The 57,671-nt window shown below is 45.7% G+C and carries 57 protein-coding genes (2 of these 57 cut by a window edge); 27 read left to right on the forward strand and 30 right to left on the reverse strand.

Annotated features, from left to right (window positions below):
- Positions 1–670, reverse strand: partial view of a dTDP-4-dehydrorhamnose reductase gene (rfbD, locus tag QUA36_RS07375; RefSeq protein ID WP_333456465.1) — the 5' portion only. It extends 203 nt beyond the left edge of the window; only the first 670 of its 873 coding nucleotides appear in the window; its start codon is at positions 668–670; its stop codon lies off the left edge, out of view.
- A gap of 2 nt (positions 671–672) precedes the next feature.
- Positions 673–1,218, reverse strand: coding sequence for a dTDP-4-dehydrorhamnose 3,5-epimerase (gene rfbC, locus QUA36_RS07380; RefSeq protein WP_333456467.1), 546 nt, complete (start codon positions 1,216–1,218; stop codon positions 673–675).
- A 50-nt stretch (positions 1,219–1,268) separates the two neighbouring features.
- On the opposite strand from rfbC, the gene QUA36_RS07385 reads away from it, so the two are divergent.
- Positions 1,269–1,943, forward strand: a complete 675-nt coding sequence (locus tag QUA36_RS07385) for a methyltransferase domain-containing protein (RefSeq protein WP_333456469.1) — start codon at positions 1,269–1,271, stop codon at positions 1,941–1,943.
- Positions 1,944–2,005: 62 nt separating this feature from the next.
- On the opposite strand, the gene QUA36_RS07390 is transcribed toward QUA36_RS07385, so the two are convergent.
- A complete protein-coding gene (locus QUA36_RS07390) occupies positions 2,006–2,551 on the reverse strand; it encodes a Uma2 family endonuclease (RefSeq protein ID WP_333456471.1) in 546 nt (181 codons plus the stop codon).
- Between the two features lie 194 nt (positions 2,552–2,745).
- On the opposite strand from QUA36_RS07390, the gene QUA36_RS07395 reads away from it, so the two are divergent.
- Both QUA36_RS07395 and QUA36_RS07400 read left to right on the forward strand, forming a co-directional pair.
- Entirely contained in the window at positions 2,746–3,348 is a 603-nt protein-coding gene (locus QUA36_RS07395) for a Uma2 family endonuclease (RefSeq protein WP_333335080.1), read from the forward strand.
- A gap of 97 nt (positions 3,349–3,445) precedes the next feature.
- Complete coding sequence (locus QUA36_RS07400) at positions 3,446–4,069, forward strand: hypothetical protein (protein WP_333313553.1); 624 nt, start codon at positions 3,446–3,448, stop codon at positions 4,067–4,069.
- Positions 4,070–4,156: 87 nt separating this feature from the next.
- Here QUA36_RS07400 and QUA36_RS07405 read toward each other — a convergent pair whose 3' ends face one another.
- The 7 genes from QUA36_RS07405 to QUA36_RS07435 all read right to left on the reverse strand — a co-directional run bounded on the left by QUA36_RS07405 (position 4,157) and on the right by QUA36_RS07435 (position 17,970).
- Positions 4,157–5,221 (reverse strand): NAD-dependent epimerase/dehydratase family protein, encoded by a 1,065-nt coding sequence (locus QUA36_RS07405; protein ID WP_333456473.1) that lies wholly within the window; start codon positions 5,219–5,221, stop codon positions 4,157–4,159.
- Positions 5,214–5,975, reverse strand: coding sequence for a glycosyltransferase family 2 protein (locus QUA36_RS07410; protein WP_333158027.1), 762 nt, complete (start codon positions 5,973–5,975; stop codon positions 5,214–5,216). The genes QUA36_RS07405 and QUA36_RS07410 overlap by 8 nt, the downstream gene beginning before the upstream one ends.
- A 3-nt stretch (positions 5,976–5,978) precedes the next feature.
- Positions 5,979–7,682, reverse strand: a complete 1,704-nt coding sequence (locus QUA36_RS07415) for a hypothetical protein (protein WP_333456475.1) — start codon at positions 7,680–7,682, stop codon at positions 5,979–5,981.
- 225 nt (positions 7,683–7,907) lie between these two features.
- On the reverse strand, positions 7,908–9,908 hold the full coding sequence (locus tag QUA36_RS07420; RefSeq protein ID WP_333456477.1) for a chromosome partitioning protein ParA: 2,001 nt from the start codon (positions 9,906–9,908) through the stop codon (positions 7,908–7,910).
- A gap of 58 nt (positions 9,909–9,966) precedes the next feature.
- Complete coding sequence (locus tag QUA36_RS07425) at positions 9,967–12,975, reverse strand: peptidase domain-containing ABC transporter (protein ID WP_333456479.1); 3,009 nt, start codon at positions 12,973–12,975, stop codon at positions 9,967–9,969.
- Between the two features lie 120 nt (positions 12,976–13,095).
- A complete protein-coding gene (locus QUA36_RS07430) occupies positions 13,096–13,845 on the reverse strand; it encodes a peptidylprolyl isomerase (RefSeq protein WP_333158023.1) in 750 nt (249 codons plus the stop codon).
- A gap of 273 nt (positions 13,846–14,118) precedes the next feature.
- Positions 14,119–17,970: a glycosyltransferase gene (locus QUA36_RS07435; protein ID WP_333456481.1), complete on the reverse strand. Its 3,852-nt coding sequence runs from the start codon at positions 17,968–17,970 to the stop codon at positions 14,119–14,121.
- 369 nt (positions 17,971–18,339) lie between these two features.
- On the opposite strand from QUA36_RS07435, the gene QUA36_RS07440 reads away from it, so the two are divergent.
- The 3 genes from QUA36_RS07440 (at position 18,340) to QUA36_RS07450 (ending at position 21,826) form a co-directional block, all read left to right on the forward strand.
- The gene (locus QUA36_RS07440; RefSeq protein WP_333158021.1) at positions 18,340–20,013 is read left to right on the forward strand and encodes a methyltransferase domain-containing protein; all 1,674 of its coding nucleotides are present in this window, start codon (positions 18,340–18,342) and stop codon (positions 20,011–20,013) included.
- 75 nt (positions 20,014–20,088) lie between these two features.
- Complete coding sequence (locus QUA36_RS07445; RefSeq protein WP_333367105.1) at positions 20,089–20,958, forward strand: calcium-binding protein; 870 nt, start codon at positions 20,089–20,091, stop codon at positions 20,956–20,958.
- 40 nt (positions 20,959–20,998) lie between these two features.
- Positions 20,999–21,826, forward strand: a complete 828-nt coding sequence (locus QUA36_RS07450) for a Uma2 family endonuclease (protein ID WP_333456483.1) — start codon at positions 20,999–21,001, stop codon at positions 21,824–21,826.
- A 12-nt stretch (positions 21,827–21,838) separates the two neighbouring features.
- On the opposite strand, the gene QUA36_RS07455 is transcribed toward QUA36_RS07450, so the two are convergent.
- The 3 genes from QUA36_RS07455 to QUA36_RS07465 all read right to left on the reverse strand — a co-directional run bounded on the left by QUA36_RS07455 (position 21,839) and on the right by QUA36_RS07465 (position 23,964).
- Positions 21,839–22,645, reverse strand: coding sequence for an MOSC domain-containing protein (locus QUA36_RS07455; RefSeq protein ID WP_333456485.1), 807 nt, complete (start codon positions 22,643–22,645; stop codon positions 21,839–21,841).
- A gap of 104 nt (positions 22,646–22,749) precedes the next feature.
- Positions 22,750–23,049 carry a putative quinol monooxygenase gene (locus tag QUA36_RS07460; protein ID WP_333456487.1) on the reverse strand — a complete coding sequence of 100 codons (300 nt, stop codon included), beginning with the start codon at positions 23,047–23,049 and terminating at the stop codon, positions 22,750–22,752.
- Between the two features lie 237 nt (positions 23,050–23,286).
- On the reverse strand, positions 23,287–23,964 hold the full coding sequence (locus tag QUA36_RS07465) for a hypothetical protein (protein ID WP_333456489.1): 678 nt from the start codon (positions 23,962–23,964) through the stop codon (positions 23,287–23,289).
- Between the two features lie 280 nt (positions 23,965–24,244).
- On the opposite strand from QUA36_RS07465, the gene QUA36_RS07470 reads away from it, so the two are divergent.
- Complete coding sequence (locus QUA36_RS07470) at positions 24,245–24,724, forward strand: hypothetical protein (RefSeq protein ID WP_333456491.1); 480 nt, start codon at positions 24,245–24,247, stop codon at positions 24,722–24,724.
- Between the two features lie 234 nt (positions 24,725–24,958).
- Here QUA36_RS07470 and QUA36_RS07475 read toward each other — a convergent pair whose 3' ends face one another.
- Positions 24,959–25,462, reverse strand: a complete 504-nt coding sequence (locus QUA36_RS07475; RefSeq protein ID WP_333200022.1) for a hypothetical protein — start codon at positions 25,460–25,462, stop codon at positions 24,959–24,961.
- 426 nt (positions 25,463–25,888) lie between these two features.
- Here QUA36_RS07475 and aroA point away from each other — a divergent pair, with 426 nt between their 5' ends.
- Entirely contained in the window at positions 25,889–27,244 is a 1,356-nt protein-coding gene (gene aroA, locus QUA36_RS07480; protein ID WP_333456493.1) for a 3-phosphoshikimate 1-carboxyvinyltransferase, read from the forward strand.
- A 190-nt stretch (positions 27,245–27,434) separates the two neighbouring features.
- Here the strand turns inward: aroA and QUA36_RS07485 are convergent, their stop codons facing one another.
- Both QUA36_RS07485 and QUA36_RS07490 read right to left on the reverse strand, forming a co-directional pair.
- Positions 27,435–27,872, reverse strand: coding sequence for a CAAD domain-containing protein (locus QUA36_RS07485; RefSeq protein ID WP_333456495.1), 438 nt, complete (start codon positions 27,870–27,872; stop codon positions 27,435–27,437).
- 196 nt (positions 27,873–28,068) lie between these two features.
- A complete protein-coding gene (locus tag QUA36_RS07490) occupies positions 28,069–29,076 on the reverse strand; it encodes a 2-hydroxyacid dehydrogenase (RefSeq protein ID WP_333456497.1) in 1,008 nt (335 codons plus the stop codon).
- Positions 29,077–29,319: 243 nt separating this feature from the next.
- Between QUA36_RS07490 and QUA36_RS07495 the strand changes: the two genes are divergently transcribed.
- The gene (locus QUA36_RS07495) at positions 29,320–30,324 is read left to right on the forward strand and encodes an ion transporter (protein ID WP_333456499.1); all 1,005 of its coding nucleotides are present in this window, start codon (positions 29,320–29,322) and stop codon (positions 30,322–30,324) included.
- 102 nt (positions 30,325–30,426) lie between these two features.
- Here the strand turns inward: QUA36_RS07495 and QUA36_RS07500 are convergent, their stop codons facing one another.
- The 3 genes from QUA36_RS07500 to QUA36_RS07510 all read right to left on the reverse strand — a co-directional run bounded on the left by QUA36_RS07500 (position 30,427) and on the right by QUA36_RS07510 (position 32,875).
- Positions 30,427–31,161 carry an ABC transporter ATP-binding protein gene (locus QUA36_RS07500; protein WP_333456501.1) on the reverse strand — a complete coding sequence of 245 codons (735 nt, stop codon included), beginning with the start codon at positions 31,159–31,161 and terminating at the stop codon, positions 30,427–30,429.
- Between the two features lie 135 nt (positions 31,162–31,296).
- The gene (locus QUA36_RS07505) at positions 31,297–31,953 is read right to left on the reverse strand and encodes an energy-coupling factor transporter transmembrane protein EcfT (RefSeq protein WP_333454676.1); all 657 of its coding nucleotides are present in this window, start codon (positions 31,951–31,953) and stop codon (positions 31,297–31,299) included.
- Entirely contained in the window at positions 31,946–32,875 is a 930-nt protein-coding gene (locus QUA36_RS07510) for an energy-coupling factor ABC transporter permease (RefSeq protein ID WP_333454675.1), read from the reverse strand. The genes QUA36_RS07505 and QUA36_RS07510 overlap by 8 nt, the downstream gene beginning before the upstream one ends.
- A gap of 626 nt (positions 32,876–33,501) precedes the next feature.
- On the opposite strand from QUA36_RS07510, the gene QUA36_RS07515 reads away from it, so the two are divergent.
- The 9 genes from QUA36_RS07515 (at position 33,502) to QUA36_RS07555 (ending at position 40,501) form a co-directional block, all read left to right on the forward strand.
- Entirely contained in the window at positions 33,502–34,137 is a 636-nt protein-coding gene (locus QUA36_RS07515) for a hypothetical protein (RefSeq protein WP_333070590.1), read from the forward strand.
- Positions 34,138–34,210: 73 nt separating this feature from the next.
- A complete protein-coding gene (locus tag QUA36_RS07520; RefSeq protein ID WP_333456503.1) occupies positions 34,211–34,684 on the forward strand; it encodes a hypothetical protein in 474 nt (157 codons plus the stop codon).
- An 18-nt stretch (positions 34,685–34,702) separates the two neighbouring features.
- Complete coding sequence (locus QUA36_RS07525) at positions 34,703–35,446, forward strand: hypothetical protein (RefSeq protein WP_333456505.1); 744 nt, start codon at positions 34,703–34,705, stop codon at positions 35,444–35,446.
- Between the two features lie 116 nt (positions 35,447–35,562).
- Positions 35,563–35,997: a ferritin-like domain-containing protein gene (locus QUA36_RS07530; RefSeq protein ID WP_333456507.1), complete on the forward strand. Its 435-nt coding sequence runs from the start codon at positions 35,563–35,565 to the stop codon at positions 35,995–35,997.
- 89 nt (positions 35,998–36,086) lie between these two features.
- Positions 36,087–37,049 carry an FTR1 family protein gene (locus tag QUA36_RS07535; protein WP_333456509.1) on the forward strand — a complete coding sequence of 321 codons (963 nt, stop codon included), beginning with the start codon at positions 36,087–36,089 and terminating at the stop codon, positions 37,047–37,049.
- Between the two features lie 684 nt (positions 37,050–37,733).
- The gene (locus QUA36_RS07540) at positions 37,734–38,471 is read left to right on the forward strand and encodes a response regulator transcription factor (protein ID WP_333456555.1); all 738 of its coding nucleotides are present in this window, start codon (positions 37,734–37,736) and stop codon (positions 38,469–38,471) included.
- Between the two features lie 550 nt (positions 38,472–39,021).
- Positions 39,022–39,516 (forward strand): hypothetical protein, encoded by a 495-nt coding sequence (locus QUA36_RS07545; RefSeq protein WP_445301424.1) that lies wholly within the window; start codon positions 39,022–39,024, stop codon positions 39,514–39,516.
- Between the two features lie 42 nt (positions 39,517–39,558).
- Positions 39,559–39,843, forward strand: a complete 285-nt coding sequence (locus tag QUA36_RS07550; protein ID WP_333456511.1) for a hypothetical protein — start codon at positions 39,559–39,561, stop codon at positions 39,841–39,843.
- Positions 39,844–39,985: 142 nt separating this feature from the next.
- Complete coding sequence (locus tag QUA36_RS07555) at positions 39,986–40,501, forward strand: transcriptional repressor (protein ID WP_333158002.1); 516 nt, start codon at positions 39,986–39,988, stop codon at positions 40,499–40,501.
- A 149-nt stretch (positions 40,502–40,650) separates the two neighbouring features.
- Here QUA36_RS07555 and QUA36_RS07560 read toward each other — a convergent pair whose 3' ends face one another.
- From QUA36_RS07560 to QUA36_RS07570, 3 genes are all read right to left on the reverse strand, one after another.
- A complete protein-coding gene (locus tag QUA36_RS07560; RefSeq protein WP_333044556.1) occupies positions 40,651–41,502 on the reverse strand; it encodes an Npun_R2479 family HD domain-containing metalloprotein in 852 nt (283 codons plus the stop codon).
- A gap of 207 nt (positions 41,503–41,709) precedes the next feature.
- Positions 41,710–41,913, reverse strand: coding sequence for a hypothetical protein (locus QUA36_RS07565; RefSeq protein ID WP_333456513.1), 204 nt, complete (start codon positions 41,911–41,913; stop codon positions 41,710–41,712).
- 69 nt (positions 41,914–41,982) lie between these two features.
- Entirely contained in the window at positions 41,983–42,105 is a 123-nt protein-coding gene (locus QUA36_RS07570) for a hypothetical protein (protein ID WP_333158000.1), read from the reverse strand.
- A gap of 268 nt (positions 42,106–42,373) precedes the next feature.
- Between QUA36_RS07570 and rpsL the strand changes: the two genes are divergently transcribed.
- The 7 genes from rpsL to QUA36_RS07605 all read left to right on the forward strand — a co-directional run bounded on the left by rpsL (position 42,374) and on the right by QUA36_RS07605 (position 49,841).
- Complete coding sequence (gene rpsL, locus QUA36_RS07575) at positions 42,374–42,754, forward strand: 30S ribosomal protein S12 (RefSeq protein WP_006632197.1); 381 nt, start codon at positions 42,374–42,376, stop codon at positions 42,752–42,754.
- Positions 42,755–42,903: 149 nt separating this feature from the next.
- The gene (gene rpsG, locus QUA36_RS07580; protein WP_006632196.1) at positions 42,904–43,374 is read left to right on the forward strand and encodes a 30S ribosomal protein S7; all 471 of its coding nucleotides are present in this window, start codon (positions 42,904–42,906) and stop codon (positions 43,372–43,374) included.
- Positions 43,375–43,719: 345 nt separating this feature from the next.
- Positions 43,720–45,792: an elongation factor G gene (gene fusA, locus QUA36_RS07585; protein ID WP_333157999.1), complete on the forward strand. Its 2,073-nt coding sequence runs from the start codon at positions 43,720–43,722 to the stop codon at positions 45,790–45,792.
- A 101-nt stretch (positions 45,793–45,893) separates the two neighbouring features.
- Positions 45,894–47,123, forward strand: coding sequence for an elongation factor Tu (tuf, locus tag QUA36_RS07590; RefSeq protein ID WP_333044561.1), 1,230 nt, complete (start codon positions 45,894–45,896; stop codon positions 47,121–47,123).
- A 210-nt stretch (positions 47,124–47,333) separates the two neighbouring features.
- A complete protein-coding gene (rpsJ, locus tag QUA36_RS07595; RefSeq protein WP_006632193.1) occupies positions 47,334–47,651 on the forward strand; it encodes a 30S ribosomal protein S10 in 318 nt (105 codons plus the stop codon).
- Between the two features lie 408 nt (positions 47,652–48,059).
- Positions 48,060–48,701, forward strand: a complete 642-nt coding sequence (locus QUA36_RS07600; RefSeq protein ID WP_332977659.1) for an LON peptidase substrate-binding domain-containing protein — start codon at positions 48,060–48,062, stop codon at positions 48,699–48,701.
- A gap of 201 nt (positions 48,702–48,902) precedes the next feature.
- On the forward strand, positions 48,903–49,841 hold the full coding sequence (locus QUA36_RS07605; RefSeq protein WP_333456515.1) for a PspA/IM30 family protein: 939 nt from the start codon (positions 48,903–48,905) through the stop codon (positions 49,839–49,841).
- Positions 49,842–49,874: 33 nt separating this feature from the next.
- On the opposite strand, the gene QUA36_RS07610 is transcribed toward QUA36_RS07605, so the two are convergent.
- Positions 49,875–50,516 carry a pentapeptide repeat-containing protein gene (locus QUA36_RS07610; protein ID WP_333450908.1) on the reverse strand — a complete coding sequence of 214 codons (642 nt, stop codon included), beginning with the start codon at positions 50,514–50,516 and terminating at the stop codon, positions 49,875–49,877.
- Positions 50,517–50,550: 34 nt separating this feature from the next.
- On the reverse strand, positions 50,551–51,477 hold the full coding sequence (gene pheA, locus QUA36_RS07615) for a prephenate dehydratase (RefSeq protein WP_333456517.1): 927 nt from the start codon (positions 51,475–51,477) through the stop codon (positions 50,551–50,553).
- A 196-nt stretch (positions 51,478–51,673) separates the two neighbouring features.
- Here pheA and QUA36_RS07620 point away from each other — a divergent pair, with 196 nt between their 5' ends.
- Positions 51,674–52,252 (forward strand): DUF1997 domain-containing protein, encoded by a 579-nt coding sequence (locus tag QUA36_RS07620; RefSeq protein WP_333157994.1) that lies wholly within the window; start codon positions 51,674–51,676, stop codon positions 52,250–52,252.
- Between the two features lie 145 nt (positions 52,253–52,397).
- Here the strand turns inward: QUA36_RS07620 and QUA36_RS07625 are convergent, their stop codons facing one another.
- The 6 genes from QUA36_RS07625 to pgl form a co-directional block, all read right to left on the reverse strand.
- Positions 52,398–52,850 (reverse strand): FHA domain-containing protein, encoded by a 453-nt coding sequence (locus QUA36_RS07625; protein ID WP_333157992.1) that lies wholly within the window; start codon positions 52,848–52,850, stop codon positions 52,398–52,400.
- Entirely contained in the window at positions 52,847–53,317 is a 471-nt protein-coding gene (locus QUA36_RS07630) for a hypothetical protein (RefSeq protein ID WP_333157991.1), read from the reverse strand. The genes QUA36_RS07625 and QUA36_RS07630 overlap by 4 nt, the downstream gene beginning before the upstream one ends.
- A gap of 259 nt (positions 53,318–53,576) precedes the next feature.
- Positions 53,577–54,314 carry a PRC-barrel domain-containing protein gene (locus QUA36_RS07635; protein ID WP_333456520.1) on the reverse strand — a complete coding sequence of 246 codons (738 nt, stop codon included), beginning with the start codon at positions 54,312–54,314 and terminating at the stop codon, positions 53,577–53,579.
- A gap of 55 nt (positions 54,315–54,369) precedes the next feature.
- Entirely contained in the window at positions 54,370–54,846 is a 477-nt protein-coding gene (locus QUA36_RS07640) for an FHA domain-containing protein (protein ID WP_333093871.1), read from the reverse strand.
- Positions 54,847–54,943: 97 nt separating this feature from the next.
- The gene (locus QUA36_RS07645) at positions 54,944–55,735 is read right to left on the reverse strand and encodes an FHA domain-containing protein (RefSeq protein WP_333456522.1); all 792 of its coding nucleotides are present in this window, start codon (positions 55,733–55,735) and stop codon (positions 54,944–54,946) included.
- A gap of 553 nt (positions 55,736–56,288) precedes the next feature.
- Complete coding sequence (pgl, locus tag QUA36_RS07650; protein WP_333456523.1) at positions 56,289–57,008, reverse strand: 6-phosphogluconolactonase; 720 nt, start codon at positions 57,006–57,008, stop codon at positions 56,289–56,291.
- 476 nt (positions 57,009–57,484) lie between these two features.
- Between pgl and QUA36_RS07655 the strand changes: the two genes are divergently transcribed.
- On the forward strand, positions 57,485–57,671 hold the beginning of the coding sequence (locus QUA36_RS07655) for a hypothetical protein (protein WP_333456525.1). The gene runs 1,181 nt beyond the window's last position; 187 of the gene's 1,368 nt are visible here — the first part of the coding sequence; the start codon lies at positions 57,485–57,487; the stop codon falls past the right edge of the window.

Consider the following 57,671-nt stretch of genomic DNA (forward strand, 5'->3'; position numbering starts at 1 on the left):
CGATCGCAAAATCGTACCAGCTACAAACACCGCTGTTAGTGTAGTGGTAAGTCCCAAAAGTTTCTTGCCCAAGGAGAGGAATAATTTGCGAAGTGGCCGCACTTAAATCGCCCGTCCAAGTAGGGCTTCCGATCTGATCTGCTACTACTCGAATTTCTTCCCTTTCCTTTCCCAACCTCAGCATGGTTTTGACAAAATTACCTTTGCCACCGTTGCCGTAAACCCACGCGGTTCTAATAATAATATGTCGGTTTCCCGCTTTCCGAATTGCTTCCTCGCCTGCTAATTTCGACTTGCCGTAAGTTCCCAGCGGGTTCGTAGAATCTGTTTCCAGATAAGCAGAACCGTGGCTGCCGTCAAAGACATAATCAGTAGAAAAGTGAATCAAACTTGCTCCCAGTTTTTCGCATTCTTCTGCGAGAATTCCGGGTGCAATACCGTTGACAGCGTTTGCTAATTCCGGTTCGCTTTCTGCTTTGTCTACCGCAGTGTAAGCGCCCCCATTGACGACTAAATCCGGTTGAATTTCAGCCATTGCTTGACGGATGCTTTCGGGTTGTGATAAGTCGAGGCGAGTGCGATCAACCGCAATAACCTCTCCCGAAGATAATAAAATCGGCTGCAATTCTTGAGCTAGCTGTCCGCTGCCACCTGCGAGTAAAATTTTCATAATCAAAACACTTGAGCTCTTTTCAACGTTTGTCCAGCTTGGTCTTTAGCTGATAAGATTGGTTGGGCACCATCTAGCGGCCAGTCGATCGCCAAATCCGGGTCATTCCACAGGATACACCGCTCGTGTGCCGGTGCGTAATAATCTGTAGTTTTGTACAAAACTTCAGCCGTCTGGGAAACCACTAAAAAACCGTGAGCAAACCCCGCCGGAACCCAAAATTGCCGCTTATTTTCTGAACTAAGCAAACACCCAACCCACTGCCCAAAAGTCGGCGAACTTTTTCTAATATCCACCGCTACATCAAATATTTCGCCAGCAACTACCCGCAGCAATTTGCCTTGAGGCTGCTGCAGTTGGTAGTGCAAACCGCGCAGCACATTTTTAGAAGATTTGGAATGATTGTCTTGCACAAATTCTGCCGTCACGCCTGTTTTTTCGACAAAAACTTTGTGATTGAAACTCTCAAAAAAGAAACCGCGATCGTCTCCGAAAATTTTCGGCTCAATAATCAAAACTTCCGGTATTTCAGTAGATATAACATTCATAGTTGGCTGTATCGCGTGATAAACTCATACTCAGTCTCTGCTATTTTACTATGAAAGCCGACGCATATCTCAAAAAATTGTACGCCAATCGATTTGATTCCCGACAACTGCAAGCCAAGGTGGCACTCTGGAAAGTTTTAATTGACGAATTCTTACAAGATTATGTTCCTCCCGAATCAACCGTTTTAGATATTGGCGGCGGTTACTGCGAGTTTATCAATCAAATTCGGGCTAAAAAAAAATATTTAATAGATATTAATCCCGATTCAAAGTTATTTGCCAATCCTGATGTAAATGTGCTTAATATTGATGTGTTTAATTTGGACGATCGCACATCTTTTACCGAACAGTTCGATCGCATTTTTATCTCAAATTTTTTTGAACACCTCCGCAACAAAGAGGAACTTGTAGAAATTATCTCCTTTTGCTTCGAGGCCCTCAAGCCTAGCGGTTCTCTGTTGGTAATTCAGCCTAATTTTAAATATTCCTACAAGGAATACTACGATTTTATCGACCATCAATTACCGATAACGCATTTATCGCTACAAGAGCTTTTACAAACTGTCGGCTTTGAAATTGACCTGATTATACCGAGATTTTTACCGTTTTCGACGAAAGGCAGACCGGCTTCGCCCTTGCTGTTAAAACTTTACTTAAAATTGCCTTTTTTGTGGCAAGTTTTGGGAGGGCAAATGTTTCTTAAAGCATCGAAACTAAACAATTGAGTATCTTCCTCAATATCGACACTTCCAGTCAGAGGCTGAAAATGAGAATGTAGGGAAATCGCTCATTTTAATAATTCATCTACTGGAATGCTAAAACCCGGTAAAACAATTTGAGTGCTAACAGTTTCCCCAGAAATAAAGATGCTTCTGGTTTGTTTTGTTACTACAATAATCCACTGATTTTCAGGATATACCAGCCAAACTTCCTCACTTCCCGATTCTAAATATTCTGTAGCTTTAGCAATTACATCTTCCGCCAAATCTGTTGGCGAAACAATTTCAGCACATAAAGGGAAACTTTGCGGCAGCACTTTGAGATTGCCAAATTGTGCGGCTAATTCCGGGGGAAGGTAGGCAACATCAGGATAGCGCCCCTGGTTGTTTGTGCGGCAGGGAACATCAGTATAAACCTCCCCTCCTTGTCCGCTAGAGTCTTTGTACGTTCTCCAATAAAAGTAAAGATTTCCTTGCACCTTGCTATGCTTCAGAGTCATGCCATTTTTTTCCAATAATTCGCCATCAACCCACTCTTGCATATCCGGTGGACTTTCCATCCATGCTTCTAGAGAGTAGATTTTCGATGGGGCAACAACTGTAGAAGTTATCATGTTTTTGCGTCTGGGCGGGGAACTTTTTTTCTATGATACCAGATGCGATCGAGCTTTGGTTAACAAAAGGTCGATCGCACTTTGTAGATGGCACGTTTAAGTGTTATTATAAAAGTTACAAACTATCCCGCATTTCGGGCTTTGTCCAATTAGGATGAAGCTGTCATTAAAGCATCACTTTGAGGACAAAAATGATGACACAAACTCAATCATCCGCTGCCCTTCCCGTCAATATTCCACTAACACTAACACTCACCGTTACCCACGAACAGTTCGTTGAATTGGCGATCGCCAATCGGGAGTTACAATTAGAACGCACAGCCACAGGAGAATTAATCGTGAACCCACCAACCGGAGGCGAAACAGGATATCGGAATCTGGATATAGAAGGGCAACTCTGGCTGTGGAATCGGCGGACTAGACTCGGTAAAGCATTTAACTCTTCTACTGGTTTTCACCTGCCCAATGGAGCCGATCGCTCTCCCGATGCAGCTTGGGTGCGTCAAGAAAGGTGGGATGCACTCACCCCAAAACAAAAAGAAAGCTTTATTCCCTTGTGTCCTGATTTTGTGGTAGAACTTCGTTCTAAAACTGACAACATGGAACCGCTGCGAGCCAAGATGAAAGAGTATATGAACAATGGCGCTCGTTTAGGTTGGTTGATAGATAGAAAAAACAGAAAGGTGGAAATTTACAGGCAAAATCAAGATGTAGAAGTGCTGGAAAATCCTGTTACTTTGTCCGGCGAAGATGTGTTGCCTGGTTTTGTCTTGGATTTGACAGAAGTTTGGGGATAAATGCTGAGTCGTGTTAAAAATAGACCATACTTCCTCTTCTAAGGTTGTAAAAAATGATATATAATGTACAAACAAACCCCTTGCAAATTAAAATAGTATGGTCAAGCAAAAAATCTTAGATGAAGGTCGAGAATATACCTTTCGTTCATACTTTGACTTACCTTACGAAACGGATGAAATTTTAGCAGAATTTGATTACTCGCTAAGTAAAGGAAGCTTATCTTTACCGAAAACAACTAGACACTTAGACAGACTTATAGAGCTTAGAGATAAAATAGAAGATATCCTTCCCTTGGTCAGTCTCAGCAGCGAAACAGCTAGAAGAGAATCCTTAGTATCCCCTGTGCTGCTGGATCTCATCCGATACTGTCAATGTCAACTGCGATTTGAGTATACTCTCAACGTTAATAGCTGGTTAAAGGGAAGTTTAGATTATCTCGTGAAGTCAAATCAAGAGTTGCTAGTTATTGAAGCAAAAAACGACGATATGACCAGAGGATTTACTCAACTAGCTGTACAATTAATTGCGATGTCGCACGTTGAAGACCAAAATATCTTTTATGGTGCGGTGACAATGGGAGATATCTGGCGATTTGGCAAGTTAGATAGAAATCAGCAGACTATTTTTCAAGACACCCATTTGTTTACAGTTCCTGACGATTTAGACGATTTGTTGAAGGTAATGGTGGGAATTTTAGACGGGGATGAAATTTCGCCGTAGGGTGCGTCGCTTCTCGTCACTCAAATAGTGGCGAAATTTCCCATAGCGACGCACCCTACTATTTGCAATCTGCCATTAAAAAAATCCCTACAAAATCGAACTTAACACCCCCTCATTAGCAGCAATCCAATCATAAATATCCTGCAAAGCCGCTTCCGGCCCAATAACAGGCCGCCATCCTGTGCGCTCCATCACCCTAGAAGAATCAGTAATAAAAATCGGAATATCCCCCGCGCGTTCCTCCAAAACAGGATTAATTGAAATCGATTTCCCGGTAATCTTTTGGCACAAATCAGTTGTCTCAACCAAAGAAAGACTGTTGATCACACCGCCGCCAACATTAAAAACTTCACCATCAAATTTGGCAAAGTTTTCTAACTGATAATTAACTAACCTCAACAAATCTTCAACGTGCAGTAAATCCCTAACTTGCTTCCCGCTGCCGCCAAAACCGATATAACTCAGCGACTTTTGAAAATAGTGAGCCGCCACCCACAAACCACAAACTCCCTGATCGACTTTACCCATTTGCCAAGCACCCGTAATTAACCCGCAGCGGTTAATAATTGCCGGCACATTGTATGCTTCCCTGTATTCCTCAATCAGCAATTCCGAAGCTAATTTAGTTGCTCCGTAAAGTGAACGGTGTCCTTTTAATGGGAAGTCTTCTGATATGCCCAACTCGGATATACCGGGTAAAGTTTGCTCAGGGGCGATCGCAAATCTATTCGGCAACTCTAACAGCTTAACAGACTTGACACTGGCGATCGGATAAACCCGACTCGTAGACAAAAACAACAAACTCGCACCAGTCTGTCTCGCCAACTCCAAAACATTCACAGTACCCAGTAAATTCGTCTGCAAAACGTACTGAGGCGAACTAAAACCAGCCAGCACAGAAGGCTCCGCAGCACAATCTATAATGCAGTCAGCATTGAGTGCAACTGGATCTAAATCCGCCGCTGTGCGAATATCCCCGTAAACAAACTGAATTCCGCAATTTTTAAGGCGAGGCAGATTCAATTCTGAGCCTCGGCGACGCAGGTTATCTAAACAAATTATTTGCCATTCCGGGTGCAGTTTCTTCAGGCCAATTGCCAAACAACTGCCGATGAAACCGGCACCACCAACAATTAAAATTCTTTCAGGCATTCACTTTCAACTTTGCTATCTTTCTAGTCCGGTGGTAGTCGCCGCGAGACAGATGTTTTTCCAGCCAGACATACAAGACAATAAACAAATATCGACTGCCCATCTCTTTGATTTTCAGCTTAGAAATACCAGCAGTCCGATTGTACCACCTCAGAGGAATCACCGTATAGGAAAAACCCCGAACAATTGCTTTTAAAGGCAGTTCTACTGTCAAATTAAAATGATGACTCAAAATCGGTTGTACGCCTTCAATTACTTCTCTGCGGTAAATTTTAAAAGCATTAGTGACATCGCTGTAGCGCAGGCCGAAAATACTTTTGACAAACCAGTTTGCTAAGCGGTTAATTGCTAACTTGTGAATGGGATAATCAACTATAAAGCCACCTTTGATAAAGCGGGAACCGAAAACGCAATCATATCCTTCTTGCAACTTGCGGTATCCTGCTACCAAATCCATCGGATCGTCGGAAGCATCCGCCATCACAATTGCCACAGCATCTCCGTCAAATTCCGCCAATCCCCGGCGCACAGCAAATCCGAAACCATTCGGAGGTTGATTGTTGATGTATCTAACTGTGGGAAAAGTCTCTGACAACTCCTGGCAAATATCAATAGTTCGATCGACACTATTGTCATTCACAATCAAAATTTCGTGCGGAATGCCTTCTAAATCAAGCGTCTGGGCGATCGCCCGCACAGTACCGTACAAACAGCCCTCCTCATTGTGGGCTGGTATTATCACAGAAATTTTCACTCCTCATCCTCCGCGCAACTGGACAAACTGGTTGTCAACAGGATTATACACCCAAGCTTTTATTTCCGTTTGGGCGATCGGCAAATTATTATCCGACAAATCAACAGCCCACCTTGCATTATTGTATAACTCAGATTTTAAACTCTCAGCAATGTCGGGACTGTCCAAATTTACATAAGCGTTAGCAAAAAAAGATTGTTTATCGCCGACAGATAGCAGTACAATATTTGGTTGTTTCAAATTTCCTGGCAAAACCGCCCAACCAGCAGCCTTGACAGCATCCTTTGGCTTAACAGTCAAGGATTTATCGCTAGTTGGAGGTTTGTCTAAATAACCGTAAACTTTCTCGGTATTAGAAATAAAATCTACATTCTTCGCGAACTTGATCCAACCTATTTTATCGATAATTGCAGCGCCTTCTCTCACCAGCCAAGTTTTTTTGCTCAGCACCCTCAAACAGCTTTCCGGCGAATTTTTGAAAAAATCCGACGGTTCCAGATAGTTAATTAACTGCAAACAATCTTGAGCGCCTTGTTTGTAAAGAAGTGCCGATCTAGTTTGGGCGATCGCCTGCTGAGAGTTAACAATAATTATCCCAATTAACAGCCCTGCTAACACCCGATAAACAAATTTATAGTTGCGATTTATGGTAGCAATCTTACCTCGGACAAACAATTGACCGAGCTGAACCAAAGCAATTAACAGCAAAATCGAATTAGTCGTATATCTCGACGATTCTAGGGCCTGAATCGCCCCAAATTCTGCCCTACCAGCCGTAATAAACAGAGCCGATAAAACTGAAAACAAACCTATTGACAGCCAAGGTAAAGCCTCATGATGCTCGGTAATCTTTCTCCCAAAGTGGAATCCCACAAATAAGAAAGTTGCAAATATTAGCAATCCAACCAATGCTGAAATTCCAGGCGATCGCACAATTGGCGAACCCAGCAAGCTTAAAAAGTAATCAATAACTACAAGGGGCTTATTCAACAAGAAAATAAGACTTGCTTTCCGGCTAGGATGATAATCTATTGAGTAAACAGCACAAGTTGCTACAAACAGCAGCATCCATGCGATCGCTCTTTTTCGTTTCTGCGCTGCATTTCCCTCCAAAGCCACCACAGCCGGCATTGCAGCCAACCAAGACAGCAAGCCTTGAGCCAGCGAAAAACTCGCAACAAAGCAGAATACAGCAGCAATAAAGATTCTAATATTAGGCAATAATTTGTGATTTGAAACCAGCGTATAAACCGCAGCTACAAAACATAAATTCACAAAAAACCAAGCTAATTGAAATCCCCAAAGCCAGTTTTCGTGCTGAACTAGCGAGAAAAGCAAAATACAAGTTAAAATATTAGCTAAATGCCACAAATCATCCCCGACATTCTTAACTTGCATCGAGGATAACTTGTACATAGCAATAAAAGTTATCGCAGCCAAACCTATGCTGAGACACAACTGATAATTAATATTCCATCGGGAAGCAAAAGCCAGCACCGCAATAATTATTTTAGGGAAAAGTATGCGGTGGTTGCTGTGCAAAGCCCAAAAATCGTTAAAAGTTACATTTCCCGCAGCTATTTTTTCAAAAAGGCTAGCTAACCTCCACTCGTCATCAACGGGAACGTTAACGCTAAAATTCGCTACAAATCCGATTAATAAGAGGACAGGAATCAGATATAGAGTAAATAAGATTAATTTTTTCATCAATGTGCGATCGCACCGATTGCCATCACCATTTTATATCAACCCGGCTTAAATACCATTTATTTTTTAGTCACCGAAGGACGTTCGGCTAAGCTGAGTCTAGCAGCCAACGAAAGTTTAACTTTTGAGGGGTTTTAAGCACCTAATTTTATCAAGGACGTTGTATCTACTTATAGCGGTAAGGTGCGCTAGGCGCACCCTACTTCTTTATAGCCGTTAACCGAATTACTTAATAGTCTTGAACGTATCCATTTTCCCAGTAAATCGGTTGATAAACATCTGCAAAACAGTCCGCTTGCCGATATTGATATTAGAACTCACGGACATTCCCGACTGCAAGTTAACCTCCACTTCATTTGCCTTGCCCTTGTTCAAAACAAACTTCTGATTGTTGAGCTTAATTTTGGTTTTGAAAGCGTAGTATTTCCGCAGTTCAGTAGGAGGCTCAGCATCGCTGCTAATCTCTATCACTTCACCCTCAGCAGTACCAAACTCCATCGCCGGGAAAGCTTCTACATTCACTTCCACAGGCACGCATTGGTATTTCGTCAAACCCAGTTTCTCTCTGTTAATTTCCTTCTCTGGACAAACGCAAATTTTACCTGTTTCGCAGTCAATCTTTTCTCCGTCTAATTGCTTGCCGTGATACGGCTCCAATTTTGCCCGCTTCTGTCTCAAAGCATCCAATACCAGAGCCACATTGCTGTTTTCCAAGTAAACAACTGCTTCCAAACCGTTTTCGTCATCCAAAACCTTGAGTAGCTTTTCAGTTTGCTGCGCTTCGTAATAAGCTTCTTCGCAGCGTGCTGGGCGCGGTTCGCCCGGTTTCACCACCGAATTAATAATGGATTGGCAGATGGGATCTTTTGCCATATCCAACTTAGCTTTCTCCTTCGTAGAAGGCTTCAAATCAAAGATTACCCCCGATACGGGTGACTTCAGAACTTGAGTGTCGCGGTTTTGTTGAGCCTTTTGTAGCTGAGCGTTCACCTCGGACAACTTTTTCAGGTTTTCCACTTTGAAGCGGCTTAGCTGAGAATCGCTGCTGGCAATTTGTTTCTCGTTTTCAGCAATTTTGCTGTAAAGTTCTTTTGCCCAGGAATCCTTGGTGTTTTTCAACTGTTCTTCGGCGCGGGCGATCGACTCCTGAATGCGTGCTTGCTCTCCTTGCTGGCGCTGTATGTCAGCACTAATTTTTTGGATGTCACCTTGACGCGCGTTAATCTCGCCTCGGCGCGTATTTATTTCACCGAGGCGCGTGTTAATTTCGCCCTTGCGAGAGTTGATTTCACCTTCGCGCTGCTTGATTTGATCTTGCTGTTTGAGAACGTCGCTTTGGCCTCTGAAAACATCTTGCTCTTGACGTTCTTTTTGCAGTTCAGCGATGGCTCCTTCCTCTACCAGGGGGGCGAGTCTGCCTAGAATGTTTTGATTCGACTTCAATACTTGTTGGGATTTCGTTAACTGTTCTTGGGCTAAGTCTTTCTGAGCCAGGGCTGATTTTACTTGCTCTTGCGAAGAACCTAACTGCTGCTGAGCATAATTTAATTGGTTTTGGGCAAAACCCAATTGTTGCTGTGCCACTGTCATTTGATCGCCGGCGGCTTTCTCAGCATCCTGAGCTTGCTTCAGTTGTTTTTCCAACTCCTGAACTTGGCCTTGAGCTGCGGCGACTCGAGACAAAAATTCCGATCGATAATTAACATAAAGTCCTTGCTGGGCACCATCAAAATTTCCGCTGGCTCCCCTGTTGAGGTACAGCTCGTCAATCAAAGCTTGCAGCACTTGATTTTGTGCCGTGAGGCTTTGTCTGTCCTTGATTGTTGATTCTAGGTTAGAAGGAACAGCGCCTTGAATTTTGCCGTTGACAACATCTTCGTAAAATTTATTTTCCTTTTCCAGAGCTTCTTTAGTTTTCTGTATCGATGTTAAATCGGCACTGGGTGCAAGGGGGTTGAAAGTGAGCAGAGGCTGGTTCTTTTCCACGCGATCGCCATTTTCAACGTGAAGTCTCACCACAGCGCCCGTAGCAGGTGCTTGGATGTCTCTAGCACCATCTTTGAGTTCCAATTGACCGACAGCGGGGACAGCTTGCTCTACGCTAGCAAAATAAGCCCAAACTACAGCAGAAGTGGTCATCAGCATGATCATCCACAAAAACAAGTGCGACCAAATCGCTGGTTTTTCGAGAATGACTGGTTGCTCAGAAAGTATTAACGATTTCATAGCCATTTGTTAGTTCTCAGTTGTTAAGCGTTAGTGATCAGTTGTGAGTTGTTAGAGATCAGGTATTCGATGACTCTTGTTGTTGGAAGAGGCAGTAGTAACGCCCTTTAAGAGCCATTAATTCTTTATGACTTCCCCGCTCAACTACAGAACCTTGATCCATCATAATAATTACATCAGCGTTTTGGATGGTAGTCAGGCGGTGAGTTATGAAAAACACCGTGCGGCCGGCGAAAGCTTCTGCTAAGTTATTGCAAACTTGGCGTTCTGAATGGTAGTCGAGGGCGCTTGTAGCTTCGTCCAAAATCAGCAGTTTCGGGTTTTGCAAAATCGTCCGGGCGATCGCCAAACGCTGCCTTTGACCCCCAGAAAGCGACGCACCCCGCTCTCCCACTATCGTATTGTAGCCAGCAGGCAAGCCCATAATAAAATCGTGAGCCACAGCTAATTTCGCAGCTCGCACAATCTCATCTGTACTCGCATCGGGATTGCTCAGAGCAATATTTTCCTGAACAGTACAGTTAAACAGCAAAGTATCTTGCAGGACTACCCCTAGTTGGCTGCGAAGCGAGTACAGTTCCACCTTAGAAATGTCATAGCCGTCAATAAAAATCCGGCCCGACAGCGGCGGATAAAGACGCTGCAACAGCTTCATCGCCGTACTTTTACCGGAACCGCTTCCCCCCACAATTCCCACAAAACTGCCAGCGGGAAATTCCAAATTAACATTAGCCAATTGCAGTGGCCCGCTTTCGAGAAATCGGAAGGAAACCTCCTCATAGGTAACCTGCCCTTGAATTGCCGGCAGCGGGATATTGCTGCGGTCTTCATCGCTGGTTTCCGTCGGCGTATCGACCACATCCTTAAGCATATCGATCGACATCGATACTTCTTGGAAACTCTGCCACACGCTCACAAAACGCAGCAGCGAACCAGTCACGTTCCCGGAAATAATTCGGAAAGCAATCAACTGACCCAGAGTAATCTCATTTCCCAGTACCAAATAAGCTCCCACCCACAACTGAGCTAAGTTACCCACCTGGTTTAAAAAGCTGCTAACCGTACCGGCCGCAGTTCCCGTGATAATTGTTTTAAAACTGGCTGTAATGTATTTTGCGTAGCGGCTCGACCACTCCCAGCGGGATTTCAATTCTATATTTTGAGCCTTAACAGTTTGAATCCCGCTGACTACTTCCACTAAATAAGATTGAGAGTCAGCAAAACGGTTGTTTCTTTGTTTGATCAGGCGCAGCACCAGCGGATTGATTAGAACAATCATCAGCCCCAGTATCGGTACCACTGCCAAAGATACTGCCGTTAGCTGCACGCTGTAAGAGAGCATAACGGCGACGTAAACCACCGAAAATACCGCATCGAGAACCACTGTCAGAGCTGTACTCGTCATGAATTCCCGAATCTGGCCCATCATGCTGAATTTGTAAACCAGATCTCCCACGCGCCGGTTGTCAAAGTAATTTTGGGGCAGCCGGAGCAAGTGGTCGATTACCTCCGCACTCAATTTGACATCGATGCGGTTTGAGGTATCTATAAACAAAAAGGTACGCAAACCGTTGAGCAGTCCTTCAAACAGAGCAACACCTAACAGAAATGCTCCCAAAATATCCAAGGTGTCAATGCTGCGCTGACCTAAGACTTTATCAATAATTATTTGGCTGATTAATGGGTTGGCAAGACCAAATAACTGTACAAAAAACGAAGCGAGCAACACCTCAAAAAACACTGTTTTGTGTTCCATGAGAGCCGGCACAAACCACCAGAAGCTGAACTGCTCTTTTTGCTCAACTTGCGGAGCTTGCAGCAGCAGGACTTCTCCTGATTCTCCCCAGATTTCTTTAAACTGAGGTATCCGCTTCCGCATCAGCCCCTGTTCGGGCGTGGCGAGCACCAATTCTTGCTCGGTGATGCTGTAAATAATGGCAAAGGTATCTTGCCATTTAATCATTACGGGGGCTTTGATGCGGTTGATGGCTTCTGCTGGCACTTGCGCCAATTGGGGCGTGAGGCCGATGCTTTGAGCGATCGCCCCGCAGGCTTGCATACTGATAGAACCAGCGGTTTTTAACTGATTTTCTAGAACTTTGCGGATGATATCTCGACGAAATTTGAGGCCAAAATACTTACTCAACATTTGGAAGCAAGCAAGCGGGCCCTCAATCTGCCCTTTGGCGCGGAAAACTGGGTATCTCCCGGCATCCTTTGGTTGGTCGCCTGTTGGTTCTGGGGGACGGTCAGGGCCGGGTTTAACCTCAATGAATGTTCCGCTGGGCGGATTCTGCCCTGGGCCTACTGTCTCTGTCGTGCCATTTAATGACTCTGTTTCTGGTTGGGGTTCTGGGGCTTCCCGGAAGCCGACCAAGCGGGCGCCGAGGCGGCCTTCTACTTTTAAGGATTTGGCTGCGTTTTCCACCGAGAAGCGGCTGCCGGTGGGAAAGTCGCCCAAGACGCCGCTGCTGACGAGCCAAAATCGATCGGCATCTAGCTCTTTGGCGATGTCTTGAGTTTTTTTGTTGCCGTTTGGTACGTTGACAACTGTCGCATCTTGCCAAGCTTGCAGGGTGAGTTCCTTGAGATTGGAAGTGCCGTCGGCTTGGCGCTGCAATTCCAGGCTCAACAGTTCAAATACTTCGCTCAAGGAACAGTGTTCCCGAAAGGCTTCTCCAAATGTCGGCTGTTTTTCGAGTACGCTCAGGAAATCTTCTGCCGGTAGGACAATCGCGATCACATCTGTAGAGGCAATCGCCGTTTCGCAGGGAACTCCCCTGAGCAAGCCAGCCCAGCCCAGGATTTCCTTCGACTGCACCAAGCGTAAACTTACGTGGCGTTGCGAGCGCTGGTCAAAGCCCAGCAGCCGGGCCTGGCCTTGATAGATAATTGCCACCTGAGTCGGCATTTTTTCCCGTTCAAACAGGGGTTGCCCCGTCCGGTAGCCGAGGAGTTGGCATTTAGCCACCAAGGCTGTCATAGCCGTCTCTGACAGTCGGTCAAAGGGAGGTGTTTGAGCTAGGAAATCCTGAATTTGGGAGAGGGAAACAGCGGAAGAAGTCATCCAATTTTAGATTTTAGATTTTAGATTTTAGATTGAATCCAGGGGGTTTTTGTCAGGATGCTACGCTTTTTTAAGTCTCCACGGATAAATCCGGGGGCCCCTGACCAAATTGCTTGATTGTCATGATATTGAAGACACCGAGGAGAGGGGCTGTAGCGGGCCTATTTGCGATATCTGTTCGGCGAGCCAGCTTTCAAAGAGTTCGTTAATCAAGTGCAGCCGCATCGATTCATCGAGCTGGGCCGGCATGAACTTTTCTAGTCGAATAATTACCATCCATTCTGCCAGAGGACGCGGCGTCCAGAGTTGATTTGGCTGGCTGACGGACAAAAGTTTGCTGATTGCCGGGTGGGGCTGGCTGAGGGGTACTGGACCCAACAAGCCGCCTGACTTGGACTCCGGCCCTTCGGAATAGTCGCGGGCCACTTCAGCAAAGGTTTGTTCCCCTTCGAGGATGCGAAAGTAAAGTTCGTTTGCCAGTGCTGGATTTTTGGTGCGTACCAGGGAATAGACTACGTGGTCTAGGCTGGCTTTGCGGGTTAAAAAATAATTATCTACTTTAGGTCTCCAAGTGGCTTGCTTAAATTTTTCGATCAGCAAGGGCCTAACGGCCATCTCTTGAAGTTCTTCTTCCGTCATATTTTGGCCGCGCAGCCAAGCTTCTTTGGCTTCGGGGGCTGTCAGTTGGTGTTGTGCCAGAAAGTCAAGGACGGCGGATTTGCGTTCTTCGTCGCTGCAACTAAAGGATGCGATCGCTTGGTCTACTATTACACCCCGCAAGAATTGTGGCATCAACTGATAACGCTTCAGGAGCGATGGCATATCCTGAGCTTGCAGTAATTTATCGCCTATTTGAAAAAGTCCTGTCATTTTTTTATCTCCAACTGACTTGCGCTTCCCCTTTTAATTTAGCTGTGGCAGGAAAAGAGCGACAACCACTAACCCCTCGATTCCCCGATGATAGCAGACCGTCAGTGGGCTAGCGCTATTGCTGTCTATTTCTTGACGCTCTGCCTAGCGAGGGGTTCCCCGCGGGTCTCAGAATGGTAACGGGATGCGAGAGTGGGAGAGTGGGAAAATCTTCCCTCAACATCTATCCGTTAAATCCCGTACACTGCTTAGTTGCTGAACTTCCTTCTTCCTTCACTCTCGGAATAGTCTTTCAAAGAGTGTTTCGAGTTGGGTCGAGCAAGCGCGACTGTCGAGATATTTGGGGTTTGCCGCCATTTTGTGATCGATTCGATCTCGGTAGTGCCGGCGCAGTTCTGGGTTGGTTCCCAGTGCTATGCTGAGCTCTAAATAAGAGTTCTCGCTGTCTGCTACCAGTTCCGGAATTAGCAGTTCTTCGATCACGGCGGCTGATTGTCGCGATCGAGTTGTTTGCCCTTTTCTTACCACTACAGGCAACCCAACCAACAGGGGTTCTGCTAAGGAGCAGCCACTGCTGTATGGATAGGAGTCTAAATATATATCAGCCAATTCCAGACATTTTATGCAATCTGCGCGAGATGGCAGCGCCTTAATCACCACTAAGCGCTTTTTGTCAATACCGTATTTGGCAAAGAGCGATCGAATTTGGTTGTAAAAAGGCACCTTCGGATAGTTTTCATTGCGCGAACGAAAGGGATACAAAACTAAAATAGAATTTGGTACCGCCGCAATAATTTTTGCCCAAGTTTCTCTCAATTCTGGGATAATTGTAAAAGCTTGAGCGCCGGACATGAACACTACAGATTCGTCGGTGGCTCCCCAACTCCTGCGAGTCGGTTCAACTGTGGCAGGTGCTGATCCTACAGTATAGCTTACACAAACTCCCGACCCTTCTAAAGTAATTAATTTTTCGCGATACTCTGCTGCTGCACCTGCGGGCAATGTCAAATCTCCAGCAATGAAATAATCGATATTTCGGGCGCCTGTGGTTGCGGGGTTTGATGCACCGGTAGCTATTTGCACCCGCGCTAATCGGTGCAGGCACAGCAGCGCGCTTGGTTGAGAAGTGTCGGTAGTATTGGTGCAGATTAGCAGAATATCTAGATCGTGCGATCGCATTTCTCGGGCTTGATTTGGCAAATTTTCTGACAGTTGCACCAGTTTGTCGGCGCCATTTTCGCAATATTTCCCCAGTCGCTCGTCTTGTACCTGGAAATGGTACACGATTATTTCAAATTTGCTTCTGTCTAAATATTCAAAACTCGAAATTGCAGCACGAGTCTCGGATTTATCACTAATTTTATCAAGCAAAAAACCCACTCGGATTTTATTTTTTCCAGATTCTCTATGAGGAAAATTCCATTCTAGTTGACAGCCGATAATTTTCAAATAAAATTCCAGAATATCAGCTCGTTGACTCAATATATTGAGCAGATTGACATCGCTCAAATGCAAAGCTTGGAAGCTAACATTTTTCGCAATAAAAGCCGCTAAATAACGCCAAACGTCTGAATCGGGAAAACTGGCGATATTAGCTGCGACGTACTTGATTAACTGCTGGAAATATTCAGAGTACCTTTCTACTTCCCCGTTTTGTTTAAAATAACGGGGAGACTGAAATATAAATTTCAAAAAGTCGTCAAAAAACCACTGGGGAATCGCTGCATTGTTATACTCAAGTGGCAACTGATAAGCGTGGCGGTACAGCATCGCTGCGAAGAGATGTGGCATCTTATCGGCAATTTCCCCTCCTTCAGCAGCAAGTTTCGAGGATAACTGCTGGACAAAACTTTGTTCTTCCTCAGTTAAAGTTTCATTTTTGATACCGCTATTTAGTAGCAATTTGTGAGCTTTCCCCATGTCTTTCGAGTAAGCACTTTCTAATTTTTTCGATGGAAAATTTAGCCAATATTCAGCTAGCTGTTGGCGGTATGGGCGCAGCGCGAGAAGAGGCTGTTTTGAGGGGAATTTATTGTATTGCTCAAGCAGTGCTGACAATTCCGGTAAACTCGGTTGGGTTCTCAATGCCAGCTTTTGGCGGATTGTCTGTTTGATTTGTTGATCCAGGAAACTATAATCAGGACTATTTAGTAGTTTTTTGTAAAATCTTACTACATCCTTATGATTTTCCCCAGCAGCGAAGTTTTTCCAAGTTTGTTGTTCGGGATGAATCCGCAGGGAGGACAGTTTTTCATCTACAAATCCGATGTGATAGTTCCCCATGATCCGCCACCACATATCTAAGTCTACATACTGAGATAATCCCGAATCAAATAATCCTATTTCTGTAAATACTCGCGCGGCAATTAAGACGGTACTTGGTTCGCCAATTTTGTTTATCGGGTTGTTCAAGCATTTAGTATCTGCGAGTAATTCTTTTCCTGGCTGAATAGATTTTAAATTCGACCAACTTTTATGCAAATCTTTAATTGATTGGGAAGCTCCGCGCAAAATTGGGTTAGATTCATTGTCAGCTATGGTGATGCCGCGCGGGGAGAAAACCATACCTATTCTGGGATTTTCTTGGGCGAGTGCGACCATTTTCTCAATACATTCTGGTGCGAGCAAGTCGTCTTGAAATAGAAATTTAATGTATTCACCTGTTGCTTGAGAGATGCAAAAATTCCAGTTTTGTGATAAGCCGTAGTTGCGGTGCAGTATGATGCGGAAATCGACTGAGGTTTCTGATTGGAATGATTGGGCGATCGCAATTGTGCGGTCTGTGGAGCCGTCGTCGGATATAATCAGTTCTATGTTAGGGTAGGTTTGGGCCAAAGCACTTTTGATTGCTTCTCCAATAAATGCTTCTCCGTTGTATGTCGGAATGCAAATGCTAACCTTCGGCTGTCCGTTTAGCAGCTCTGCTTTTGATTGACTTTGTTGCTGTGCTGGTGGCAAGTTAGCCCTTATTTTGGCAGACTTCGCTTTGGCTGTTCCTGACAGAGGTATGCTTTGAAAGTTATCGGTAATCTCGGCAATATATTCGAGACGTTTTCTAATTTTCTTCCCTGTAACTTGCGGGTTAAGTAAAGTCTTAATTTCCTCAGCAGCTATCGCTCCCACTTGTTGAGCTTCCCGGTGATTGTTAAAGACGTACCGCATTAAATCAGCAGCGTGTTCGACATCCGCTTCGGCCCAAACATTGCCTTTTTTGTAAGGCCCGCAATCTTGCTCAATTGGGATTAACTTATACTTGACTAAATAGCTATTGCCGACATTCATAAATTCTGTATTTGATGAATAGCCGGTGGCAATTACGGGTTTGCCGTAAAACATGGCTTCAGCCATTGTTAAGCCAAATCCTTCGCAGCGGTGCAGCGATACGTAGCAGTCGCAATTATAGAGCAATCCGTTAAGTTTATTTTTGGACAAATACCCGTCTAGATGTTTGATATTTGAATTATTTGCTATGGCTAAGTTTAAGGATTTTTGCGCCGCTGAAAATTTGTTGGAATTAGAAGATTTGATGACCAATAATACGCTGTTATCTTCGCCAAAAGCTTGCTTAAATGCTTGAATTGTCGTTAAAGTATTTTTCCGCTCGATGCGGCTGGAAAAGTCGAATACAAACAAGAAAATAAATTTATCTTTAGGTAAATTCAGTGCTTCTCTGTTAAGGGAAGGTGCAGAGAGAGCAATACTGGGCATGATTTTGATAACGGGAATTGGCGAGACTGCGGAAATTGCCTCGGCGCAATAGTTGCTGTAAGTCCATATTTCGTGAAAGTTATTAAATGCTGGCTGCCATTCTGGGGGAAACTCGGGAAGTTCCCAAGCCCAAAATCCGATATTGTATTTGTTTTCAAAATAGCTGGACTCTGTATGTTTGATAAAGGTTGCAACTTCATCGGCATTGACTTGAAGTAAATTTACGGGATGGGGATTGTCTTGGCTAAAATTTTGATAAGTGGTGTCTTGTTTGCGGTGGGGACTGCGGGTAAAATTGTTGATAACGAAGGGAATGTTGGCGGCTTCTGCGGCTCTGATGTTGGCTCGGACACCTTCTCCTATGCCAAATTCGCCGCTGATGTAGCCGGCGATGTTAATTCCTAGATTTGGACTCATAGTTTAAAATGTATTCAGCAAATTGTTGGGTTTATTTTTGGTAAAAAAGCAAAATTAATTGAGATCCTCAATCGCGCTAAAGGAGGGTAGGGGTTGAGAATAAATTATAATTTTGCTCAATATTTGCTAAGATACAGCAATCTTTGGAGGATGGGTAAATAAGATTAAATGAACCGCAGAGGGCGCAGAGAACGCAGAGGAAGAGAAGAGAGGGAAGAGAAAGAGTTGGCAACAGAAAATTTGGTGCTTGACAAATGTGCCGATCGCCATTGTATACTGGCATCGCAATGCTAACCTTCGGCTCGTATTCTGTTGGCATGGGTGGCTCGGTTTTATTTTACGATAAACTAATCAGGAATTTTAGACAAAGTGATCGATCGCGTCAACCACGACTTCTTGAAGCTGCTACCGCCGGATGCTAAAGTCATTGTTGAAATTGGCTGCGGTACGGGCTCGACGGGCCAAGAGTACAAGCTGATCAATCCCCATTGTCAGTATATTGGCATTGAATGCGATCGAGAAAAAGCTAAAATTGCAGTCGATCGGCTAAACTGGGTGACGGTAGCTGATATTGAAGAAATTGCCCTCGAAAGTTTCGACATCGCCCCAGGAACCGTCGATTGTTTGGTTTTTGGTGACTTGCTACCCTACCTCAAAAATCCCTGGGAAGTGCTCAAGCAGTACAGTGGTTTGCTGAATCCAGAGGGGCAAATTCTCGCCAGAATCCCTAATGTTCAATACTGGCGGCGGATTGTCAATCTGTTGCGGGGACAGTGGGAGAATCCCGACAGTAAGATGCAGCACTGGTTTACCCTAGAAAGTATTAAATCACTATTTGCTCAGGCCGGATTGCAGGTTTATGAATTTCAAGGGAAGGGACACAAAACCGAAAATTTTGTCCACTTTCAGGAATTATTGCATCCAATGGTAAAGGCTTTAGAGCTCACATCGAGCAGCTTTGCTACGGAAACCGGTGCTGAACATTATATCGTGCGATCGACCAAATCGACCGTACCTGCCCGCAGACTGCTGATTCAAACTATCATTATGGCTCCTACAGGGTGCGATCGCGTGCGAGTTTTGGAACCGGACAAATTTAGCGCCACAATTCCCGGTGTCCGCACGGTATCCCACGTCAAAACAGCAGAATTAATTCCGCCCCTGTCTGGAGAAGAAAAAGTCTTCATCTGGCAGCGGACAATCATGCAATATCCCGCCTATATTCCCAAACTCAAAGAACTGCTGCAACAAGGCTATTTAATAGTAGCTGAAATTGACGACAATCCCATCCGTCGCCGCGAATATGCAGATAATAATTACCTCAGCTATCGCGGCTGTCACTGCGTTCAAACTTCTACCGAACCGCTAGCAAAAATTTTGCGGCACTACAATCCCAATGTTGCCGTATTTCCCAATCAATTAGCTTATCTACCGCCCCCGCGAATTTATCCGATTGAAGATACAGTCACAATCTTTTTTGGTGCGCTCAACCGCGAAAAAGATTGGCAGCCGATTATGGCAGCGCTCAATCGAGTTTTAGTTGCACACAAGCACCGGATTCGAGTTAAAGTAATCCACGATAGCAAATTTTTTGAATCATTGAAAATACAACAAAAAGAATTTGAACCCTTTTGCAGTTACGAACGGTATCAAGAAATCATGTACAGTTGCGATATCGCTCTGTTACCGCTCGTTTCCAACCCGGTTAACGAAATGAAATCCGACTTAAAATTTATTGAATGTGCAGCGCGGGGAGTAGCGGTACTGGCGAGTCCCACTGTTTACGAACATTCGATTGTCGAAGGTGAAACCGGATTGATTTATAGATATGAAAAAGAGTTTGAAACCAAACTAAATTCGCTGATTTCAGACACTTCTATGCGCCGAAAAATAGCCGCGAATGCTTACGAATGGGTGCGGGACAACCGCTTGCTGCGTGGGCACTACCGGCAGCGGCGAGATTGGTACTTACAGATGCGGGACGAGTTGCCACGTTTAAATGCTGAGTTGCGCGATCGTCTGCCGGAGTTATTTGGCGACTAAGTGCGGTAAGATTTATAGGGTTATTGTGCGATCGTTCTGTTTTATTGTTTAATTTCTAATTGTTACTCCACACCAATGCGAATTCTCTTCACTATTGCTCACTTTTACAACCCCAGCGGCGACGGGAAACACGCTTCCCAGCGAAATGATCCGCAACCACGACTAAATGCTTTAACCGCTTGCGTGACCTCGCTGCAAGCTTTGTACGGCAAATCTCAGTCCATGATTGACATTAGCGAATGTGCAACTATCCCCGCAAATCAATCTCAACAGCACGAAATTGACATTGTTGTTTGCACTACTCAAGGTTATCATCTGTTGCCTCAACTCCCAGTGCAGCCCAGATGTTTTATGCACCACGCTACAAAATGCGAACCGCTGCTGTTGGGGTTTGAGTGTCAAGCAGTTTTGCGAGCGTGTCTTAACAAATACGATTATTTCTGTTATTTGGAAGATGATTTAGTGCTGCATGATCCGTGGTTTTTTAGTAAATTAAAGTGGTTTACGCATCACGGGGGAAATGGGAATTTGCTCCAACCTAATCGCTATGAAATAGCGCCTAAAGGCGCGGTTTTTAAAGCATATGTTGATGGGGATTTAGCAGACTCAGCGACTTCTCCGTTTCAAAATGTAGAGGAGCAGCGGCAGTTAATGGGAAAAATCATGGAACAAACAGTCGCTTTTGAGCGGGCCTTAAATCCTCATTCCGGCTGCTATTTTTTGAATGCGGAACAGATGGCACACTGGGCTAAGCAGTCTCATTTTTTGGACAGGGATACTAGCTTTATCGGCCCGCTGGAAAGCGCGGCCACTTTAGGAATTATGCGAACTTTTAGAGTTTACAAGTCAACTCCTGCTTATGCTAATTTTTTGGAGGTTCAACATTTTGGAACGAGTTTTCTGAACTTGATTGGTAATAAGGTGAGGGTGCCGCAAGAAGGATGAGTTAAGATATTCAGGTAAGCTGCAATACTTGAGAGGTAGCATGACCCCGGCAACCGAAAAGATTGTCCTTCCCTCTCCCTTCCCCGACCACACTCAACTGCCAGAGGAAGACGGCACTTTTGTGAAGAATTTTCAGGAGCATCCCCAGAGCATTATTTTGACTGATTCTATCGGGTCGGTATTGCAAGGGCTTCATCCCGATGGGCAATATGCTATAGGGCAAGACTGTGGCATCTATTGGCGAGAAACAGACCCGCTTGAAAAGGGAGCAGAAGCTCCTGATTGGTTCTACGTGCCCAACGTGCCACCAACATTAGGAAATCAGATTCGTCGCTCTTACGTGCTGTGGCGGGAATTCATGGCTCCGATGATTGCTTTGGAGTTTGCATCGGGAGACGGTTCACAAGAGCGAGACACAACGCCGCTATCGTACTCAGAAGTCGAATCGGCACCAAGACCTGGGAAGTTTTGGGTCTATGAGCGGATCATGCGGATTCCGTATTATGGCATCTATGAAATCAATAGTGGCAGGCTGGAGGTTTACAGCCTGAACAATGGGTTTTACCAGCAGTTGCTTCCGAACGATCGCGCTCATTATCCGATCGCGCCAATGGGCGTAGAATTAGGACTGTGGGAAGGCAGTTATCAAAACCAGACAATGCTGTGGCTGCGGTGGTGGGACAGCGAGGGCAATTTGCTGCTGACAGGTACAGAACGAGCTTCCTTAGCAGAGCAGGCTTTGAGTGCAGAAGCCCAAGCGCGGCGGGATGCCATCCCTCGGTTGTTGGCAATGGGATTGAATACAGAGCAAGTGGCAGAAGCACTCGGTTTATCAGTAGAGGAAGTTAGGCAGCATTCACAATCTTAAGGTTGCTTTTTATTAATAAGAAGTCAAAACATCGCCAATTTTAACATTGCCACTGTTGATAATTTTGGCTAAAACTCCAGTTTGCGCGTGACCGAATTCCTTTTGGAGTAAACTGAGTAGGGAAATATCCCGATCGCCCGTTTCTGGATTCACTTCTATATTGACACACCGACCGATTCGTGCTGTAACTTCTATGCGCGCTGTGCCTAATTGAAACTGTTTTCCGATCAACTCAAATTCTGACCAAGCTGCCATACCTTCTAGCACAATGTTCGGGCGAAATCGGGCCACGTCAATCTTTTGAACAGCGATTTCTGTTAATTGGTCTAATGTGGCTTGACTGAGTAAAGAAATGTGTACGGGTTCTCGATCGGGATAACGAGTTTCGCCGCTGGTGTCACCGACTAATTGCAAAGGTGCAAACTGCGGGTGTCTCGCTTCTTTTGTGGGTTCAATTGCAGCCAAATATTCGGTGAAAAAACTGCCGATGCGATCGCGTCCCGCTGCTGTGTTCGTTTCTGCAGATAACACTGCAACTCCTTCACGCTTGACTGTTAAAACAGCCGTTTCCGGTTGATAATCACATTCTAAAGCTGCTAACAAAGGCCAATCGTTTTGGACAGCAAAATGTTTTTTGCTCATCCAAGGCATATTTTGGGCAGGCATCTTTGCAGCTTCAAGATTATCTGCAAACATTAAGGCAAAAGCTCGATCGCCCTTAATGCCGTGTCCTGCTGTTAAAGCAAACTCCGACATTTCTTGCGGCGTCAGCCCTTTTATTGGATAAATAAATAACTGTTTTATTGTTGCTAATGTCATGATTTTTTTATTTAAACTGAATTCTTGTCCCCCCCTTTTTAAGGGGGGTTAGGGGGGATCGAAAGTGTGTCACAAACATCAATAAAATTGCTATAACAACCCGATTAAGCTAGCAATTCATAGCGACGGATATCTGGAGGCCCAACGGCCAAACCGTCTAATTTCTGCACTGCGTCTTGAATGTGAGTTGAACCGAGATGTAGTTCGAGCAAATCTGTACTTTCCCACTCTTCAACAAACGTAAAATCTGTGGGATCGGCTTGATTTTGCAGGAGTTCGTATTTGATGCAGCCTTTTTCTTTGCGAGTGGGTTCCATAATGCTCAGCAGCAGAGATTTAAGTTCTGCTACTTTGTCGGGAAAGGCGACGAGGCGGGCGACTACTCGCAAGGTTGTTTTGGACATAGGAGAAAAAAGTCACAGATAGGACGATCGAATTTACCGATTTTTATTTGGCAAACTCAACTATAGAAGATTTTACTTAAAATAACCTACACAGGTCGATCGGTCAACCGCAGTAAAATCAGTCCTAGACGCGCTCAATTCTTAGACACCCGGTTTCTTGCCAAATTCTTCGTTACTAAGCGCAGAGCGTCGTATAAACCGGGTTTCTTGATATATTTTGGTGAATACCGCAGGGACTCAATCTTTGGGATAAAATCGCTTGTTTTCTGTAGAATATTCCCAGGCGAGATCCTCCGGGTCTTTTTCGCGACTCCACTGAGCAAACTCCGGCTTAAGTTTCCACTTGCCGATCGTAGTTGCGTGAACTTTGAACCTGCGGGAGAGTTCCGTCTGGGTAAAAGAGATTTTGGGCTTTTGAGGAGTCTTAGTTTGAGCAATGGGGAATAAATTTGGTTTTTTATCTTGCGCTTTTTCCCGATTTGTGGGAGGCTCTTGAACAGCTATTCCCGCATTAGCTGTTTCGCTTTGATTGACAGGTGGAGCTATTTGAAAATAATACAAAATTCCGCCTTGTTCCGTCACTTCAAAATCCGCTGCAAACTCAGAGGCTCGTTCGTCGAGATACTCTTGAACCTTTTCTCCGGGCAGTTTTGCATTCATCGCCAAATCCAAAGCCGTAACTCGCCCTTGATTTTCCTTGATCAACTTATAGAAAACCGAGTCTAAATGAGCGAGTTTGTGTTTTTGCTGCTGCTGGTAGAGCCTGCAAGCCCAAGCAATGCCCGCTGTGGTGGCGATCGCCCAAAACATCCTTCCCGACTCGAAACTGGCAACCGCCGTCAAGGAAATAGGCAAAAGCAGGGTAAGATATCCCCAAATGCTGCCCTTCTTTAGGTTATTGCTGTTTTTGACCATAGTTCCTAAACAGGTACGTAGTTTAGCTTAGTAGAGCGTGTCTGAATGCCGCGAAAGTTTTTCGACAGTCGATATATCGATCGGCCCGCTGACACACCCAAAAACGGATACTGTGCCGCGTACACTCGCCTTGTGGACAATCCCTAATTTTAGACCAAAGTTCCAGCTCCTTTGATTCAATGTCGCAAGTAAATCGAAAATCGAAAATCGAAAATCGAAAATCGAGTGACGCACTCTACGACAAAATCCCACAATCTACTTTTTTTGTAACCGAGGGTTCATGTACTTTTTTCGCAAACAGATTACCATCCTACTGATAGTTGTTGCTTGCTGTACGCTGACGATTAGTTGCAGCAATAGTCGAGCTGTCCAGTGTACTAAATTTACTGAAATTGTCAACAAAGGCAACGCTCTCATTGATGTTAATAAAGACAGCAACGATGCTGCAACGACCGACAATTTAGCTAAAAATTTGAACCTGATAGCGAATGAACTTGAGGATCTGCGAATAACAGATAAAACCCTCAAAGAAATTCAGGAGCCATCGGTTAAATCTTTCCAGGAAATTAGTCAAGCACTCGGCGACATAAGCAAAAGTCTTCAGGCTGGAAATCTCGCTTCTACAAGTATAGAAGGTCGAGAGCAAATCAAAACAGCTCAAGCAGATATTATTAGAGCGGGCCAACAGGCGAATCAAGCAGCCGTAAATCAAGACGCTTTGACTAGCAAACTGATTAATTATTGTAAGGGCGATCGCTAAAGGCGAAGAGTTTTGAGTTTTGAATGCGTGAGTTTTGAGTTTGAGGAAGGCATCGCCTTCATCTATAGCGGTATTCAAGGAAGTGAGGTACGCGCTATAGAATTCGGATAAAGAAAAGGAAGCGCCGATGCCCGATGCCCGATGCCCGATGCCCGATGCCCAGGAACACCTAATTTACCAGAGAAAGGCTATAGCATCTACTAATTCCCCATTACCCCTGTGCAATTACCCAATTTAGTGATGAATTTCTAGATTCAAAATATAGCGACCGAGTTGCACTTTCTCCGACCACAACTCGTATTCTAACTGCAAGTGATCCGGTTCCGGCTTTCCTGTCAGCGTCAAGTTGCGAGTGAAGTTGCGGAGTCGCAACTGTTCGGGAGTCGCCAAGGATTCACCCTGAAGCCAATAACGGCTCAGGCCGTACATTCCTCGTTCCCAGCAGTGGCGGTAACTGTATTTGCCGTTTCCTTGCATCGTCATAATGACTCGATAGGGCGAAACTTCTAGCCAGAGCAACCGGGGTTTTGTAGTTGGGGGTAAGATTGTAACTTGCTCGGCAGATTCGTTGGAACCGTCGGAAAATTCGCGATCGATTATTGCTGGTTCGTGTAACAACAAGTGAAAGCGATCCCGGTCTTTTTGATAAAGCGTAGCAGCGGTTTCAACGACTGACCACAAAGGTAAATCTGTGGATACCAGCGATAAACTTACAGGCTTGCGGTGATGGGTCAGCATAAATAAAAGTTTAGGAGTTGTGGTGGATCGGGCGGTTTGAGATTTGAGATTTTAGACTTTAGATTTTAGATTGGCTGGGTTCCAAATTCCGGAGCTTTTGCTTAAAAAAATGAAAAATCTACAACTTGCAATCGAAAATCTAAAATTGTTGAGTCACAATTCAATCATCTGGTCGATAACTAAGAGCAGAACATGAAATCTAGGCAGATACACGGATAATATTTGTGAAATTAATGTGAAATCCGTGCCGTTGCGTCCGCACTCCCGTGTCATCGAGAACTGACAGCGGAGTCTCCGGGCGAGTTTAATCAGCTTTTAAGTTAACCGGACACATTGGGAACAAACCCGCAGACATCCAAAAGACGACTGACTTAGGACTGGGAAAAAGGTAGGATAGCTAACGCCATCCAATCCTAGTTTATCTCAATGCAAGCTGACATTATAACTACTACGCTTCTTGACAAAACTCAAACTTTAAGCATTCAAAAACCGGCATCGGGCTTGTCCCTGGTCGGGAGGATTCGAGTTCCGGGCGATAAGTCGATTTCTCACCGAGCTTTGATGTTGGGTGCGATCGCCCAAGGTGAAACTACTATTGAGGGACTACTCCTAGGAGAAGACCCCCGCAGCACTGCTAAATGTTTCTCGCTCTTGGGAGCCAAAGTTTCTGAACTCAACGCGGAACGGGTGACAGTCCGGGGCGTCGGAATTGGCGAGTTAGAGGAGCCTGTGGAAGTCTTGGACGCGGGTAATTCCGGCACGACGATGCGGCTAATGTTGGGAATTTTAGCATCTCATCCGGGGCGTTTTTATGCAGTAACGGGTGACAGTTCTTTGCGATCGCGCCCCATGTCGCGCGTCATTAAACCGCTGCAACAAATGGGAGCGCAAATTTGGGGCCGAAAAAGCAACTCTTTAGCTCCTTTAGGGATACTCGGACAGCAGTTAAAACCGATTCACTACCATTCTCCGATCGCCTCGGCTCAAGTTAAATCTTGCATTTTGCTCGCCGGTTTGATGGCAAGCGGAGAAACTACAGTCACAGAACCCGCTCTGTCGCGGGATCACAGCGAGCGGATGCTGCGAGCGTTTGGCGCCCAATTGAGCGTCGATCCAGAAACTTGTAGCGTGACAGTCACTGGGCCGACACAACTGCAAGGGCAGAATGTGATTGTACCGGGGGATATTAGTTCGGCGGCATTTTGGCTAGTTGCTGGGGCGATCGTCCCCGGTTCGGAGCTCGTAGTCGAAAATGTCGGCGTCAACCCAACTCGTACAGGCATTTTGGAAGCTTTGGAAATGATGGGCGCGGACATTGAACTGCAAAATCAGCGAGAGGCGGCTGGAGAACCTGTAGCGGATATTTTGGTTCGTAGTTCCGGCCAATTACGGGGATGCACCATTGCGGGCGACTTAATTCCCCGACTGATTGACGAAATCCCGATTTTGGCAGTAGCCGCGATCTTTGCATCCGGTACTACAATAATTCGAGATGCGGCCGAGTTGCGAGTCAAAGAGAGCGATCGACTAGCAGTGACTGCTGCCGAACTCAACCGCATGGGAGCCAAAATTTCCGAGTTACCCGACGGTTTAGAAATTACCGGGGGAACTCCTTTGACCGGCGCGGATGTTGACAGCTACACCGACCACAGAATAGCGATGAGTTTGGCGATCGCAGCCCTCAACGCCACAGGTATTACTAACATTCACCGGGCAGAAGCTGCTGCCATTTCCTACCCCGACTTTACCGCCACTTTGCAACAAGTTTGCCATCCAAATTAAGATTGGGCATTGGGCATTGGGCATTGGGCATTGGGCATTGGGCATTGGGCATTGGGCATTGGGCATTGGGCATGGGTTGCTGTTTACTTGTTATCGGTTATGGCTATAGCCTTACAAATAACAAATAACTACTAACTAATGACCAAGGACTAATGACTAATGACTAATGACTAATGACCAATGACTTCCTCTAAGAATCTTTACCTACAACTTGTTCTTTTAAAGAATCAATTTCCGTTAACAACTCTTGGCGATCAGAAGCCTTGAGCAGATAGCGGTAGACAAACCAACCCGTATATCCCATGCCAATCAACTCAAAAATTGGAGCTACCAAAGGGACATCATTAAGAGCACCTAAAACTCCCAGCATTACCTTAATACTAATACCGCCTGCCAGAATTAAACCAACAGTTATGAGGGGCTTTTGGTAGTCAGCAAAAAAATTAGAGAGATAGGCTGGAAGTTCCGACAAAATTGTAATAACTTGGTCTTTAATATCTTGGAGCTGACTCGTCGTTGTTTCTGGGGTTGTCACTGTAGTCATGACCCCCGGTTTGTCCTCCACCAGATCTACTGTCACAACATCAGTGATTGTTTGTGTCTCGTCCGAAAAGTTAGCTTGTGTCATTGAATACTTCCTCCGTTGTCAGGTAAAATTGCAGGCTGTGAATTGCTGCCAGTATAATTGTCCGGCAATTAGCACAGCATCCGCGCTGCAGGGACTAATTGATGAGACTAAGGCAGAGTTTCACAAATTGCAAGCAAAAATAACGATATGACTTGATTTTAAACAATTGCCTTCGCTGCCAAATCGGTCTTTTGACTCATTTTTTCACTTGATCGAGGTCGATTTGATTCGGGCAAGGGCGTCCTTGTTCAAAGTCGGTGATATTGCCGATCGTGGTTTCGGCGATATTTTTCAAAGCTTCCTCGGTGAAGAAAGCTTGATGTCCGGTAATCAGGACGTTCGGGAAAGTCAGCAAACGCTGAAAAACGTCGTCTTGAATGACCTGATTTGACAAATCCTCAAAAAACAGATCCGTCTCTTGTTCGTAAACATCTAAGCCGAGGTAGCCAATTATACCAGACTTCAGTGCTTTGGTAACAGCTTTAGTGTCAATCAACTGACCGCGGCTGGTATTGATCAGCATCATTCCCGGTTTCATTTGCTCGATCGCCTCTGCACCGATTAAATGGTAAGTTTCCGGTATCAGCGGACAGTGGAGGCTGACAATATCAGAGGCGGCGAACAGTTCCGAGAGTGCGACATATTCCATGCCTATGGCGAGGCAATCTGGGTTTTGGTAAACATCGTATCCCAGCAGGCGACACCCGAATCCGTGCAGAATTTGGGCAGTAATTGCGCCAATTCTGCCTGTTCCGACAATTCCCACCGTTTTGCCGTGGAGATCAAAACCCAACAAGCCGTCTAGGGCGAAATTGCCTTCGCGGACGCGGTTGTAGGCCCGATGGATTCTGCGGTTGAGGGACAAAATCAGAGCGACTGCGTGTTCGGCCACTGCGTAGGGAGAATAAGCCGGAACTCGGAGGAGAGTTAGATTTAAATCCTTCGCTGCTGCTAAATCGACGTGATTGAATCCGGCGGATCTCAGGGCCAGCAAGCGAACGCCTTTTTCGGCAATGCTAAGCAGCGTTTTCGCGTCCAAGGAGTCGTTCACGAACGCGCAGACTGCCGGAAATCCAGCAGCCAAAACGCTGGTTTCCAGGTTCAGACGCGGTTCAAAAAAAACTAAATCGTGTTTGCCGCCGACATTCGCTGCTTCCAGAAATGTGCGATCGTAGGATTTGGTGCTGAATACGGCTACCTTCATGATTTTTGCCTGCAAACCCAGTAATAGTGGGAAATTCTTTCCCGATCAACTCTAAATTTTACTAGAACGCCGTTGCCCCAAACAACCCACTTTCCCTGAGAAATATTGAATTTCGTAACAAGAGATCTCTGAAGACACCAAATTTTTAGTTTGAGGGCAACTCCTGCTTAATTTTTTGAATCTAATTGCTTAGACTGTAGTAAAGCGCGATCGTTAATTGCTAAAATTTTAGGAGCAACTCAGATGGGCAAAAAAATCAAAACTATAATTTATGAAATTTTAGAAACCTCAGACTCAAGCAATTTATACAGTTTAGCAGATGATATTTTCATAACTTGTTTAATTCTGATCAACGTCGCAGCTTTCATTGCTTCTACTTCGCCCACATTGTCGCCAGAATACACATCCTTTTTGGCAAACATCGAAATTGTTTCCTCCTTAGTATTTACAATAGAATATATTTTAAGGCTGTGGGTGTCCACAGTCGATCGCAGATACATCCACCCGCTTTGGGGAAGATTGAGATATGCTCTTACACCCCTAAGTTTGATAGATTTAATTTCCATCTTACCTTTTTACTTCTTGTTGTTATTTCCTAGTTTAAACTTCGTTAATTTAATTCGTGTTTTGCGCTTATTGCGGTTGCTAAAAATGAGCCGTTATTCAGAATCGCTCAGAACTCTGGCAGCAGTATTGTACGCTAAAAAAGAGGAGTTAATTGCCACTGCATTTGCAGTTTTTATCCTGTTAATATTTGCCTCTAGCGTCATGTATTTTGTTGAAAATGAGGCGCATCCAGAAACTTTTGCGAGCATCCCCGATGCAATGTGGTGGGGAGTTGTGACCTTAACTACTGTCGGTTACGGTGATATTTATCCAATCACTCCTTTGGGGAAATTTTTAGGAGCAATATTAGCATTTTTGGGAATCGGAATTTTTGCGTTACCTGCAGGGCTCATTGCTGCGGGTTTTTCCGAGGAAGTCCAAAGGAGAAAGCAGGAAAAAATGGCGGCAAATTTAGAGCAATCGGCGAATTATCAATCGGTCAAAAGGCTGGCGGAAATCGAGGTCGGCTTTGAAGAAAAGCAAAGGGCGATCGCGCTTCACATCGAAAGTTCGTCAGACTTGATGAAAATGTGTGTTCAAATGGCAAAACAGAAGTTAGGAAGTGAGTTCCAAAACGAACAAATTATGCGCGATTTAGCTATTCATCTGTACAATGAAGCCGTCAGCAAATTTGAGCTGTAATTACAGATATAATATATATTGTCTGTGATTGCCACCCAATCGTTACGATAGCTTGTGGTTTGTTATGACTGCTTTCTGTGATGACTAATGACCAATAATTTATTACCAATCTGGCGGCAAATTGTAATATTCTAGAGTTGATTTATCTGCCAGCAAATCTTGGGTTTTTCGGTCAATTTTAATCTCACCATCCGCCAAAACTAACGCCCTTTGAGTCGTTTTCCCGATCCAATTCAAATTGTGGGACGCGATCAAAATTACCTCGATCGGCAATTGTGACAAAACTGACGCCAAGTGACGCCGCCACGAGGGATCGAGTCCGTTAGTCGGCTCATCTAAGATTAAAATTGCCGGCTCTAATGCTAAAATTGCTGCCAAGGCTGCTAACCTTCTTTGACCTCCCGAAAGTTCATGGGCAGAACGGTTGGCAAATTCTACTAAACCAAATTCGTCTAATAGCGCTAAAGCTCGATCGCGCGCAACTCCCGGCGGCACTCCGTAATTGCGCGGCCCGAACATGACATCCTCTAAAATAGTCGGCATAAATAGCTGGTCATTAGCATCTTGAAAGCAAAATCCAATCTGCCTGCGCGCCTGCGATAAAGTCGCCTCTTCCAACTTTTTTCCCTGCACTCTAATCTCGCCCGATTGAGGCATTTTTAATCCGATCAAGTTTTCGAGCAAAGTGCTTTTACCAGCCCCTGTCAGACCGAGTAGAGCTACTCTTTCTCCCGGTTGCAAAGTAAAAGAAATTTCCCGTAATATTGGTTTTTGTTGGGGATATCCGAATACTAAATTTTCTACTTCAATTGTTGGCACGGATTTGAGTTTAGTCAATTTTTATTTGCCTCGATTTTAGGATTAAGAGTATTTAACCGCAGAGAACACAGAGACCGCAGAGAGGGGAAGGGAGAAGGCAAAAGGTAGAAGCATGAATGAATCAGTTACCAATTACCAATTGCCCCTTCTAAATTACCACTTACCATAAGAAGCTATTGTTAATCCGGCTGCCATTAAAATTGCTACTGTCAGCCAGAGTCGCTCTTTTGGTGTTGATTTTGAGTCAGCAGGTAAAGCTCCTTGATAGCCGCGAATTAGCATGGCTGCGTGTACTCTTTCTGCCCGATCGAGACTTCGTAAATAAAGCGCTCCGATCATGGAAGCGCTGGCGTAACGCAGCCATCCTCCGGTGCCGGACAAGCCCCGGAGTTGGGCAGATATTTTCATGCGGTTGACTTCTGCCAGCAGGATTTCTAAGTATTGTCCTGTTAAAAGTACAATCTCTTGCAAACCTGCTGGTAGGGGTAATCCTTTGAGAGCGATTCCGAAACTGTGCGGTGGCAAAGTTAGCAGGAAACTGTTCATAATTAGCAGGCAAATTAGGGAACGCAGCAACAGAAAACTGGCGCGTTCCCAACCTTGGGGCAGCACTAATAAGGAGAGAAAAAGCAATTCTGCTCCCAACAGTTGCGCTAGGGTTCGCACCGGAGCCCTGAGCCAAAACGACAAAAAAAGTGCGATCGCCCCATAAATTCCCAGCCACAGCCAAGCACCAGTCTTCATAAAACCAATGCCGATGACAATTGTCAAAGACAGCCGCAATCGAAAAGGTATGGAGAGTTTAGACATCTTTAGGTTTTACCACCAACTGAGCAATGCCAAACGCCGCACCGAAGCTGAATGCAGAGCCTAAAAGTCCAGCAATGCTAGTACCAATAGGCTGTTCTTCTAATCCTTTAACTGTGTAATCTGCTAAAGGAGTAGGGTTTTCGATCGCCACAGCTTCTTTATCTTTAAAGCCGTGTTTTTCGGCTACCGCTTCTAACCCGTCAGGCCAACTTGAAGCAAACAGCGAAAGCACCCCCGAAATTAATAAAACTCCGATTACTGGCACTACCCATTTCTGCAATTGTGGCTGTTCTCCCGGCAGTAAATCCGGCCGCACTTTGACTAGATAAGTTAAAACGCCACCTGTAATTACCCCTTCGCCAATCCCAATTAAAATATGTACCCCTACCATTGCTGGCAATGCGATATTGAGCGCTACTGTTCCAGAAATTGCCAATTGGATCGCCACAGAAATTGAAGCAGCCACGACGCTGAGGCCAGCGGCGATACCTGCAGCTAGGGGCAAACGATTTCTGGAACCTCCCAAAAGTTGCTGCAATGGCTGCAACAGCCACCAGCCAACCCAAATGCCAACTAGCCCCATGTTAAAAATATTGGCTCCCAAGGCGGTGATGCCCCCGTCGGCAAACAAGACGCTCTGAATTATAAAAACTGTGCTCATCGCTAAAGTTGCCGCCCAAGGACTCCCCAAAACGACGGATGCGAGCGCCCCTCCCAACAAGTGACCGCTGGTGCCGCCAGCTACGGGAAAGTTGATCATCTGGGCTGCAAACACGAAAGCTGTAGTTAAGCCCATGATTGGGGCTTGTCGAAGTCCAAGACTGGCGCGGGTTTTATTTAGGGCAACTGCAATTACTGCTGCGCTTGCTATGCCGGTGGCAATGGCTACTGGCGGTGAAAGGAAACCATCAGGTATGTGCATCTATCTATCCCAAACGAGAGAAGTTCCAACTCTTTAGTCAACTATTTTTTACAAAAATTTAAAACCCCCTCTGGGGGCATTAATGGGTTCGAGCGATCGGGGGATTTGCGGCGGGCGATCGCTTACTCGATATAGATTCGGGCTTCCCAGCCAGAGTTTTGAGGATGAGAAATGTAACATTAAATAATCCTGAAGAATTATTCGGATATTTTACCGACCCCCCCCACATTCAAGCTTTTTGATAAGAATTATCAATGTTTGTTTACAAATTCAACTGCCAAATTGTATTCACCGTCAAGCTCAAGCAAGAATATTAAAAAAATATAAAGAATATACTGAAAATCTCTCATTGGTTTTATTCTCAACTCTTGAGAATAAATAGCATTAAGTTTTTGACGAGCGCAGCAGTGAAATTAGCAGATAGCTAGTCACAGCCCAAGTATTGCGTGTTAGAGAAACTAAAAAGTCTAAATTATTGCTAATTTATATAGTTAGCAGTATGTTTGCGGTTGTCGATCGCGCCAATGTGCGATCAACGACCCCACGAGCTGCATTATCAAGAAACTCAAAATACTAATGCACTTATTCTCAAGTAATTTTCCGCACAACCTACAGGATGTTTGCCAGTGGTGCAGCACTCAACCCAAGACTCAACTACCGATTTAGTTCCATCTGAATTTCCCAAACAGTTAGATATCGCTCAAGTTTCTGTCTACGGACTTAGCTTTTTATCCGCTGGTTTATTTCTGTTTTTACCTTTAGTTAACCTACTACATCCAAGCCCTTGGCAGCGGTGGATGGGAACCATTCACGGCATGGGCGCAATGTTGGCATTAGTGGTAATGGTTTATACAGGACATTTGGCTTTTCCCTTGTTGAGAGGTGTCCCTAAAATCTTGCCACAAATGCGTACATTAGCCTTTTGGTCAACTCTTTTGAGTTTTTTAGCCATTGCTACTGGCAATTGGGCTTATATGCGGTATCGAGCAGGCATAGATTTCGGCGGAGCTAGAGCAGCGCTGAAAGAAAACTCTCCTCTAGCGCAGTACGTTTTGATGGAATATCACGAATTTAGCGTGCTGTTTACATTGCCTTTAACAGTAGCTTGTGCGTGGATTTTGTGGAACTACGGCAACTCGATTTTAGAAAAGCAAAATCGCCCAGTTTTAACCGCTACCTGCGTGGCTTTGATGGCAATCATGTTTTTCGCAATGGGCGGCATGGTGAGCGGACTTGGTGTTGCTAAAATTCACGCTCTATAGTCAGTGGTTAATAGTTATTTGAAAGTAGTGGCGCTGGCTAATTACCGATTCCCAAACTTAGGAGATTTTTGAAATGACTAGACAATTATCCCGCCAGAATTATGCGGGTAATAAAACAGTTTACGGGAAATTTTGGACTAAATTAAAACACTTTCCCAGCGGTTTAGCTGAAGGATCGGAAACAGCACCTAGTGTTTCCGGGCCGGCAGCAGCCGCAGTAATTAGTGCAGCAATTGGTTGTTTTACAATGATGGTGACTCACCACTTGTCAGACACATCGAAAGCCACAGAAAAAATTGTTTGGAATCTCGGTACTTGGATTCCCGGAAGCAAGACAGATAGCGAATTGTGGGGAAATATCGGCAGTTATACAGGCAAAGAAACTATGTTGCTTGTGGGTTGGCTGATCAGTTGGGCAATTCTCCATACTCTGTGGAAGAATAAGAACATTAAAAGCCGCACCATATTTTTCTGGATGTTTGCTTTGTTGGTTGCTGCCACAGCTATGTGCTGGCATCCTCTCTTTCCCTATTTGCCGTTAACTTAAGTAATGTGAGGTTTGATAATGGACGCAAAAAATAAGCCGATCCCAGCCAGGGAGATGCACAAAATAGTTTGGGTTAGCGTCGGAGTTTTAACTCTTTTCTTTATGACTTTTCCCATCGCAATGTGGCGCGTTAGCCAAAAAGAAAAGTTTCGCGGCTTTCACGTCAAGTCTTTCACAATCGAGGGGCAAAATCCCGCTAATGCTGTTGCTAATGCTGTTGCTAAGGGGCTGGCCCAACCAGCTATTGCCAGTAGCAGTGCGCTTCCGGCTGCAAATAATTCCTATTTAGCGGTTGACAGCCAAAAAAAGCTGCCTGACAAGTCTCCAAAGGTTGTACCTTTCACTAATACGTCTACTGAAACGGCTATTGCAAGTAGCCCTACAGATAAGACTGTCCAAGCTGTACCTGTATCAGCAGACCAGCAGGAAGTTCAGGCGGTGGATAGAACAAATCAGACAGCAGAAATTACAGATCGCGTAAAACTAGATGAGCTAGCTCTAAAAGTCTACGATCGCATTGATCAAAGTTGGCAAACTAGCCCTACGTTCAATCAAAATCTAGTCTATCGAGTCAGTACAAGTCAAGATGGGGCGATCGGCAATTTCGAGCCACTCAATCAACCAGCCAAGGATTACACCCAAGAAACTCCTTTGCCAAATCTGCTGAAATCTTCCGAAAATAGCAGCAGTAACAGTGCAGCACCAGTCGCTAAGTTTACTGTAGTGTTTGCTCCTACGGGAACCTTAGAAGTTAACCCGTAGCTCACATACAACATCTCTCCGGTAAGGTGCGTCATCCACACCTTACTTTTCATTTTTAACTTAAATGTGATATTATAAACAGCGCCCTCTAAGGCATTCTACATCTAAAACCACAAATGAAAGAACTTGACGACAAAAAAACTCAGGAACTGCTATGCACCATCATGGAATGGGAACTAGCAGGTGTCGTACGCTATACACACTATGCACTAATGGTGACTGGGCCAAACCGGATTCCCATTGTGCAGTTTTTTAAAGCACAAGCAACGGAATCCCTACTCCACGCCCAACAAGCAGGAGAAATTCTCACTGGTTTAGAGGGGCATCCTAGTCAAAAAATTGCTCCCATCGAAGAAACCTACAAACACTCGGTGAAAGACTTGTTGGAAGAAAGTTTAAATCACGAGAAAAAAGCGCTCAAAAAGTATAAATCTTTACTTGAAGTGGTGACTGACTCCAGCGTTTATTTGGAAGAATATGCCCGCAATCTGATTGGACAAGAAGAATTACACCAAGTAGAATTGAAAAAAATGCTGCGGGATTATAGTTGATTTAATCATTAGTTATTGGTTATTGGCTATTGGTTATTTCCAATCACCAATAACCAAGGCTCCATGCCCATGCCTCATGATTATAAAAAATGAATTTTAGTGAAGCCATACCAACTTTTGTAATTACCCTGCGCGAAGGGGTAGAAGCCGCCTTAGTCGTCGGGATTGTACTCGCTTGCCTCAAAAAAGCAGAGCAAAGTCAGCTCAATTCTTGGGTTTATGCAGGTGTCGCAGCCGGCATTGCTGCTAGCGGTTTTGTGGGTGTTTTATTTAATGGATTGCTCGCAGCCCTATCAACATCTGAGCAGCCTTATGCACCAGTAATTAAACAGCTATTAGAGGGCGTGTTGGGCATTGGGGCGATCGCAATGCTAAGCTGGATGCTAATTTGGATGACTCAGCAAGCTCGCTTTCTCAAAGCTGAAGTTGAAGGATCAGTTACAGCAGCTTTAACAGAAAATAGCAATGCCGGCTGGGGCGTATTTGGTTTAATTTTTATTGCGGTACTGCGCGAAGGTTTTGAAACAGTTATATTTGTCAGCGCTCAATTTCAACAAGGTTTGAGTCCCGCTTTGGGAGCTTTGGGTGGTTTGACTGGGGCGGCAATCATTGGCGCGCTACTGTTCAAGTGGGGTGTCAAAATTGATATCCGGCTGTTTTTCAAGTTTATGGGGATTTTGTTGCTGTTAATCGTGGCAGGTTTGACAATATCTGCACTCAAACATTTTGACCAAGCTGCTGGGATTTTGTCGCAGATGAATAGCCAGTATGCAGGGATTTGTGTTTATTACGATCGCCTCGCACCACTCCACTCTTGTATTTTAGGGCCTATGGTGTGGAATGCAGCGGAAATTTTGCCCGATCGACAATTTCCCGGAGTGCTTCTTAAAGCACTCTTTGGATACAGAGATCGACTTTATCTCGTCCAAGCAGCCGCTTACACAATATTCTTAGCCACCGTCGGCGGTCTTTATTTCCAAAAATTAGGCTCTAAGGCGACTGTTCCCAGCAAAAATACTCAGCCAGCTCAAAAATCAACTCTTTCTCAGTAGTGCTGTCGGCTATTGTTACAGCTTATTTCACTGCTTTCACTGCTTCTGAGGTACCAAAAAAATTGCCTTATTTTCCAAAATCGGCCCAAAATTTTAGGGGTTTGGGATGGAATCTTTGACATTTGTATGATATTATTTAATAATGGGAATAGTAAATTTTTTTAAAATAAATAGTTAGATTTGTATTATTTAATAATACAGTCAAGAGCTAAAAAAAGCAAGGGCTAACCCTCAAAAAAAACAAAATTTTTCTCAACCTCACCAACTTTATAAATCACAAGTCGTAGAGTGGGCGATCGTCGAAAATATGTAACTTGCAGAGAGCAGAATTGGCAATGTCAGGCCCGCAAAGATGCCGATCGACACCTTTGGCGATGACCCACTACGAGCAAACAAACGCAGGGTGGCTCTAAAATCTCAAATCCCATCATCACTCGTCGCCACAGAAGTCGCGCCCGCAAACAAAAAACCTACTCCAGGCCAGATTTCTGGCGAACAGTCTTTCTGATACTGACTGAAGGCGCTTATAATTAATACAACAATTTTTACATAGCTCAAAAAGGTCTTAATCAACCTTATAATTCTTAAATGAAGCTTAAAATTAAAAAATTGCTTGTTAAAGTTACCTGGAACCCCCAGAAGGCTATAGCCTTCCCCATTCGGTTAGCGGTGAGATAAATAATGATGCCCCGGATACTTGTTATTGATGATGACGCGGCGATCGCCGAACTCGTAGCCGTCAACCTAGAAATGGCTGGCTATGAAGTCACCCAGGCAGAAGACGGCATCAAAGGTCAGGCACTAGCCATACAACTGCTCCCCGACCTGATCATGCTAGACCTGATGCTGCCTAGAGTAGACGGATTCACCGTATGTCAGCGTTTGCGGCGTGACGAGCGCACCTCAGACATTCCCGTCTTGATGTTGACAGCCTTAAGTCAAACTCAAGACAAAGTAGAAGGCTTCAACTCCGGCGCCGACGACTACCTGACCAAACCCTTTGAACTAGAAGAGATGCTAGCCCGAGTGCGAGCTCTACTAAGGCGCACAGACCGCATCCCCCAAGCTGCCAAACACTCCGAAATTCTGAATTACGGCCCGCTAACCCTTGTCCCCGAAAGGTTTGAAGCTGTTTGGTACACTCAGACAGTCAAACTGACCCACCTAGAGTTTGAGTTGCTGCACTGCTTGCTTCAGCGCCACGGTCAGACAGTCTCTCCCAGCGAAATTCTCAAAGAAGTGTGGGGTTACGACCCCGACGACGACATCGAAACTATTCGTGTACACATCAGACACCTGAGAACCAAGATGGAACCAGATCCCCGCCACCCTCGGTACATCAAAACCGTATACGGGGCTGGTTATTGCCTGGAGTTACCTAACAACGAACAAGTAGCTGAAGAAACCAAATCCTCTGCTTGAGCTAGCGCGCCAGATACAACAAGCAGTTAAAAATTCCTCTGCTGGAAAAGCCTGAGAGCATTTGCTCTCAGGCTTGGTTGTTTGGAGTTTGAGATGAATATGTCAACAAGTAGGCATTAACTCTCTTGATTCGGAAAAAAGCAATCCCGCACCCCCTCTAACCCTACTTTTAGAGAAGCTTGCCCGTAGGAAAGTACCGGATTTCTTTTTTCACCTTGTCTTTTCCGAGAAGATTGGATAGCTACTTAAACAATACTCTAACCATAATACTACTAATAATATTATTTATCAATAAATTTAGAGGTATTCCTTTAGCTGCTATTTTTGCTAACGAGAAGCCCAATTCCGCTCAAGCCCCAAAAACAGTCATAATCGTGATCTAACGATGTTTTTTCCTACTGATTTACATACCTGAACTCAAATCAGTGAAAGTTTTTCTCAAATACCCCTTGACGAAACTACTAAAATTGTTGATTATCTATATCAATAACCTGCAATCGCTGAAAACTCCCCTGACATCTTTCTCAAGAGGTAAATCGCCGTGACCAGCATGGCAAAATCCTTCCCAGCCGAAGGAAAATCATTTCCCAGGTGGGTCGGCAACGCCTGCTTAATCAACCTTTCCGGCCGTTTGCTCAGTACCCACGTCGCCCACGCCGGCCTCATCGTCTTCTGGGCGGGAGCCTATACCCTATTGGAGCTTTCCCGCTTTAATCCAGAATTGCCCATGTACAAACAAGGCTTAATCCTGTTGCCAAACCTAGCCAGGCTCGGCTTGGGCAGGGGTGCGGGAGGCAAAATTGTCAATACTGACCCGTACTTCGCCGTTAGGGCGATTCACCTAATCAGCTCAGCCTTTCTCGGCTTCGGCGGTATCTTTCACTCGCTCAAAGGGCCAGCAACCCTCGAAGCAAGAACTTCTTTCTTTGACTACACATGGGAAGACGCAGACAAAACGACCACCATCTTGGGCATCCGCCTAGTTTTGCTGGGTGTCGCTACCTTCTTGTTGGTGGCTAAAGCTATGTATTTGGGTGGTTTATGACTGTCTTTTTCTAATATTTATGTATTGCCACTTTGATTATTTTTGTGGAGTCTGTCCGTAACATTGCCAGAAGGAGTGCATCAAATCAAGCGCTTATATCCAATTCCTTGTTATTGCGATTTTGTTACTAACGACTACCGCCTCACATTTACAGTATACCCGTGCGTTGCTGGTACTGAAGAGGCGATGGGTTGCACTAACTTTGAACCTAAGACTGGCTTTGCCAATGCTTATCAGCAACATTGCTCTAAACTTCACAAAAATTCCGCAGAAATAACGAAAACAACTTTTTTAGTTCCACTTTTAGCAAGGGGGATAGGTGGCTAGCAGATTACCCTGGACTAAAGGGGGAGTCTAGATTTATATGGATTATCACGGAAAATATACTTTAGGAGCATCTAAAAAATAGCACGAATAAATAATAGATAATCCATGGCAATCATCGTTCAACTTTTTTATTTTTTCCGACATGAATTTATACAGTGCTAACTCACTCAAAGTCGAACTCAACCAAAGAGGCTGCCGCCTGACTCCCCAGCGGGAAACTATTTTGAGTGTCTTTCAAAATTTACCGCAGGGTAATCATTTAAGTGCGGAAGAATTATACAAGACTTTGCAGAATAAAGGAGAACGAATTGGCTTGTCTACTGTCTACCGAACGCTGCATTTATTAGCAAGGATAGGAATTTTGCGTGAACTAGAATTAGCAGAAGGACACAAACATTACGAACTGAATTTTCCCGAATTGCACTACCACCACCATCTGGTTTGCATTCAGTGTCACAAAACCTTTGAATTTAGCGATGAATCGATTTTTAAAATTGGCAAAAAGCAAGTTGAAAAAGCTGGGGTAGAACTGCTTGACTGTCAATTAACTGTGCGAGCTGTTTGTTTGGAAGCGCTACGGGAGGGATGGCCTTCTTTGGTACCCAGCAATTGGTTGTGTCCCAGATATCATTCTGAAATTGATGAGAAAATTAGTTGATTTGGATGGAATACAATTCGGTAATTGGTAATTAATCGTAATAGGTGATTTGTGCTTTTTTATTCGTTATGAGCTGTTAGTTATTAGCACCTACAAATAACCAATGACAACTGACAACTGACTGCTGACTGCTGAATTCACTTTTGCAATTAAGCAACCTCAGAATCGCAACGTTGGTGTTCCATCCGAAATATGTTAGCGTACAAACTAGCAACGATCTGTTTACCTTCCTGCGTCAACTGCAAGTAACCGAGAGATTCACTGATGTGAGGATAAATGCCGCTCCAGTAAAACTTAGAGTAGCTTTGCAGCAAGTCGCCCGGATGTCGATAGCCCAAAAGTTTAGTTGCACCGCTTTCTTCCAACTCGTAAAACAGCGCGCCAATTTTCTGCAAATATTGCGGGTTGCTGAGCTGACCTATCAAGTCAGCACCGCGAACTAAACTAGAGTAATTAACTGCATCCTCGTCAGTGTTGCCGTCAAGCACCGAGAAACGAGTCTGTTCTATGTTCTGCTTAATTATCTCAGCATTAATTAGCTTGTGGTTGCCGAAGCGCTCGTCAATGAACAATTTAGCTCTGTCAACTCGGTAAGGAGCTAGGCTGGCCGCTGTTGCACCGGGAGCAAGTGCAATTCTCATGCCATCTTTTCCCGTAGCATACAATCCTTCTGATTCTTGGTCTTGCCGGCAAACTCCTTTGACATATCCGATGTCTTGGCACAGCAAAGAAATGATGAAGTGCAGCCAATCTTCGCAGGAAACTCCGCCCTTGCGAATGTGTTTTCCCCGCAAGATTTCTTGACCGACTAAGCTAATGCAAATGGCGTGTTCTACATTGTGATAAAGAGCGTCGCTGTTGGCGATGTTTTCTAAGGCCATTGCCCCTACCCAGGCAATAATGTCAGCATAGTCTGATTTGTAGCCTCCGTAAGTGCGGCTGTACCCGTTCTGAAGTTGTTCGATGAAAGCCTCGATCAGCAGTTCTGTAGAATTAAACATACCCTGTCCTTTTACCTTAATATTTCCTTTTAAGAGCGGTGCATCTATTGGGGAGTCCTCTAATTTTATGGATGAGATTTTAGTTCACAACTCATGCACCCCGTGTGTACTGTGCTCCGTGGGTGGCAATCTCAAAACTCATTGACGCAGCTACGCCCGCGGTGTCACGAAGCCATCTCGCGCCCTGACTCAAAACTCCCAAGTAACTCAGTCCATCACTGACACCCATCCCCGCCGTACTGCATACAGCAGCCTGCTGACAATTTTTCGCTCCTCTGAACTTTTTAAACTGTGAGAATTAATTGCGTATTGAATTTGCTGGAACACAGTCCGATCGATCTTACTGGATTTCCAAATGTTCAAGTAAAGTTCGGAAATTTTATATTCAGGAATATAAGCTTTGGTTGTCATCTGCAGTCAACTCAATGTATATTTCTTATTATCCGGCAATTTTAGACAACTTTATGTGATGTAGATCGGCTATAGACTGTGATGCGATCGCAGGCTGGAGTTAATGCACTTCTCCTCACAATGGTAATTTGATCGAAAAAGCTCGATATTGCGATCGTCATAAATTTTGCTGACGGCTGTGAAATTCATCATAGTTGCGCCTCAAATTATAGGATGTCACATACCATTCTCCCGTTGCGCTCGCCCCCTCCTAACTTGCAGCAAGGAAGAAAGGAAGTTTGAGCGCGGATCACGCAAATTTCTTGCCAAAGAAACACGCGTCGTGTACAATACAGAGTCTGGTATCCTCACTTACCCATAATTATTTTCATTCATCCCGTCCCCCGAGAGGGGAAGGGACTTTCAGTGCGGATACAGCCAAATCACTATATTCAGCAAAAAGCTAGAAATGCCGTAACTCATGCCCACTATTCAGCAACTCATCCGTTCAGCACGGGAACAAACGCAGAAAAAAACCAAATCGCCAGCTCTCAAGAGTTGCCCCCAGCGCCGGGGAGTTTGCACCAGAGTGTACACGACCACCCCGAAAAAACCTAACTCGGCGCTGCGGAAGGTGGCTCGGGTACGGCTGACCTCTGGTTTTGAAGTCACCGCCTACATCCCAGGGATCGGTCACAACTTGCAAGAACACTCGGTAGTAATGATCCGGGGCGGTCGGGTAAAAGATTTGCCCGGAGTTAGATACCACATCATTCGGGGTACATTAGACACCGCTGGGGTGAAAGACCGCAAGCAGGGTCGTTCCAAATACGGGGCCAAGCGTCCTAAAGAGAAAAAATAACACGGAACTCGCCCGATCGTCGGGGTTGGGAAGCAAAAATAAATTCGATCGCGCCGATCAATTAATTGCACGCTCGATCGTCATATATCCAAATGTGATCCCAAAACCCCAAACTCAATCATTCAAAATCAAAAATCCCAAATAGAACTATGTCTCGCCGCACAGTTATTCAAAAACGTCCAGTTCCACCAGATCCAACCTACAACAGCCGGTTGGTAAGCATGATGGTGAGACGGATCATGCAGCACGGCAAAAAATCCGTTGCCTCCAGCATCGTCTACGACGCCCTCAAAACCATCCAAGAACGCACAGGGGCTGAACCGTTAGACTTGTTTGAAAAAGCAGTCAAAAACGCGACACCCCTGGTCGAAGTCAAAGCCCGCCGGGTAGGTGGCGCCACCTACCAAGTGCCGATGGAAGTACGTTCCGATCGCGGTACCACCCTCGCCCTCCGCTGGCTGATCAGATTTGCCCGCGCCCGCACCGGCCGCTCGATGGCAGCCAAGCTAGCCAACGAACTGATGGATGCAGCTAATGAAACAGGGAGTGCTATTCGCAAGCGCGAAGAAACTCACCGCATGGCTGAAGCTAACAAGGCTTTTGCTCACTACCGCTACTAACTCCAACATAGGGCATGGAGAAGAGCGCGATCGTGCGGTATAAAAGCATCGGGTGAGAAATTGGAAAGTGTAAGTTTTGAGTGTTGAGATTGCTTCTCTTGGCGCAGTTGCGATTCGTGAAGCAAACTCAAAACTCTCAAAATCAAAATTCACGCACTCAAAATTCACGCACTCTCTGAATCCTCCATGTCGCATCCTTAATATTTTTGTAAACAAATCTTGCAAAAAATATTAAAATGTAACAATAAGCTCCAGAGACTTTTGTAAGTTGCTGGGGAGTGCAAAATAGGGTTACTGTGTAGTATTATAGTATTATAACAGCAACACAAGATTAAGGAGGTAGCTGTGGCACGTACCGTCCCGCTAGAAAAAACTCGCAACATCGGCATCGCAGCCCACATAGATGCGGGCAAAACAACAACAACTGAAAGAATTCTGTTCTATTCAGGCATGGTTCACAAAATGGGTGAAGTGCACGAGGGAACAGCAGTCACTGACTGGATGGAGCAAGAGCGGGAGCGGGGAATTACGATTACTGCCGCTGCTATCACCACCAGTTGGAAAGATTACAAAATCAACATCATCGACACTCCCGGACACGTAGACTTCACGATCGAAGTCGAACGCTCGATGCGAGTGCTCGACGGAGTGATCGCAGTGTTCTGCTCGGTAGGGGGAGTACAGCCACAATCCGAAACAGTTTGGCGACAGGCCGATCGGTATAAAGTACCGAGGATCGTGTTCGTCAATAAAATGGATCGGATGGGCGCAAACTTCTACAAAGTCTACGGCCAAATTCGCGATCGAATGAGAGCGAACGCCGTACCCATCCAAATCCCGATCGGCAGTGAAGAAAACTTCCGGGGAATTGTAGACTTAGTGCAAATGAAAGCCTATATCTACAACAACGACACGGGAACCGACATCGAGGAAGTAGAAATCCCCGATGAAGTAAAAGATCTCGCTGTAGAATACCGCACCAAGCTGATCGAGTCCGTAGCAGAAACCAGCGACGCCCTCACGGAGAAATACCTCGAAGGCGAAGAGTTAACGGAAGACGAAATCCGCTTGGCCCTGCGTCACGGCACTGTCGAAGGTACGATCGTCCCCATGTTGTGCGGTTCGGCATTCAAAAACAAAGGCGTTCAGTTGTTGTTGGATGCAGTCATCGACTATCTGCCCTCGCCCTTGGAAGTTCCTCCAATTCAAGGACTCCTGCCCAACGGCGACACAGCAGAGCGGTTTGCAGACGACAGCGCGCCGCTGTCAGCCCTGGCATTCAAAATCATGGCTGACCCCTACGGCCGCCTGACCTTTGTTCGCGTCTACTCCGGTATCCTCAAAAAAGGTACCTACGTCCTGAACTCCACCAAAGACAAAAAAGAGCGGGTTTCTCGCTTAATTGTCCTCAAAGCGGACGATCGGATAGAAGTGGAGGAACTGCGCGCAGGAGACTTGGGAGCAGCCTTGGGTTTGAAAGACACCTTCACCGGGGACACCCTCTGCGAAGAAGGAGCGCCAGTGATTCTGGAATCTCTGTTTATTCCAGAGCCAGTCATCTCCGTGGCTGTCGAACCCAAAACCAAACAAGACATGGAGAAGCTCTCCAAAGCCCTCCAGTCGCTCTCGGAAGAAGACCCCACCTTCCGAGTCAACGTTGACCCAGAGACAAACCAGACAGTCATCGCCGGTATGGGCGAACTGCACCTGGAAATCCTGGTAGACAGGATGCTGCGGGAATTCAAAGTAGAAGCGAACGTGGGTCAGCCACAAGTAGCCTACCGCGAAACCATTCGCAAAGCCGTCCGCGCCGAAGGTAAATTTATCCGCCAAAGCGGCGGTAAAGGTCAGTATGGTCACGTCGTGATCGAACTAGAACCCACCGAAGTCGGAAGCGGCTTTGAATTTGTCTCCAAAATTGTTGGTGGCACTGTACCCAAAGAGTACATCGGCCCAGCAGAACAAGGGATGAAAGAAGCGTGCGAATCAGGTATTGTAGCAGGATATCCCGTGATTGACCTCAAAGCTACTATGGTAGACGGGTCTTTCCACGACGTAGACTCCTCAGAAATGGCATTTAAGATCGCCGGTTCAATGGCGATCAAAGAAGCCGTGATGAAGGCGTCGCCAGTGCTGCTAGAGCCTATGATGAAAGTAGAGGTTGAAGTTCCCGAAGATTACATCGGGAACGTCATCGGAGACCTCAACTCGCGTCGGGGTCAGATCGAAGGTCAAGAGACGGATCAGGGTATAGCCAAAGTTTCTGTAAAAGTTCCACTAGCAGAAATGTTTGGTTACGCCACCGACATCCGCTCGAAAACCCAAGGTCGAGGCATCTTCACAATGGAATTCAGCCATTATGAAGAAGTGCCGCGAAACGTGGCTGAAGCCATTATCGCTAAGAACAAAGGGAACTAATGATTTTAGATTTTAGATTTTGGATTTTGGATTGAATCCAAAGTCTAGAATCTAAAATCTCAAGTCTAAAATCGCTAAAAGAAACAAGGAACAGATCAAGAATGGCACGCGCAAAATTTGAACGGAATAAACCCCACGTAAACATCGGCACGATCGGTCACGTTGACCACGGCAAAACAACTTTGACCGCCGCGATTACGATGACTCTCTCTGCACTAGGTCAAGCAAAGGCTAAGAACTACGCCGACATCGACGCTGCGCCAGAAGAAAAAGCACGGGGTATTACGATTAATACTGCTCACGTTGAGTACGAAACAACAGGTCGGCACTATGCCCACGTAGATTGTCCCGGACACGCTGACTATGTGAAAAACATGATCACCGGTGCAGCTCAAATGGACGGCGGCATCCTAGTCGTGTCAGCGGCAGACGGCCCCATGCCTCAAACTCGCGAACACATCCTGCTAGCTAAGCAAGTTGGCGTTCCCAGCTTGGTTGTCTTCTTGAACAAAGAAGACATGGTGGATGATGCTGAACTGTTGGAATTGGTAGAACTGGAAGTTCGCGAACTTTTGAGCTCTTACGATTTTCCTGGCGATGACATCCCCATCGTCACAGGTTCGGGATTGAAAGCTCTCGAAGCGATGCTTGCTAATCCTAAGACTGTCAAGGGCGAAAATGAGTGGGTTGACAAAATTTACAAGTTGATGGAAGAAGTAGATGCTTACATCCCCACCCCAGAACGCGAAGTTGACAAGCCTTTCTTGATGGCAGTTGAAGACGTATTCTCGATTACGGGTCGGGGTACTGTCGCCACAGGCCGGATCGAACGTGGAACTATCAAAGTCGGCGAAACAGTCGAATTGGTAGGTCTTAAGGACACTCGCAGCACTACGGTGACTGGTGTGGAAATGTTCACCAAGTCTCTGGAAGAAGGTTTGGCTGGCGACAACGTTGGTCTACTGCTGCGGGGGATTTTAAAGGCGGATATTGAACGCGGAATGGTGATTGCCAAGCCGAAAAGCATCATGCCTCACACTCAGTTTGAATCTGAAGTGTACATCCTCAAGAAGGAAGAAGGCGGCCGGCACACGCCCTTTTTCTCTGGCTATCGCCCTCAATTCTACGTCCGTACTACTGACGTGACCGGCACGATCGCACAGTTCACCGCTGATGACGGTACTGAAGCAGAAATGGTGATGCCCGGTGACCGGATCAAAATGACTGTGGAGTTGATTCACCCGATCGCGATCGAACAAGGAATGCGTTTCGCTATCCGCGAAGGCGGCCGCACCGTCGGCGCCGGCGTTGTTTCCAAAATCCTCAAGTAGGACTCGCATAACAGCCTAAATAGCAGAAAAGCCACCAAATGTCAATAGGCTTTTCTGCTATTTAGTGAGTAGTGAGTAGTTATAGGTTAGTGGCCAGTTGTTAGTAGTTATGAATTAAATGTTCAATAACAAATAACAAATGACTGCTGACTAATGACTAATGACTAATGACTAAAAATAAACTGAACCTAGAAAATTCAAGAAACAAAAATGGCAACAATTCAACAGCAAAAAATTCGCATTCGCCTCAAAGCTTTCGATCGCCGGATTCTAGACGCATCCTGCGAAAAGATTGTAGATACAGCAAATCGGACAGCAGCCACAGCGATCGGCCCGATTCCCCTACCGACAAAGCGGCGGATTTATTGCTTGCTGCGATCGCCCCACGTAGACAAAGATTCTCGCGAACACTTTGAAACCCGCACGCACCGCCGCATCATCGACATTCACCAGCCATCGGCCAAAACAATTGACGCTTTGATGAAACTGGATTTGCCAGCCGGCGTAGATATCGAAGTCAAGCTGTAGATTGACTTATCGAAAACTCGGAAAGAAGGAACAAAAATTAAATAAATTGTTCCTTCTTTTTGTATAAATTTCCATAGTAATTAATTATTAGGTGTTAGTTATTAGTTAATAATCAGCAATAATTTCTGCTTCGACACGATATTAAATAATTATTCTTAATTAAGGCGCGATCGCTACAAAAACGCTCCTTTAGCAGTCGCTATCATCGCCTTCAGCATCACTTAGTTTAGCAAAAAGGTATATTTAACATTTTGACGAAATAACGGCTTTGTCAAGCTGCCAGCACCTGAGATAGCGAGCCGTCGCTCCCGTTGCGAGCGAAAAAGCCCGATCGCTCCTGCCCCGGAATTGCCTTTAATCAGTTAAAGTAAGAAAAATAAGCGCAAGTACCGTCACTTTTGAGCGACAATGGCATCCTCTTCCTCTGTAGCAGTTCGCGAACTCCCCTTATTTCCGTTGCCGGAAGTGGTTCTATTTCCAGGTAGACCGCTGCCGCTGCAAATCTTCGAGTTTCGCTATCGAATCATGATGAATACGATTCTGGAAGGCGATCGGCGTTTCGGTGTACTCATGTGGGACCCCAACCAAAACAAAGTCTCTGCCGTTGGCTGTTGCGCCGAAGTGATTCACTGCCAACGCCTGCCCGACGACCGCATGAAAATTATGACTCTCGGGCAGCAGCGGTTCCGAGTGCTCGACGCCGTTCGGGAAAAACCGTATTTAGTCGGTCTAGTAGAATGGATCGAAGACGAACCGCCGCAACAAGACCTCAGACCTTTGGGAAAAGATGTCGAACAACTGCTGAGAGATGTAGTTCGCCTCTCCAGCAAATTGATGGATCAGCCCATCGACCTGCCCGAAGACATTCCCAGTTTGCCTACAGAATTGTCCTACTGGGTAGCCAGCTACCTTTACGGCGCAGCGACAGAACAGCAAACTCTTTTAGAATTGCAAGATACTGCTGCGAGATTGGAACGCGAAACCGAAATTTTGACTTCTACTCGCAATCACTTGGCAGCCAGGACTGTACTTAAAGATACCCTCAAGTAGCCAATTGGCCTAGGAAAAAGCACGATCGGTTTGACCTGCATTGAAGAAAGAATTACACACAGATCATTCGATTTTTGATTTTCGATTGACTGATGAACTAAGGGTTTGGATCGCGCGCCTAAAGTTCCATTCTTGTTGGGAACTGGTATCTGTTTAATTCTTAACTTCAAACAGGTTGGGATAGGTTCCTTATAGCAGTAAATGCTTGTGTTAGACAATCACGACCAACCGAAACCATACGATGCAGTTAGAGGCGGTCAACTGCCACCTCCTGTGGGCGGTGTAGTGCTTGGCGGACTAGCAGGAGTTAAACATCGGCTGTCTAGTTCTGTCAACGAACATCGAATCGCCGCCCTGAGAGAGACATTTAATTACGGCGATACTGGCTTAAAAATAGTCATCAAGATTTGTCAAAGCGAAACAGGGCCAGTGCAGCGGGCGGCCTGCGATTTGCTTCGACAAAGGCTGAATTCGATCGCCCGTGAAAAATTACAGGCCTTTGTAGCTTCAAGTTCAGATGCAGAAGCTGAGGTAGACAGCACGGAAAAAATATTAAAGCACTCCTCCGGTGCAGTCTCAGAAAAAAATTACGATCGGCAAATGTCCGAAGCACAGTTAATATTTGAGACAATTACGCAGCAGATGGAACCAAATTTGTTGCTATTAGAAGCACTGGTAGCCTCTGTAGAACGGGAAGAATTTACCAGCGAACTGATGAATCTTTGGGAACTATTAATCTTAGAAATTCAGGAACCTCTCAAAGAACTGCGTCAGGCTGTTGGCAGTGCGATTTCCGCCCAACTGCGGATTCAGTGGCTGTACAATCAAGCTGAATCTCAAGCCAACCAGTGGCAGCAGCGAGCTTTGCTAGCTCTTCAGACACAGGATAAGAATTCAATCCGCCTCGCCGTGGTTCGCCAGCAGGTTCAAGTCGATCAGGCTGCAGAACTAAAAATTGACTTAGACTACCAAACTGTGCGAGTAGAAAATCTTAACCGCAATTTGCTGGCTTTGGAAAGTAAGATTGCTCAAGCTAATTCCAAGAAAGAGATCCTCAAGATGCAGCTTCATTTTGCTAAGGTACAGCAGCAAATAGACTTCACTTTCAGCCAAGTCAATAGTATATTTTTTAGTCCTTAGTTGTCGGATTCTGCGGTTATATATTCCGTGATCTCAAACTTGTCTGACGCAAAAATGTATTGCTCCACTTAAAATTGCCTTATCTAACTTAGCTCCGTCCAGATTAGCACCGCATAAAAATGCCCCGCTCAAATTAGCACCGCTCAAATCAGCACCGCTCAAATCAGCGCCCTCAAGGTTACTTTCACACAAAAAAGCGTTTCTTAAGTTGGCTTTCTTCAGACTCGTTCCCCGCAGTTTAGCCTCACTTAAATTTGCTTCTTCGAGGTTTGTATTGTCCAAGCAAGCATCTAGGAGGTTTGCTTCCATCAAGTTCGCTTTTTCCAAGTTTGCTCCACTCAAATTAACACCAATCATTTTGGTGTCGCTCAAGTTTGCGTTTTCTAAGTTTGCTTCAATCAAATCAGCTCCTGTTAATCTTGCGAAAGTTAGATCGGCTCCGCTCAGGTTAGCTCCATTTAGGTTGGTCATCACCAGACAGGCATTCTTGAGCTTTGCACCTATTAAGTTTGCCCCCCTTAAGTTGGCCAGGGCAAAATTTATTTCCTTGAGATTCGCACAGGCTAGATTAATATGAATTAGGAAAGCTTCTCGTAAAGAAGCCTCTTTCAAGTTGGTTTCATGAAAATTTCTTTCTCCGGCTGCGTATCGCTTGAGAAGTTCATCCGCATTCATCTCACCAGCCTCCTAAGTTTTACTTAAAAATAAATTATACTACTGACAGTACATTGTAGCAACCAAATATTTTTAAAGTTTCTGTGTGATTTTTTAATTCTTCGAGTGCCGAGCGAACAAATGCTTGACAGGCGTTAGCTTCAACGTCCATAAAGAAAATATATTCTCCGAGCGATCGTTTAGTCGGTCTAGATTCAATCCGACTTAAATTAATACCGCGACTGGCAAATACTTGCAAAGGTTTTACCAGTGCTCCCGGCATATTGGCAGGTACGCTGAAAGCTAGTGAGGTATGGGTGCAATTAGACGATGAAGCATCGAGGATCAACTTAGAAGCAGATTGTGTAATGGATTTAAGGGATGATCCCTCCCCTTGTTCTACGTTGGCGATTTCTCCAAAACTCCTGCTGAGTACCCAAAATCGAGTGTAATTATCGGGATAATCATTAATGGGTTGAGCTAACACGGGCAAATGGTAAAGTTCAGCAGCTCTTGGCGAAGATATCGCTGCTACATTTCTATCTTCCAGATATTGCAATGCTTCCGTGGTAGAATTCGCCGGAATTAATTGAGCTGAGGGAATAAACTGCCCCAACCATACCTGACACTGAGCTAGCGCTTGCGGGTGAGAGTAAACTTTGTGAATCTCGTTAAAATTTTTAGCATTAGACACTAGCGCGTGGGAAATTGGCAAAACTAAGGCGTGTTGAATGCGGAGTTGATCGAGTCGCCACAGTGTATCTAAGGTGACAGTCACGCTGCCTTCGATCGAATTTTCGACGGGCACAACTGAATAGTCAACCTGCCCTACGGCAGATGCCTCTAGCGCTTGGGAAATGGTGGAATAAGGACACAGGGTGCATTCCAAGTTAGTTTCCAGGCTCAACCAATTGACATAAGCTAGAGCCGCTGTTTCTGCATTTGTACCAAGAGGGCCGAGATGTGCGATAGAAATTTTCATTTAGAGGCAATTTTAGGTTACAAATGTTTGCTTTACTCTCATCAGCTACGAAGTATGATGAAAAATTAGCGATGTCCCGAAAGCTTTTATCAGTGATTTCTCGGATGACATGGCTGGGTTCGCGACGTATGTCACCTTAAAAAAGGTGATACTTTATTAAGATATACTTAGGAATCCTATATTTTGATATTTTCTCATGTATACCCGCTTTAATTCTTCCCAATCAGTTGAGCTCGCCGTACCAGAGGAACGGGTTCCCATTCAACATTATCTGCGCCAACCGAGGCGACTGGTGAATGCCCTTGTCGATCAAAGTCGCACAGAACAGCTAAACGATGACTGTTTCCGCCTAAAAATGCGACCGTTACAATTTATGATGCTGAGCATTCAACCCACAGTAGACATGAGGGTGTGGGCCCAGTCGGATGGCACAATCAATTTGGAGTCCGTCGCCTGCGAAATTCGTGGCGTGGGTTATATCAATGATCGCTTTGCTCTCAATCTCAAAGGAAAGCTTTGTGTACACCAAAGCAGCGGGGTAGCATACTTAAAGGGAAAAGCGGATTTGGAAGTGCAAGTAGAATTACCGCCGCCGTTTTGGCTGACGCCCAAACCCATTTTAGAAGCAACGGGGAATGCTTTGCTCAAGAGCGTACTGCTGAGCGTGAAACAGCGGTTGATGCACCAGTTGCTCTTAGATTACCGCCGCTGGGCAAACAGCGAAAGTGAGCTAACATCGATCGATCTCCCCCCAATCTTATCTTTAGAAGGGTGAAATCCTATTAGAGAACCTGTTAATTAGTGTATAGGGATATGTAGGCACAAATCAGGCTACTTACCACAATATTAGTTAGACGCTCGAATTGGGCATCGGTCGCTTTGTTGGAACTAGCAAGCAGGGATAGATAGATAGCTACCTGTCAGTCAAGATCGATTTGAGTCAGCCCTCCAAGTTCATCGTCTTCGATTATTCCCACGCCCCCAGGCCAAGCTGTTGACCTGTCTTTTGAAACTTCGTCCTTTTGGCGGAGTTCTCGCTGCGGTGGCTTGATTATTTTGCCCGGTTGATTCGTGGCGCCCACCCTAATCCGGATTTTTGGCCCAGAATTGCCCAAGCGAATGGTCATCCCGTCTGCGACTGACACCTGAGCGATCGGTCTATCATCTACATAAGTGCCGTTAGCACCAAAATTAATAATTTCCCAGCCATGGGCGTGATTCCAGAGCTCTACGTGGTGGCGGGAAACTACAGCGCTGTAAATAATTACATCATTGTCGTTCGATCGACCGATCCGAACCACCGGTTCGGATTCAAAACACCAACTTTGAACTGGGACAGATTGGATAGGATGTAACAGAGTTAAGGTAATCACGGATGTTTTGACACTCCACCGCCAGACAGAAACGGGGATACTTCTAGAGAGATTTTTTGGGAGAAAACTGCAAAAACTTTGATTTTTAAAGGCGTCGTCAGTGCGCCACTATTCCCTCTATCTGCCCTAAAAGTCGAACTTTTGGCTGCTTGAGGAATTTGAACAAACTTTTGAGGGTTAGCTTTTGGCGCAGGCGCAAATTTTTGCTGTTCTCGGTAACAACCAAACACGATGTTATTAATCGGGTGAACTTCCCAGTGATGGACAGCGGTTTTAACCGCTTGATTAATTTGGTCTGTGACGGAGCGATTCTGCCGATGGGTGAGCCGCTCAATTCGATCGGCCAAATCACCCTTTTCCCGCTGATGAACCAGAGCATTTAACTCAGACCCGTGCTGGTTGCACCGCTGATTCGAGTTTTCGATCGGGCGACAGTCACTGCTCAACGACTCGCTGTTTATAAACAAAAAAGTTAACCAATTATTAATCCTGGGGTCTCTAGATAAAATACTTGTTGATTGTATCAAACAGCATAGATCATTTTGAGTTGCTAACATTTTCCTTATTGATGCGATACCTTTAAAATACAATGCTTTGAGCAGCACTGGAATTTTGAGCGACCACGCCTCAATCTCTGATAGCGAAAATACCGATCGACCTTCCTCGCGCGCGCCGCCCCAAAATGTGCTCGGAAATTAGTCGCAGGGCGAGCAGGAAGGCCAAACTTCAGCTCAAATCTGACTCAGGCGGCTCCGGGTTCGGCCCTGGCGGGACAGATTCTTGCCTTTGCCGCTTCAACTCTGCAACTTTTTCTTGAGCTACATCCCTGACTTCGAGAGCTTTATCTTGGAATTTTTCCGCCAGACTTTGAGCGCCCCGCTTCACGCCTGCCACATTTTTGAGAGTTCTGTCGAAATCTTCGTGTAAAAACTCTGCTACCAGACCGACTTTTTTGTGCAGGCCCTCCGCGTACTGCACTGGCTCCGATACAGCAGCTTCAGAGACGATCGCCCGCTTGCTGCCGATGGTCGAAATAGCTGCCACAGGTAACAGGTAAATGTCGTCTAAAACGCCACGCCAGCCGCTCGATTTAAATAGGTAGTGGGTGACTGAACCCGTCCGGGCATCAAATAGGTAGTCAACCACTGCACCTGCCTGATTTCCAGCGTCCGTGAGCACCTCAAGCCCGATCGGACAAACAGCTTGTTCCGGCTGATGCAATTCCGGCAGTTCCGGGTTAATGGTGACAAAAACATTTTCCCCCACCGTATCAACTTGCGCCCAAGCGAACCAAGTTTTTTTGCTGCCCAAAAGTCCCGACTTGCAAGTAAAGCCGATCGCCCGCTGGGAGTGAGCATCGAGCCAAACCCGATCTACCCTGCCGACCTCTTCCGCCGTTCTGCGGTCGATGGTGCGGCGGCCCTGCAGTTCGCTGCGCCTAACAATCTGTGGTGATGTACTCATAAATAAACTCCTGAGTGCCGCCTTTGAAAAATGTCGATCGTCCAAAGAAGCCGATTTAATATTCTTCTTCCGAATAATGGCGATTATTATCTGCCTCGGTTAACTCCTCCTCTTCCCTGGAAGTGCCAACTTCTTTTTGGTCGGGAACAGGAATCGTGCTAATGTGCACGCCGCCCGAGGGAGCGTTAATTTCCTTAGCCTCCCTGGGCTTGACGCTAATTTGTCCTAACTGGACTGAGGACTGATTCGGGCCTACGTTGATTTGAATTTTCGGACCTGAGCGAGCCAAGTGAACGATCAGACCGTCCACAATGGGAACCTTAGCGATCGGCTTACCATCGAGGTAAGTGCCGTTGGTACCTAAATTGATCAGTTCCCAAGTTATGCCGCTGCGCCGCAATTCGATGTGGCGACGAGAAACCACAGCGCTAAAAAGAACGACGTGGTTTTCGGTCGAGCGCCCGATCCGCACGACCTGCTCGTCTTCAAAGATCCAACTGCGGACGGGTATAGACTGGAGTGGATGTAGCAAGGTCAGCTTAATCACATTGGCAGCATTGAGTTTTGGTAGAGCGCCTCAAGATGCGATTTTAGATTTTAGACTTTCGATCGCCCAATCCAAACTCGCTCTAAGAGATTTGAAATAAAAACGTAACCAGGTCTCCTTTGCCCAGAGAGATGCGGTCTCCCGGTCGCAACCGGTGGCGGTTTCCCTTGGGTAGCGGAGTATTGTTGACGTAAGTGCCGTTGGAACTGCCTACATCTTCTAGGTAGCAAGCATCTCCCTCCACCCGGAGATTTGCGTGTACCCGAGAAACTATCTCAGAATTAGCAAATCCCGAAACATCAATATCCGGCGGCACTAAGTCATTTGGCTTGCCTATGTGAACCACAGACAGACTGTGAGGCAATTCCATCGGCGTATTTGTCTGAACGTGTAGCAGGCGGGCCGACTGCTGTTGCAGTTGAGTTTTAGCTACACCTGCTGGCTGTGGATCCGGAACCGGAGGAGAGATATTTACTGGTGTTGCCACCGATTCAGTTGTAACAGGAACCGAGGGCGAAGGCGGGGGATCTGGAATCGTCGGAATGCTGGCGGGAGTTTTTTCCAAGTTGAGACCCTTATTCAGGGTAACTAGAGGTTCCATGGCCATCAGGGGTTCGGGTGACACTAAATCGGGCGCCGGTGACGATACCACTGTGGGGCCTACAGGCGAGGGGGACGGTACTGTCACCTCAACTTCTGGAACTATGGAACCCGGACGCAAGTTAAAGCCACACTGACCGCAAAATGCTGCATCTGTCTGAACTGCTGCACCGCAGTTCGAGCAACTTGCGGTAACAGGTAAAGGCGTGTAGCAAGCCTCACACTGGCTGGCCCCGTCGGGGTTCTGGTGATTGCAATTGGGACAGACAATCATCGATTTCTCCTTGCTATCGGCCAGATTTTCAAATCAGCCTCATAAAAAGTCGTTGGCTCTGAAACCCCGTCCTTACAGGACGGCTTTACATTGAATTGAATCCCCTTGCGGGGTAGGGGGGTATGGTTGCCCCCCCGTGAGGATATGGTTGTCCTCAATCTCCCATTTCTGGGGTAAAGTTAGCTTCGCCAATGTTTAGGGAGCTTGTTAGGCTAGCAGCACTGTTCCAGTGACCTTAGAACTTTTTAACCACTAGCGACAGAGCAAGGGACTAGCTTCGTATCCCAGGGTGTCGTGACTCACAAAACGTAGTCAGTTAAGACTTAGGCTGGTCAGAATGGCTTGTTAGATTTCTCTTTCAAGCCTCATGCCTTTAGGCTGAGGTTCCTGACAAAAATACTCGTGTATATGGTCAAATTTTAACTTTAACCGCCACAATTCTTATATTGCTTCTAATACTAGCAACTGAGCTGACGCCGTGACGTTAGCTGTGATGGGCAAGATTGAGTTAGTGATAATCCTGACTGTGTTGGCACGCTTGCGGCTCTGTCGGCTATTTTACTGTTTCGCCAGCCGCCGCATCGAGCAGCCACCAAAGTTCGCCTTCTGGTTGAACGAGTCTGGCTGGATAGGTCATTTCGTCGGCTGCGGGGGCAAAAATTTGAGCTAGGGCGGGTTGTTTGCTGGCTCCTGCGACCATGAATATGACGCACCGGGCCCGGTTGATTAAGGGGACTGTAAAGGTAATGCGGGGTTGACCGTCTTTGTTGCCGACAGTTACTAGGGCATCCCGGACTTCCAAGGCTGCGGTGCCGGGAAATAGAGAGGCTGTGTGGGCGTCGTCTCCTATGCCCAATAAAATGATGTCGAAGGCAGGAAACTCGCCATCGGATACTTTGAAGAACTGCTGCAATTCGGTTTGGTGCGCGGCAGCGTCGGCTGCGGGGTCGCCGGCGCCTGTGGGCATGGGGTGGATGTTGCTGGCGGGGATCTTGACTCGATCGAGCCATGCGAGGCGCGCCATTTTTTGATTGCTGTCTGGGTGTTCTGGGGGAACGTAGCGTTCGTCGCCCCAGAAAACGTGAATTTTGTCCCAAGCCAGGTCTTGGGCTGCGATCGCTCTGTAGAGTGGTTCCGGTGTGCTTCCGCCCGCAGCGGCGATCGTACAAAGTCCGCGTTCTGCTATGGCTTCTGAGATTTTCGACAGCACAATCTCCAGCGATCGATCTATTAGTTGTTCCCGATTTGCTAATACTTCAACTACTTTTTTCATTAATTTCCTCTCAACTTTCCTATTCGTGTTGTTCTGGGCAATTGCCAATTTTACCTTGACATTTTACCTTGACATTTTGGTTTGAGGTCGATCGGCTGACAGACCCGGCAGGCCGCGCACAGCATCCCATAAAATTTTATCATCTTATGCCTATTGATTTAAGGAAAGCAAGACATATTTCTACCAGTGCTTTATGGATTTTCACCGGTTGCATTGAGCTTTCGCAACTTTCAATCAAAAGTTCGATCGTACTCCGAGCATCTCTGCAGAAAGTAAAAAGCGTTTTTTGGGACTCCGATCCGTCCCGCACAGCAAAGTCTATAAATATAGCCAGCCTGACGATCGCACACCGACAGTAAAAGCCAAACCGAGATGCTCTTGATCGCACTTACCCGGCATAGCAAAAATAATCAAGATTGATGTGGTAGACTAGGAAAAATAGTTTTAAATCCGCACGCTCGGAAGGAAGCAAAACTATGTCAATTTTTAAGCGATTTCCTACATCAGTCCGCTATCTAATAGCGCGGTTGCGCCACTGGACGCAACCTGCGGTTTGGGCTCCGTTAGCCGTGCTCTGTGCAGGGGGGTTATTTATCTGGGAGGTCTCTGTAAATCCAGAAAGGTTGAGTATAGATGGCGAAGAAGAACCAGCCTCAAACACTC

The organism is Microcoleus sp. Pol10D4 (assembly GCF_036701555.1).
Classification (GTDB): Bacteria; Cyanobacteriota; Cyanobacteriia; order Cyanobacteriales; family Microcoleaceae; genus Microcoleus.

Coding starts and splice junctions, on each gene's coding strand:
- rfbC (WP_333456467.1), bottom strand. CDS start 1,218: ATGAATGTTATATCTACTGAAATACCGGAAGTTTTGATTATTGAGCCG.
- QUA36_RS07385 (WP_333456469.1), top strand. CDS start 1,269: ATGAAAGCCGACGCATATCTCAAAAAATTGTACGCCAATCGATTTGAT.
- QUA36_RS07390 (WP_333456471.1), bottom strand. CDS start 2,551: ATGATAACTTCTACAGTTGTTGCCCCATCGAAAATCTACTCTCTAGAA.
- QUA36_RS07395 (WP_333335080.1), top strand. CDS start 2,746: ATGACACAAACTCAATCATCCGCTGCCCTTCCCGTCAATATTCCACTA.
- QUA36_RS07400 (WP_333313553.1), top strand. CDS start 3,446: ATGGTCAAGCAAAAAATCTTAGATGAAGGTCGAGAATATACCTTTCGT.
- QUA36_RS07405 (WP_333456473.1), bottom strand. CDS start 5,221: ATGCCTGAAAGAATTTTAATTGTTGGTGGTGCCGGTTTCATCGGCAGT.
- QUA36_RS07415 (WP_333456475.1), bottom strand. CDS start 7,682: ATGAAAAAATTAATCTTATTTACTCTATATCTGATTCCTGTCCTCTTA.
- QUA36_RS07420 (WP_333456477.1), bottom strand. CDS start 9,908: ATGAAATCGTTAATACTTTCTGAGCAACCAGTCATTCTCGAAAAACCA.
- QUA36_RS07425 (WP_333456479.1), bottom strand. CDS start 12,975: ATGACTTCTTCCGCTGTTTCCCTCTCCCAAATTCAGGATTTCCTAGCT.
- QUA36_RS07430 (WP_333158023.1), bottom strand. CDS start 13,845: ATGACAGGACTTTTTCAAATAGGCGATAAATTACTGCAAGCTCAGGAT.
- QUA36_RS07435 (WP_333456481.1), bottom strand. CDS start 17,970: ATGAGTCCAAATCTAGGAATTAACATCGCCGGCTACATCAGCGGCGAA.
- QUA36_RS07445 (WP_333367105.1), top strand. CDS start 20,089: ATGCGAATTCTCTTCACTATTGCTCACTTTTACAACCCCAGCGGCGAC.
- QUA36_RS07450 (WP_333456483.1), top strand. CDS start 20,999: ATGACCCCGGCAACCGAAAAGATTGTCCTTCCCTCTCCCTTCCCCGAC.
- QUA36_RS07455 (WP_333456485.1), bottom strand. CDS start 22,645: ATGACATTAGCAACAATAAAACAGTTATTTATTTATCCAATAAAAGGG.
- QUA36_RS07460 (WP_333456487.1), bottom strand. CDS start 23,049: ATGTCCAAAACAACCTTGCGAGTAGTCGCCCGCCTCGTCGCCTTTCCC.
- QUA36_RS07465 (WP_333456489.1), bottom strand. CDS start 23,964: ATGGTCAAAAACAGCAATAACCTAAAGAAGGGCAGCATTTGGGGATAT.
- QUA36_RS07470 (WP_333456491.1), top strand. CDS start 24,245: ATGTACTTTTTTCGCAAACAGATTACCATCCTACTGATAGTTGTTGCT.
- QUA36_RS07475 (WP_333200022.1), bottom strand. CDS start 25,462: ATGCTGACCCATCACCGCAAGCCTGTAAGTTTATCGCTGGTATCCACA.
- aroA (WP_333456493.1), top strand. CDS start 25,889: ATGCAAGCTGACATTATAACTACTACGCTTCTTGACAAAACTCAAACT.
- QUA36_RS07485 (WP_333456495.1), bottom strand. CDS start 27,872: ATGACACAAGCTAACTTTTCGGACGAGACACAAACAATCACTGATGTT.
- QUA36_RS07490 (WP_333456497.1), bottom strand. CDS start 29,076: ATGAAGGTAGCCGTATTCAGCACCAAATCCTACGATCGCACATTTCTG.
- QUA36_RS07495 (WP_333456499.1), top strand. CDS start 29,320: ATGGGCAAAAAAATCAAAACTATAATTTATGAAATTTTAGAAACCTCA.
- QUA36_RS07505 (WP_333454676.1), bottom strand. CDS start 31,953: ATGTCTAAACTCTCCATACCTTTTCGATTGCGGCTGTCTTTGACAATT.
- QUA36_RS07510 (WP_333454675.1), bottom strand. CDS start 32,875: ATGCACATACCTGATGGTTTCCTTTCACCGCCAGTAGCCATTGCCACC.
- QUA36_RS07520 (WP_333456503.1), top strand. CDS start 34,211: ATGACTAGACAATTATCCCGCCAGAATTATGCGGGTAATAAAACAGTT.
- QUA36_RS07525 (WP_333456505.1), top strand. CDS start 34,703: ATGGACGCAAAAAATAAGCCGATCCCAGCCAGGGAGATGCACAAAATA.
- QUA36_RS07530 (WP_333456507.1), top strand. CDS start 35,563: ATGAAAGAACTTGACGACAAAAAAACTCAGGAACTGCTATGCACCATC.
- QUA36_RS07535 (WP_333456509.1), top strand. CDS start 36,087: ATGAATTTTAGTGAAGCCATACCAACTTTTGTAATTACCCTGCGCGAA.
- QUA36_RS07540 (WP_333456555.1), top strand. CDS start 37,734: ATGCCCCGGATACTTGTTATTGATGATGACGCGGCGATCGCCGAACTC.
- QUA36_RS07545 (WP_445301424.1), top strand. CDS start 39,022: ATGGCAAAATCCTTCCCAGCCGAAGGAAAATCATTTCCCAGGTGGGTC.
- QUA36_RS07555 (WP_333158002.1), top strand. CDS start 39,986: ATGAATTTATACAGTGCTAACTCACTCAAAGTCGAACTCAACCAAAGA.
- QUA36_RS07560 (WP_333044556.1), bottom strand. CDS start 41,502: ATGTTTAATTCTACAGAACTGCTGATCGAGGCTTTCATCGAACAACTT.
- QUA36_RS07565 (WP_333456513.1), bottom strand. CDS start 41,913: ATGACAACCAAAGCTTATATTCCTGAATATAAAATTTCCGAACTTTAC.
- QUA36_RS07570 (WP_333158000.1), bottom strand. CDS start 42,105: ATGATGAATTTCACAGCCGTCAGCAAAATTTATGACGATCGCAATATC.
- rpsL (WP_006632197.1), top strand. CDS start 42,374: ATGCCCACTATTCAGCAACTCATCCGTTCAGCACGGGAACAAACGCAG.
- rpsG (WP_006632196.1), top strand. CDS start 42,904: ATGTCTCGCCGCACAGTTATTCAAAAACGTCCAGTTCCACCAGATCCA.
- tuf (WP_333044561.1), top strand. CDS start 45,894: ATGGCACGCGCAAAATTTGAACGGAATAAACCCCACGTAAACATCGGC.
- rpsJ (WP_006632193.1), top strand. CDS start 47,334: ATGGCAACAATTCAACAGCAAAAAATTCGCATTCGCCTCAAAGCTTTC.
- QUA36_RS07600 (WP_332977659.1), top strand. CDS start 48,060: ATGGCATCCTCTTCCTCTGTAGCAGTTCGCGAACTCCCCTTATTTCCG.
- QUA36_RS07605 (WP_333456515.1), top strand. CDS start 48,903: ATGCTTGTGTTAGACAATCACGACCAACCGAAACCATACGATGCAGTT.
- QUA36_RS07610 (WP_333450908.1), bottom strand. CDS start 50,516: ATGAATGCGGATGAACTTCTCAAGCGATACGCAGCCGGAGAAAGAAAT.
- pheA (WP_333456517.1), bottom strand. CDS start 51,477: ATGAAAATTTCTATCGCACATCTCGGCCCTCTTGGTACAAATGCAGAA.
- QUA36_RS07620 (WP_333157994.1), top strand. CDS start 51,674: ATGTATACCCGCTTTAATTCTTCCCAATCAGTTGAGCTCGCCGTACCA.
- QUA36_RS07635 (WP_333456520.1), bottom strand. CDS start 54,314: ATGAGTACATCACCACAGATTGTTAGGCGCAGCGAACTGCAGGGCCGC.
- QUA36_RS07645 (WP_333456522.1), bottom strand. CDS start 55,735: ATGATTGTCTGTCCCAATTGCAATCACCAGAACCCCGACGGGGCCAGC.
- pgl (WP_333456523.1), bottom strand. CDS start 57,008: ATGAAAAAAGTAGTTGAAGTATTAGCAAATCGGGAACAACTAATAGAT.